The following is a 43993-nucleotide window of genomic DNA, read 5'->3' as shown; positions in this document are numbered from 1 at the left end:
AAGATTTTCAAATCTAAAGGAACCTGTTTCAGAATCTCACGAGATGCGAACCTGAAATAAATTCTACTTGACATTTTGTAATTAAATGATTTTACTAAATAAAGCTGATAAATTAAAATATTGTAATTTTAGAAAAAATAAATATGGACAATAGGTCTATTATAAGTAAATATAAAGATTTACATAATGAAGTTTTAAGTGATTTTTCAATTAAATGGAATCCTGAAAAATCTAAAAATTTTAAATCAGATGTTATTAAATTCTTTTACTTTGAAAAAGAATTTGATTGGAATATATTATTAAATGCTCTATACGTAATTGATGACACAGAATACGCCAAGAAAAATTACTTAAAATTTAAATTATCTGGACCTACTAAAATACTAGATATAGGAGAACAATACCTGAGGCTTTACGGAATTTTAAATGCTGTTTATCAACAACAATTAGCAATAATTAACTTAATTGAGATTCATAAAATTCCACACAAATCCAAAATAGTTAATGATTTAAAAAAGTATAAAATAATTGAATTAAGAAATAAAATTGGTGCTCACTCTACGAATTACATAAGCAATGACTCTAAAGATTTTGATGTTTACGAAATTTCACGGGTTGATTTAGAAAATGATAAAATTCTATTAATAAAAAATCAAGATATTGATGAATCTTATGATCTTGAATCTCTATTATGTGAGTTTGATTATGAGATTCAAAGAATATATTCAATAATATTAAACAAATTTCTCAAGAAAAAGAATATAACTAAATATCTAACTATTTTGGATAATATAGATTTTGAAAAAGATGGAGGATTGTTGATAGGAGACATAAAAATATTCAAGCATAAATAAAAACCTCCGCTCAAATTATTGAGTGGAGGTTTCTTTTTACGCATATTTAGTAAAGTCTATATATCGTCAAAATCGATATTGGTAAAAGATTCAACTTGCGTTTCGTCTTTACCCACAACTTTAATTTTTGGATCAAAATCTTTCTGATGTCTTTCCGAAATTACCTCTTGTCCTTTTTGAGCAAAAACAAAATCGGTCGTTTCGTCTAACATATCTTTGAAACTTTCAAAATCTTCTTTGTACAAGTAGATTTTATGTTTTTTGTAATACACATTTCCATCTTCCTGCGTATTTTTTTTACTTTCAGTAATCGTCAAGTAATAATCCCCTGCTCTTGTTTCGCGGACATCGAAAAAATAAGTTCTTCTTCCAGCCCTTAATACCTTTGAAAAGACTCCTTCTGCATCCACCTTTTCTTGGTTTTCAAAATCATTCATAAGTCTAAATAGAGTTTAATTGTTAAATGTTTCCTAACAAATCTAAAAAAAATTAAGAAAATAACAACGTTTTAAACAATTATTTTCTATTATTTTATTAAATCTATATAAATAAACTTAATCTAGCAGTTGTTTATTGTACAATTCATAATAATAACCATGCTTATTTAATAATTCGCTGTTCGAACCATTTTCTAAAACATGACCATCTTCTAAAACCAAAATCTGATCAGCGCGCTTTGCAGAAGACACACGATGCGTAATAATGATGGTTGTTTTACCATTAATCTCAGAAGATAAATTATTCAAGATTTGTTCTTCGGTTTCGGTATCTACAGCAGACAAACTATCATCAAAGATTAATATTTTCGGATCATTTACCAATGCACGAGCTATAGAAACACGTTGTTTTTGACCTCCAGAAAGCGTAACGCCGCGTTCACCAACAACTGTTTCGTAACGTTCTTTAAATCGATCAATATTATCATGAACAACAGCTTTCTTCGCAAAAATTTCAGCCGTTTGCTCATCTGTATCGTCAGAACCAAACAAAATATTATTGGTTAGCGAATCCGAGAAAAGGAAAGCTTCTTGCGGAACATAACCAATTTCTTCTCGAATAGATTCTACATTAATATCATGAATATTTTTACCATCAATCAAAATTTCACCAGAAGTCGGTTCCAGCGAACGCGCAACTAACAAAGCAATTGTCGATTTTCCTGAACCTGTTTTTCCAAGAATCGCTAAAGTTTCACCTTTATTAATTTTGAACGAAACATTATCCAACGCCTTAATTCCTGTGTTTTCGTAGATATACGTCACATTTTTAAATTCGATTGTTCCTTCTACTTCATGATTGACTAATTGTTTTTCTTTCACATCAGTTTCAGCATTCAAAAATTCGTTGATACGAAACATTGATGCTTCCGCACGCTGCACAACCATTGTAATCCAACCCAACGAAGTAAATGGCCAAATTAACATATTTAGGTAAAGGAAAAATTGTGCAATAGAACCAATATCCATTGTTCCTTCTATATATTTTACTCCTCCCAAATACAAAATCACCAAATTACTCACACCAACTACAACAACCATCAATGGTCCAAAAGCTGCCTGAATTTGAGCTAAATTAAGCGCACGTTTCTGATATTCGTCTGCTTCTACTTCGTATTTAGATTTAATAAATTCTTCCGAATTGAATGATTTTATCACACGAATTCCAGCAAAAGTATCTTGTACAGATGACGAAATCGTAGATTGTTGTTCTTGTACGCGCTTACTTTTCTTGTTAATATTTCGTGCAACATTATAAATTAACAATGATAAAATCGGTAATGGAGCTAATGTATAAAGCGTTAATTGTTGATCAATTTGCAACATAAAATACGCAATGATCACAACTCGCGATACCAAATCAATTGGATACATAATTCCAGGTCCAAGATACATACGCACCAATCCGACATCTTCGGTAATACGATTCATCAAATCGCCCGTTTTGTGTTTTTTGTAAAAGGACAACGATAATTTTTGATACTTATCGTAAATCACATTTTTCAAATCGAACTCAATATAACGCGACGCCACAATAATCATTTGTCGTGTACCAACCGTCAAAACTCCTCCCAAAACTTTAAAAAAGAAAAAAGCCAAACTGGCATACATCAAACCATCTTTCAAAAGATCGAGGTTATCTGTTCCTTCTTTCTTAAAATTTCGTAGCAATTCTTCAACTGTATTAATCGCTTCTCTAATATATGTAACGGAATAAACCTGCACCCAATTGGCACAAATCGTAAAAATGAAGCCCAAAAATATTCTCCATTTATACTTCCATAAAAATTTATTTAACTTTTGTAATGATTTCACAAAACAAAATTACATTCTTTTTTTTACCTTTGCATCAATTTATTAGACGTTATATCATTGAAATTATGTTGGGAAGAAGACAACTACGCGAAAAAGTAATGCAGAATATCTATGCTTACAATAGTTTAGGAACTGAAGGCGAAGAAAGAGCGGTCGAGAAAAATATGATGAAAAGTATCGATCAAATCTATGATTTGTACATTTATCTCCTAAATTTGATTAAAGTTCAAAAGGACATTGCAGAGCATAAAATTGAACTTGCAAAATCAAAAAACTTTCCAACCCAAGAAGATTTAAATCCAAATTTAAAATTTGTTCAGAATAAAATATTCAAAATTATTGAACAAAATCTTGAATTATCTCGTTATTCAAATGACAACAAATTTTTACTTTGGGATATTTATGATTCTTATCCAAACAATATCTTTAAAAATTTGACAGAAAGCGAATTGTACAAAACGTACATGAGCAGCGACAAACATTCTTTTGAAGAAGACAAAGAATTTATCTTGAACTTTTTCGTAGAATTTATTGCTGAATATGAAGATTTGCACGATTACTTAGAAGGAATTCAAATCACGTGGGCAGACGATGTACATATTGCAAATGCGATGGTACACACAACGATAAAATCGTTCCGTCAAAACAGTTCTCCGTTGATTTCTTTGTTCAAAGTTTACAAAGATTTAGATGACAAAAAATTTACTGAAGAATTATTCCGTAAAACTATTCGTCACCAAGTAGAAACAAGAAAAATCATTGACGAAAAAGCTCAAAACTGGGAATTAGATCGTATTGCGACAATCGATTTGATTATTTTAGAAATGGCTTTGACAGAATTTTTATATTTCTCAAATATTCCTGCAAAAGTTACAATCAACGAATATGTGGAATTAGCGAAGAGTTATTCGACAGAAAAATCGCGTGTTTTTGTTAACGGAATCTTAGATAAAACATTAAAAGAGTTAAAAGACAATAATAATTTACCAAAATACGGTAGAGGTTTATTATAATCACTATTTTTTCTTAATTTTGACTAAGACAAATAATTATAAAAATGAAAAGTAAATTATTTATTTTAGGTGCATTTGCATTATCATTCGCAATCAGCTCTTGTGGAGAGAAAAAAGCTAGCGACAATTTTACAGCAGAAGAAACAGCTCAACAAGCTGAAAATGTTGTAGATCCAGCTACAGCTCCAGTTTTAACATTAGCAGAAGCAAATCACGATTTTGGAGATGTAAAAGCTAACAATAAAGTAGAAACATATATCAAGTTCAAAAACGATGGTAAATCTCCATTAGTTATTCGCGATGCGTCTGCAACTTGTGGTTGTACCGTTCCTGAATTCCCTTCTACTCCAATTGCGGTAGGAGCTACAGATTCTATCAAAGTTGTTTACACAGCTGGAAACATGAACGGAAAACAACAAAAAACAGTAACTTTAGTAACAAACACAGTAAACGGTCACGAGAAATTTGATATTTCTGCAAACGTTGTTGGAGCTACTGCAAATGATCAAAATGCGCAACAAGCATTTGGACAATAAGTATTAAATCGATAAAATATAAAAATGATTCAAACAATCTTTTTACAAGCTGGTGCACAAGGCGGAGGAATGTCTATGCTTTTGATGTTCGGAGGAATGTTCGTAATTATGTACTTTTTCATGATTCGTCCTCAACAAAAGAAAGCGAAACAAGAAAAACAATTTCAAACGGATATCAAACGTGGTGATCAAGTTGTAACAACTTCTGGAATTCACGGGAAAATCAACGAAATTTATGACGACGCTGTTATCATCGAAACTGGAGCTGGAAAAATTAAATTTGAAAAGGCTGCAATTTCTCGTGAATTAACTGCTGCACGTTATTCAAAAACGACTGACAAAGCTGAAAAATCAGACAAAGTAGTAGAAGAAAAAAACTAAGTTTAAGGTTAACATATATTTAACTGATTGCCGAAGGAATTATTCTTCGGCATTTTTTTAACTTCAAACCATGAAAAACAACCAACCTTTTGTAGCAGGTATTACTGGCGGAATAGGATCTGGCAAAAGTACAGCAGCAAAATTCTTCGAAGAATTAGGTATTCCGGTATATAATTCTGACACAAGAGCGAAAACGATTCAGAATGAAAACTCTGAAGTAAAAGTTAAAATTATTGCAGCTTTTGGTGAAGAAGCGTACAATGAAAATGGTTTGAATAAACCATTTATATCAAAACAAGTTTTTCAGAATAATGAAAAATTGAAGCTATTAAATTCAATTGTTCATCCAGCAGTTTTCCAAGATTTTGAAGATTGGAAAAAAGCTCAAAAATCGGACATTGTAATGAAAGAAGCTGCCATTTTAATAGAAAGTGGTAGTTACAAAGATTGCGATGTTGTGATAAGTGTAGTGGTCGATATAGAAACGCGAATTGCACGAACTATAGAAAGAGATGGTTTATCACGAGAAGAAATTCTTGCGAGAATAAACAATCAGATTTCGGACGAAGAACGAATCGCTAAATCAGATTTTATTATTGATAATAATGGCGATTTAGCTCACTTGAAAAATGAAGTGGAACAAACGTTTATCAAAATCAAAAAAATGATTTAATCGTCCAAATTTTAACAAAAAGATAGAAATTAGAAAAGATTAAACTATTTTTAATCATTCAATAAAAAATAAATGAAAAAAGGATTTTATAAAATCTTAATCGTTATCATGAGTGTTGCGCTTATAGGATTGATAATTATTCAATTCTATTGGCTAAACTTAACAATTCAGAATGGTACAGACAGTTTTAACAACAATGTGTACCAAGCGATGAATTATACAACAGAGAAAATAAACAAAAACGAATTAGAGCGTTATTATAAGAAATTCAATAATATACAATCTGATTTAAAATCAAATAAAGATAAACCGCAAGTTGTAACCAATCAAGTCATAAAAGATTCGCTTGGTGTAACGTACGCTTATGTAACGCGCTATGTAGTCGAAAAATCGATGTTGCCATCATCTGGAAAATACAATGACAGCTTAACGAAAGCGAATATTTATTCGCAAGAACGCGTTTTCAAAATAGACAAAGATTCTTCTGCAAGAGGAATTCCGAATCTTAATCTGAATTTTGAACACGCTTTACAAGACGGAACATTTACATTGGAAAGTGCTGCACGTTGGGACGCTGGTTCTACGCCAATCGACAAACGTGTGAATTATGCGATGCTAGATTCTATTTTGAAAAACGAATTACGCAACAGAGGAATTCACCAAGCAATGCCAATTTTGGCAGTTTTGAAAAAAGATTCGACAGAAACAAATGTCAAATCAAAAGATTTCGATCGCAATAAAATTGAGTTTATGGTTCCGCTATTTTTGGATAGAAAGGATCATATCGAATATTATTTGGCAGCAAATTTTGTTAACCGAAATTTAGCCATTATTGCACCAACCGTTCCAGTTATTTCGTTGACATTTATCTTAACCATGATTATTATTACGGTTTTCTCCTTGTCAATTTATTATATGCAATTGCAACGCAAGAGTTCGGAAATCAAAACAGATTTCATCAATAATATGACGCACGAATTCAAAACGCCTATTGCAACCATTAATATTGCGTCTGATGCATTGCGTAATGAAAAGATATTTACTGATCCTGAAAAGGTGAAATATTATGCAGATTTGATCAAACAAGAAAACAAACGTATGAATGCTCACGTTGAGATGGTCTTACGAATGTCGAAGCTTGATCGCAATCAAATGGACATGAATTTTCAGGAAGTAAATTTGAATGGTATTGTACAAAAAAGTGTTGAGCCGATAAGATTTATTGTAGAAGAAAGAAATGGTACAATATTTGAGGAATACAACGCAGAACAATCATTTGTAAAAGGAGATCCCTTCCATTTAGAGAATATCGTTATTAATGTATTGGATAATGCTCGAAAATACTCTCCAAACACACCAGAGATTAGAGTAAAAACATACAACAAAGACAACAATTTTTTAATTGAAATTTCTGATAAAGGAATGGGAATGTCGCAAAACGTTCTGAAAAAAATATTTGAACAATTTTATAGAGAAGAAACGGGAAATATACACAATGTAAAAGGTCATGGACTTGGGTTGGCTTATGTCAAAAAAATCGTTCAGCTTCACGGCGGACAGGTTTGGGCAGAAAGTTCAGCAGGAAAAGGAAGTACTTTTTTCATTAAAATCCCTCTAAAATCATAGATCAATGAGTGATAAACAACGATTACTTTTAGTAGAAGATGATCCAAGCTTCGGAAGTGTATTAAAGGATTATTTGGTTATAAACGATTTTGACGTAACGCACGCAATCGATGGTGAGGACGGTCTTACCAAATTTAAAGAAAGTGATTATGATCTATGCATCCTTGATGTAATGATGCCTAAAAAAGATGGTTTTACATTAGGAAAAGAGATCAAAGAACTAAAAAGTGAACAACCAATTATATTTTTAACAGCGAAAAACATGCGCGAGGATGTTTTGAATGGTTACAAAATTGGAGCAGACGATTATGTCTTAAAACCATTTGATTCAGAAGTTTTATTGTACAAAATAAAAGCTGTTTTACAACGTAATTCTGGCGAAGAAGAAAAATTTGAACAAGAAGATTTCAAAATTGGTAAGTTTACGTTCAATGCAAAATTGAGACAATTAATTTACGATGGTAAATCACAGAAACTTTCGCCAAAAGAAAACGAATTATTACGTTTATTGGCAGTTTACAAAAATGATTTAATGCCTCGTGAGATTGCCTTAACACGTATTTGGCACGATGATAATTACTTTACATCACGTTCTATGGACGTATATATTGCGAAATTACGTAAGTATTTGAAGAAAGATCCAGCAGTAGAAATCGTGAATATTCACGGTGAAGGATTCCGACTTTTAATTCAGGAATAAGATTAATCTTTATAGAAAAAAACCTCAACATAGTTGAGGTTTTTTTGTGGTATTGTACCGTCATTTACAATAATACATTTCCAATTTTGATAGGTTTGATCTAAGACTGATTGTAGACATTCGTCCATATAAATAGACTGATTGTAGCAAGGAACAATAACCGAAATAAGAGGTTGTTGCATGATGTGTATATTAAGTGTTTCTAATTTAGCTGTTTACAATGTTACTTCATTTGTAAGAATATACAAGTTATTATTTGATGGCATTGCTCTTCTATTTTTTAAGCGTATTTATTTATCATTATTTATTTTATACGATAATTAAGATATTCTTAATGAAAAGTAGATTTACTAATTATAGCTTATGCTTTCTTATTTATAGGAATGTGGTGAGTGTATAGTGAAAAGGATGAAAGAGTTTAGCTTGTTCGTTGTCTTGTGTCACAATGGATATGCCGACAAAAGGAAAAATTGTTGATGAGTTTTGTTGTTCTTGTATTTGTGGTGATAATTTAATTTCTGCAAGTGGTGTAGCAAGGTTATCTATTGGAACATAGAAATTTTGAAAATTGATAAGATTTAACTCTAATTCTTCGGTGCAAACCAACCATCCTATACTGATTTCTAAAAAAGCGTTTGGGAATTTGGATTTGTGTTGAAATACTAGGCCTGCTTGTATTTTTAATTCATTTGTTTGGGCATTATATTCCACATAAAACGGGGATAGTTTGCACTTTTTGTTGAGTGAACGATGTTGTAATTTACCATTTTTGTAGGCTTCTACTAGTGCTGTGTACATGGTAGATTGATTGGTTTCTTTTTTTATAGTAGAAAAAAATGAAACCAATTGGTTGTGAAAAGTTCCGTCTTTTTGTTTCCAGTTGAATGGTAGTATGTGTTTCTTGAATGATGCGGAAAACATCGATAATTCTTTGAAACGTCTCTTAACTTCTATTGTATTTGGATGTTGTTGTGCTGAACTATTAACAAATCCGCCTGCATATTTTTTGACAAAAGATTTACCATTACGTTGAAAAAAAATTAAATTTCCTAATTTACCATTTATATTAAATTCATTATCTGTTTTAGCCATAAATTTACTATATTTAACTATTGAAAATCAATTAATTAAATTTAGCGAATTTATTTCTATTTTTCTCCTTTTTAATTATTTTTTACTTCTTCAACTGTATTCCTAAGTTATTTTTATAGTAGTTCTATGCTACCTCTGTGCTACCTTTATGTCGCCTCTAAGCCGACTTAAAGAGGAGGTTTGTTATAGGAATTTGTGATGATACTTCATGTATATTAGCTATAATGATGCTGAATAAATTTGTGGATTGCTTAATTTTGATTTTGATTTGTTTTATACAAACAGATTGTTTAGTGTTTCTTGCTAAATGTAGATTAGTAGAGGTTAGCTATTAGGTTTTGTTGTAAAGTAAAGTTGTTACCGATTAATATGAGCTTTTTCTAATTATAGGTATTTATATCCTTTAAATAGTCCTAATTTATATAGTAATTTTAGTAATCTTGATTTTTTTAGTAACTCTAATTTAGTAGAAATGTTGTCATTTCCATTTTATTAGTTTTAAAGATGTTCTAAAGCCAATATCTTTAATATAATTTATATACGAAATATCAAACGTTGAGTATTTCAAAATAAAAAAAATATGATTTTTAATTCTTTTATGAATTAGTTTCTTTTGTGAATTATTTAGCTTTTTTTTTAAAGTTTCTTTAATTTGCTAACCTCCTTATTATTAATATTTATAAGATTTGAATGATTTTTTGCTAACTGTGAATATATTCGGAAAAAGTATAAACGGCAGTAATCTGATTGATATAATAAACTGGGATATTGTTGATAGCAAAGCTAAAAATTAAAAGTACCACCAATAGAAATGGAAAGTAGAGAAAATTAATATCTAAATTAACACCGAAATAAATTAAAAAGACGACTAACAAAATAAGTTTCAATCCTAGATTGAAACTTATTTTATACATACCAGCCATTAGAAGCGCTTCTTTAGGGAAATTAATTTTAGAAATAATTCCCTTTCCTGCGTTTACAGAAACCATAGAGCTTTGAACTGTATCAGCAAATACACTCCATAAAATTGTACCAATCACAACAAACAAAGGATAAGGAATACCAACTCCTTGTACTGAAACAACACCTGATCCATTTAAAAACAGCCACACTAATTAGTTAATAATAACTGGAGCAAATGCCAAAAAATACCCAAATAAGACTGTCTATACTGTGCTTGTATGTCCCTTTTAGCCATCTGAAAAGCTAAAAAGTGAGAATTTGATATATCTTTAAATATATTTTTTAATTCCTTGAGGAAATGTGTTTTTTTTGTCAGAAGAGTAAACTACTGTTTTTAAACTCATAAAAACTTTTTAGGTTAAGGTTTTAAGTTTATAGATTAATTTCTTCATTAACCTATAAAACCCTTTTTTAATTATATTGTTTTTCGTAATAATTTTGATAATCGCCAGATGTTACATTGTCCAGCCATTCTTTGTTTGATAAAAACCAATCAATTGTTAGGCTCAAACCTTGCTCAAACGTCACACTTGGTTTCCAGCCTAATTCTTCGTTGATTTTAGTCGCATCAATTGCATAACGTAAATCATGTCCTGGACGATCTTTCACAAAAGTGATTAATTGTTCTGAAGTTCCCGCTTCTTTACCTAATTTTTCGTCCATTTGTTTACACAATTCTTTTACCAAATCGATATTTTTCCATTCGTTGAAACCTCCTACATTGTAAGAATCTCCATTTTTTCCCTCGTGGAAAACCAAGTCAATCGCTTTTGCATGATCGATTACAAATAACCAATCGCGTGTATATTTTCCATCTCCATAAATAGGTAGCGGATTTCCGTTCAAAATATTATGAATACACAACGGAATTAATTTTTCTGGAAAATGATTTGGCCCATAATTATTCGAACAATTTGTCATCACAATTGGTAAACCATAGGTATCATGATAAGCTCTTACAAAATGATCCGAAGATGCTTTTGATGCCGAATATGGTGAATGCGGATCATACGATGTTTCTTCCGTAAAGAATCCTTCATCACCCAAAGCGCCAAAAACCTCATCTGTAGAAACATGATGAAAACGTTTTCCTTCGAAATTATTGTTCCAAATTGTTTTTGCAGCATTCAATAAGTTTACTGTTCCAATCACATTTGTCATCACAAAGTCTAATGGATTTGTGATCGAACGATCCACGTGAGATTCGGCAGCTAAATGAATAACACCATCTGGCTGATGTCTTTCAAAAACTTCTAATATATGTTTTGCGTCAGTAATATCAGCTTTTACGAATTCATAATTTGATTTACTTTCGATATCTTTCAAATTCTCTAAATTTCCTGCATATGTCAATGCATCAAGGTTGATAATCTTCGTTTCAGGATATTTTAAGACAAATTCTCTTACAACGTGAGAACCGATAAATCCAGCTCCACCTGTAATTAAAATAGTTTTCATAGTATTTTATAGTTGTTATTTTTAATCGTTTCCAAACAAATCGCGCGTATAAACTTTCTCTTTCACGTCAGCTAATTCAGGTGCATTTCGATTCGAGATAATCACATCACATTCTTGTTTAAAAGCTTCAAAATCATTCATCACTTTCGATCCAAAGAAAGAATCTTCTTTCAGAACTGGTTCATAAACCACCACTTCAATTCCTTTTGCTTTGATACGTTTCATTACTCCTTGAATTGCTGATGCTCTAAAATTATCTGAACCTGATTTCATAATTAAGCGGTAAACACCAACTTTTTTAGGATTTTTTGCAATGATAGAATCTGCAATAAAATCTTTTCGCGTTCTGTTTGCATCAACAATTGCTTGAATAATATTATTCGGAACTGCATCATAATTAGCCAATAATTGCTTCGTATCTTTTGGCAAACAATATCCTCCATAACCAAACGATGGATTGTTATAATGCGAACCGATACGAGGATCCAAACCAACTCCTTCGATAATTTGTTTACTATCCAAGTTGAATGTTTGTGCATAACTATCTAACTCATTAAAATAAGCGACACGCAACGCTAAATAGGTATTCGAAAATAATTTGATTGCTTCTGCTTCTGTTGAATGTGTAAACAATGTCGGAATATCTTTCTTAATTGCTCCTTCTTTTAACAAATTAGCAAAAACTTCTGCTCTTTCACTTTGTTCACCGATAATAATTCTTGATGGATACAAATTGTCGTATAAAGCTTTTCCTTCTCGCAAAAATTCGGGAGAAAAAATAATATTTTGATAGTCTAATCGTGATTTTAAATCTTCAACAAAACCAACCGGAACAGTTGATTTTATAATAACTACAGCATTCGGATTATATTGCTTGACATCCTTTATAACCGATTCTACGCTTGATGTATTAAAATAATTTGTTTTTGGATCATAGTCCGTAGGCGTTGCAACAACCACATATTCTGCATTTGCATACGCAGTTTCTTTGTCTAAAGTCGCAAGAAAATTAAGCTCCTTATTCTGCAAAAAATCTATAATTTCTTTATCTTCAATTGGAGATTTTTTTGCATTGAGCATTGCAATCTTTTCTGGAACAACATCTAACGCCACTACCTCATTACGCTGAGCTAATAAAATTGCGTTAGACAGACCAACGTAGCCTGTCCCCACTATTGCTATTTTCATTTATGGTTATTTAAAATTAGTTTAAGAGAACAAATTTAGTGAAATTCTCTCAATTCGAACACCAATTTACTAAAAATGAGCAAATAGACAAGTATATTTACTTTTACAAAATTGTGAAAATTGTTATTTCATTTTTAACTAACCGTTTATCTTATTCCTCATCTGTCAAACTGGAAAAAATATCAGTCAAAATTAGTTCTGTCTTAATATTCAAATTAACTTTACAAAAGTTAAAAATATAAACGTAATGTCTGTAAATAAAGAAATCAAACGTATCACTACCGAAACTGTGCGTAACATGAAATTTACCGGAGAAAAAATTTCGATGTTAACGGCTTACGATTTTACAATCGCTTCGCTTGTAGATGCGGCTGGAACTGAAGTTATTTTAGTTGGTGATTCTGCAGCGAATGTAATGGCTGGTCACGAAACTACTTTACCAATTACTTTGGATCAAATGATTTACCATGCTCAATGTGTCGTTCGAGGAGCTAAACGTGCTTTGGTTGTGGTTGATTTACCTTTCGGAACTTATCAATCTGATCCACAAAAAGCCTTAGAGTCTTCTGTTCGAATCATGAAAGAATCTGGTGCACATGCGATCAAATTAGAAGGTGGAAAAGAAATTGAAGAATCTATTCGTCGTATCGTAAATGCTGGTATTCCTGTTATGGGACACTTAGGTCTTACACCACAATCTATTTACCAATTTGGTTCATATAAAGTACGTGCAAAAGAAGATGCGGAAGCAGAAAAATTAATTAGCGATGCTAAATTATTAGAGGAATTAGGATGTTTTTCATTAGTAATGGAAAAAATTCCAGCTGATTTAGCTGCTAAAGTAACAGCCTCTGTTAATATCCCTACAATTGGAATTGGTGCAGGTGCAGGTTGCGACGGTCAAGTTTTAGTTGTACATGATATGTTGGGATTAAACAACGAATTCAAACCAAAATTTGTTCGTAAATATTTAAACTTAGAAGATCAAATTCACCAAGCAATTGGACAATATGTTCTGGATGTAAAATCGGGCGACTTTCCAAATGTGAATGAACAATATTAAATAAGTCATGAGTAATAAGTTTTGAGTAGTGAGTTTTTCAATAACAACTTGAGGAAATTCTAACTCAAAACTTTTATCTCACCACTCAAAACTCACTCATGAATCCAAAAATTTTATTCGAAGATAATCATTTGTTAATCATCAACAAAAAAGCAGGTGAATTAGCACAAGGAGACGAAACAGGCGATATTCCGCTTATCGATAGTCTGAAGAACTATATAAAAGAACGCGATAACAAACCTGGAAATGTTTTCTTAGGGTTGGTGCACCGTTTGGATCGTCCAACTTCTGGTGTGTTGATTTTTGCTAAAACTTCGAAAGCGTTAACACGAATGAACGAAATGTTTCAGAAACGAAATATTGACAAAGTTTACCGTGCAATTGTTCAAAGTAAACCGTCAAAAGACTTCGAAAGATTAGAACATTATCTAAAGAAAAATCCAAAAAATAATAAAACAACTGTTTATTCTAAACCAACGCCTGATGCTAAAAAAGCAATTTTAGAATACACCTATTTAGGTGCTTTGGATACTTTTCATTGTGTCGAAGTGAAGTTATTTACAGGTCGTTCACATCAAATTCGCGCGCAACTTTCTTCAGTTGGTTGTCCTATCAAAGGCGATTTGAAATACGGCGCTAAACGTTCTAATCCTGATGGAAGCATTTGTTTACATGCGCATCGCATCACGTTTGAGCATCCTGTCAAAAAAGAAGAATTGACAATTGTAGCTCCTGTTCCGAAAGATGCAATTTGGCAAGCAACGAACAAATTTAATTCGTAAATTTGTCGCTTATTTGTTTGTTAAATGAACAGCATTTTTTATTTCATAATTTTTCAAATTTCACGTTTACCACTTTCGGTTTTATACAGATTTTCGGACTTTCTGTTCTTTCTGTTGTACACGGTTATTGGTTATAGAAGACGTGTCATTAGAACAAATTTAGAAAACTCTTTTCCTGAAAAATCTCACGAAGAAATCAAAGCAATTCATAAAAAATTCTATGCAAATTTTTGTGATTATTTGGTCGAAACTTTAAAAAGTTTTTCTATTTCTCAAGAAGAATTGGACAAACGATTTACATATTCTAATCTCGACGTTTTTAATGAAATAAAAACTGAAAAACGAGATGTCATGTTGATGTGTGGGCATATTTTTAACTGGGAATGGTTTATTGGAACGGTGAAACATTTACCAACAAAAGAAAGTGCAGCTGTTTATCATAAAATTCGAAATCCATTTTGGAACGATAAAATCAACGCTATGCGTGGGCGTTTCGGAACAAAAGCATTGGACATGAAAGATGTGTTGCGTTTTATGATGAAAGCTCCAAATGATGGAGAATTAGCCTATTTATTTGTCGCAGATCAAAGTCCAAAACAATCGGCTGTTCATTATTTTATTGATTTTCTCAATCAGAGAACTCCCGTATTTAATGGTTTTGATAAAATTGCACGCCGCAAAGATATGGCTGTTGTCTTTTGTCAAACCGAAAAAATAAAACGCGGTCATTATCACACAACTTTTATTCGACTACAACCTCAACGAGATAAATTTGAAGAAAATGAAATTGTTCATCAATTTTTTCATCATTTAGAACAAACTATTCAACAACATCCAGATAATTGGCTTTGGAGCCACAAACGTTGGAAATATGCCGATTTGTAATTTTTAAATATTCATGAAAACAGCAATTGCAATCCTAAATTGGAATGGCGAAAAATTATTGCCTCAATTTTTACCTTCGGTTATTAACAATTCTAAAAACGCAACAATTTATGTAATTGATAATGCGTCGACTGACAACTCTATCGAATTGTTGACAACTCAATTTCCTTCTGTCAAAATCATTCAGAACAAAGGAAATTATGGTTTTGCACAAGGCTATAACGAAGGTTTAAAAGAAATTGATGCAGAATATTTCTGTTTATTAAATTCGGATGTCGAAGTAACTGAAAATTGGATAGAACCAATTGAAAAATTGTTTGACAACAATCCTGATATCGCCGCAATTCAACCCAAAATATTAGACTACAAAAACAAAGAATATTTTGAATATGCGGGTGCTGGAGGAGGTTTCATTGATAAATTTGGTTATCCATTTTGTCGCGGACGTGTTTTTTCAACTTTAGAAAAAGACAATGGGCAATACAACGATACCGCACAAATTTTTTGGGCAACCGGTGCAAGTTTATTCATCCGAAAAAAAGATTTCTTTGATCAAAATGGTTTTGATGAAGAATTCTTTGCACATATGGAAGAAATCGATTTGTGTTGGCGGTTAAACAATGCTGGGCGAAAAATTTATTATTGTGGAGAATCAACTGTTTATCATTTGGGCGGTGCAACTTTGGATAAATCCAATCCAAAAAAATGGTATTTAAATTACCGAAATAGTTTGTGGATGATGCTTAAAAATCTACCTGCAAACAAACTTTTTCCGATGCTTTTCACACGTCTTTCAATGGATGGAATTGCTGCTGTTGCCTTTTTACCCAAACAAGGACTTCCACATGTTTGGGCTGTTTTCTTATCACATATGCATTTTTATTTTGGTTTTATAAAAATGTATAAAAAGCGTCAACAAAATCAAATAAAAAATTATTCAGATAAAGAGTTATTGCCATTTCAATATTTCGTGCAAAAACGTCAGTACTTTAAGGATTTAAAATAATCTATCTTCAAATATTAAATCATTTCTTAAAATTTCTATAATTTTTTAAGTCTATTATTGTAGAAATAAAATCTTTTACTATCATTGTAGAACAAATCAAACTACAATGAAAAAAATATTGACAATCTTTACATTATGTTCTTTTCTAACAACTTCTTTTGCACAAAAACTTGAAGTGAATTATCAAGAAACTACTGATATTAATGTAGATGAGTTAAAGAAAAACATGAAAGTTGAAACTTCTGGTTCAGTTAATTTACCAAAAGATTTTTACGATAATATGTTTAAAAGTATGTCTGAACCAAAAGATTATACGTTGACTATTTATGACAATACATCAACTTATAAAAAGGTCGAAAAATTAAGTAATGGACAAGGAGGTGGAGGTTTTTCTATATCTGTTAGTTTTTCTGGTGGAGGAAACGGAATTTTGAAAGACTTGTCAACAAAAGAATATTCAAAAAGTGTCAACTTAATGGATAAGTCATATTTAATAAAAGATAAACTAACCGAATACAAATGGCAATTGACACGTGAAACAAAAAAAATAATTGGTTTTGATGTCAAAAAAGCAACAGCTGTAATTGATAGTACAAAATCTGTTGTTGCTTGGTATACTCCGAGTATCGCTGTCAAAGACGGACCTTCTATGTACAATGGTTTACCTGGATTGATTTTAGAAATGGAAATTATCAACACTTCAAAATCTGATAAAAAATCTTTTGGAAATGTAACTATAAAAGCTACAGAAGTTAAAGAAGTTCCAGATATGAAACCGATAGAAAAGCCAAAAGAAAAAAATGTAATTACAGAGAAAGAATTCAAAGAATTATCTGATAAGCAAATGGAACGATTCAAATCGATGCGCTCAGAAACTATTGATAAAAAAGATTAATTTTTTTAATTACTCATTAAACATTTTATACTATTTCTTGTCTAAGAGCTATAATCACATTTAAAATGAAAAAAATAATTTCAGTTTTTATTTTTCTATTTAGTTTTTCTGCCTTTGCGCAACAAGAAAAAGTAGAAATTTCGTACACAACGCGTATTATTTTGCCAGACGATTTTACGTTTCAACCTCCGGGAGGTGGCAATGGACGTACGATGCCAAAAGAAATGCAAGAGCAATTCAAGAAAAATATTCAGGAGCCGCAAGAAGCTAAGTTGACTATTTTGGGAGATGAATCTTTGTATAAAATGGTTGAAAAAATATCAAACGATCAAAGTCAAGGAATAAGGGGTCCACGTGGAGGCGGAATGCGAATGATGTCGATGAATGGAGATAATATTTATAAAAATAGTACAAATCATTTGCTTTTAAAAGAGCAAAACATGATGGGGAAAAGTTATGTTGTGAAAGATTCTTTGCAAAATTTTGATTGGAAATTAACGCGTGAAACGAAAACAATTTTAGGAAACGAAGCCAAAAAAGCAACTGCTATTATTGATAGCGTTCAGACAACAGTTTGGTACATTCCAACTTTGAAATATAAAACTGGTCCAGAAAATTATTGGGGATTACCAGGTTTAATCGCAGAAGTACAAACAGAGATTAACAGAGGAATGTTTAAAGGTTCTAAAATTATTTCTTTGACAGATATCAAAACATCAACAAATACAAAACCAATCGAAAAACCAAAAGATAAAGGTGCTATTTCTCAAACAGAATTTGATAAATTGATGCAAGAACAACGCTCACGTTTCGAAGAAATGAGAAATTCTGGCGTAAATAAACGAGATTAAGGTTTCTTAAAATTCGATTAATTTTCATAAAAATTGGTTCAATTTCATATTATAAAACTTATATTTAATTCTAAATTAATCTTAAGAAATAAAATACTATGAAAGCTTTAATCATCGTAGATATGCAATACGATTTTTTACCAGGAGGTTCGTTAGCTGTGAATGATGGAGATAAAATTATCGAACGCATAAATAAATTGCAAGAAAAGTATGATGTTGTTGTGGCAACGCAAGATTGGCATCCAGCAAATCACAAAAGTTTTGCTTCGCAACACACAGATAAACAACCTTTTGATGTAATCGAATTAGGTGGAAATCGTCAAGTTTTGTGGCCAGATCATTGTGTACAAGGCACTAAAGGAGCAGAAATACACAAAGATATCAAGCAAAATAAAATAAGTGCAATCATCCGAAAAGGTATGAATCCAGAAGTTGATTCGTATAGTGCTTTTTTTGATGTGAATAAAAAGAATCCAACAGGGCTAAATGGATTTTTGAAAGATCATAATGTAACGAGTGTATACATTTGCGGTTTAGCAGCTGATTATTGTGTGTATTATACAGCAAAAGATGCTTTAGAATTGGGATATACAACATATATTTTAGAAGGAACAACAAAGGCTATTAACCAAGAACTTTTTGATGAATTGAAAGAAGATTTTATCAAAAAAGGAGGAAATGTCTCGACGTATTTATTATAAAAAAATAATAAATTGCTAGATAAAAATGTCATTTGAAAATCCTTAACTTTTTGAATGACATTTTATTTTTAGAATAATTTAAGCAAATATCTGTAACATTAGTCAACAAAAGCAGACTAATTAGACAAATACAACAATTATGAGAAAAGCAATCTTAACATTTGCCTTAGGAATTATCACAACAACAATTTCTATCGCGCAAGACAATAAAACACAAAATATAGACGCAACTTATGTTTGCGAAATAAAAGTTGATTACGAACAAACTATGAAGGAGATTCCTTCTCAATATAAATCTCAGTTTGGACCAATGTTAAAAGCTGAAATTGATGCAGGAATTTTCATGACATATTTTTATAAATATAATGGTAAACAATCAACCTTTACTTTAGAACAAAAAGTAAATAATGGACAAGGTGGTTTAGGATTTATTGCGCAACAAATAACAGCAATGGATAACAAACCAACTTACAAGGATTTTACTGCAACACCAAATATGTACTATAAAGAAGTTGATTTTGGTGTAAAACAGATATTAATCAAAGATCAAATTCCAGATTTTAAATGGAAAATTTCTCGTGAAAAAATAGATATCGCAGGTTATCAAGTTACAAAAGCAGAAGGTGTAATGTTAGACTCTATTCCTGTTACAGCATGGTTTGCCCCTTCTATCCCTGTAAAAGATGGTCCTTATTCATTTGCTGGATTACCAGGATTTATCATCAAAGCGAATTTTAAAGTAAAAGGAACTGAAATGATTTATACCTTAAAAGATTTAAAAATTTCGGATAAAGAATTAAAAGTAACATTACCAACAAAAGGTGAAGTAATGAACGAAAAACAATATATACAATTTATTCAAGATTTTCAGAAAAAAATGCAAGAACAAATGAATAGCGGTGTAGACACCCAATAATTCATCAAACAAAATATAAAACGCATCTGTTTTTAACACATAAACAGATGTGTTTTACAAAAAACTCTATTTTGAGTCATCAACTAAAAAATACATATGAAGAAATTACTCTATCTAATTTTATTTACTTCTGCTGCTCAAATCTCATTTGGACAAGAATGTAAATTAAAAGGATCTGTTGCAAATGATGCTGGAATTCCTGTTACAGATGCTTCTGTCTCTATTTTTGATAGTAAAAACGAAGGAAAAGGTTTTGTTTTTACAAGTAATATGGGTGAATTTGAATTCAAATTACCTTGTGGACAAAAATATGATATCGAAATTGAGCAATCTGGTTACGAAACATATGTTGAAAATGTTGATTTGACTGAAAATGTCAACAAAAAAATAAAGCTTAAACAAGGAAAAGAAATTTCTTTAAAAGAAACAATTGTAAAAGCTCAACAAGCGATCAAAGTAAAAGGTGATACAATTGAGTTTGATGCAGATTCTTTCAAAGTTGGAAATGAGGAAACATTAGAAGATATCCTTAAAAAATTACCTGGAATTGAAGTTCAAAATGGAAAGGTAATGTACAAAGGTAAACCTATGTCGCAAGTAACAGTTGGTGGACGTGAAGTTTTGGGTGGTAACGAAAAATTATTGAACAAAAATTTACCTTCGGATGCAGTTTCTAAAATTCAATTAAATACTAAGTTCAAATCAAATCCGTTTGCTTCTTCCTTACAAGAAGATGACGAACAATTCTCGTTAAACATCGAACTAAAAGATGATATGAAACGTCTTGCATTTGGTAATGTGACGTTAGGTGGAGATGCGGATAAACATACAGATGCACAAGCAAAGATTTTCTATTTCTCAGAAAAAACGGACGGTACTTTAATCAATGATTTTAATACATTCGGGAAACAAGTTTTTGATCAAGATGATTATATGAGCTTCTTTGGTGGATATTCTGAATTTAATTCTGAAGGAAGTATTTATTCATTAAGAGGAAATTCGAACAATCTAAACTTAATGACAAAAAATGATGCGCCGAGTATGAATACCTATAATGGTGCTGTGCATTTTGGTGTTGAACCAAATAAGAAATTAAAAATCTCTGGTTTTGGTTTACTTAATACCAATAATATTCGTTACAATTCTAAATCTGAGCGTTATTACAACAACATCGAAACGCCTTATACAACTGTCGATCAAGAACAAAATAAGAGCAATATTTTGATGGGAATGTCGCGTTTGCGTTTAGATTATAATCCGAATGATAAAGGACAAATTAAATATCGCTTAAACTTTAATTATTTAGATAGCGAAAACGAGCAATTGGTTGATAGCTATTATAATGATCAAAAAAATAGCTTTAGAAATGTAAATTCTGAACAGAAGAATTATTCTTTATCACAAACTTTATCTTACATCCGTAAAGTTGGGCGCGATGATAATGTTGGTTTATATTTCCGTCATCAATATCAAAAAGATACGCCAGATTACAATGTTTTATCAACAGCAAATCCGTTCTCATCTTTTAATTTGTTCAAGAATTTATCTCAAGTAAATAATCAATATAATATCAATCAAGATCAAAACTTTGTTTTGAATACTGTTCAATTATATGGAATCTATAATCATTTGTTGACAAATACATCTAACCTTAAAGTAAAAGTTGGAACAAATTTTAGTACACAAGATTTTGAGAATAAAATCTATGATTTTCAGAAATTAATGAATAATAATTTATTAATCAGTAATACAGATCTAGATTACAACGAGTCTTTTGCTGATGTAACGTTGACAAAAAAATTAGGAAACTTTCAAGTAGATGCAGGAGCAGGAATTTCATTTTTTAATGAAAAATCTAAATACCAAGATGGTGAAAAATTAAATCGTTCGGAAACAAAATTTTTACCTCATTTGAATTTGCAATACAAGTTTAACAATGCAACAAGTGTTCGCGCTAGTTATACACAAAACTATAGCTATCCGTACACAAAAGATTTTAATGATTCTTACACAATTCAAAGTTATCAATCGATTTTCTATGGAAATAGAAACTTAAGACAAGCTTTGACACATACAGCAAGTCTTAATTTTAGTCATTTTAACTCATTCACATTTTTTAATATTTTTGCGAATTTGAGTTATACATTACAAGAAAAAAGTATACAAACACAATCTGTTTTAAACCGTGATTTTATCATCTCAGGAAACGATACAATTGTAAATAACTATCAATTCAATACCTTAATTAATTCTGGTAATAATCAAGAAACTTATTCAGGATATTTCATGATTGGGAAACGTTTTGCTAAATGGTACAATGCACGATTAACAGGTAATATTTCTACTTCTAATTATTATACCATTACACGAAATATTGAATACAAAAATGGTGTTGTAACAAATGATAAATTAAACAATGTTAACAACAAGAGTTTTAATCAAACTTATAATTTAGAGAACTCATTTACATTCAAAAAGAAATTTGAATTGAAGGCTGGGGTTAATTTAAACCTAAGTAAATATCAATCATTATCTGAACAGAAATTTACGAACTGGCGTCCATATGGAGAAGCTGCTTGGTCCGCTACAAGTAAATTATTAGTTCAGACCGATTTCTCTTATCGTTTACAATACCGCGATGGAGTAGAAATAAACACAGCAAAAGAATGGAATGCTTCTGCACGATATAATATTGCGAAGAAAACTTATTTAACTCTTACAGGTGGAAACTTATTAGGAAATAACGTAATTGTTTCGAATGGATTTAATGATAACTACATATCGACTACAACTAAAAATGTTTTGGGAAGGTATTTTATCGTGAGTTTACGATATAAGTTCTAAAATAAATGAATTAAATAGTAAAAGCCCTTCAATTGAAGGGCTTTTACTATTTAATCACTTGTGGATAATCAAACAAATTATTCGGATCATATTTCTTTTTCAACTTTTGCAAACGAAGTAAATTATTTCCGAAATAAGCATTATTTGCATCAGGAAAATTGATATCTGGATAATTTCGGTATTGTTTTACATTTCCAAGATTTCTTAACAATTGTTGCACTTCTTCAAATGATTTTGTCAACTTTTTTTCTTGCGAAGGTAAATCCCAATATGCTTGTAATTCGCTTAAATAATTAATATCACGATGCGGATAAGCAGAATCTGAAACTTTGACTTCATTTATTTTTCCTCCCAAAGTATTGATCTGATAAATCATTCCTTTAGAAGCAACAACTTTTGCAAAAATATCTTCCAAACCTTTTTCTATATCTTCAATTCCTGTGTACAAACCAGCTGAAGAATTTTTGAAATAAATTGGTTCTGTTACACCATAATAATTTTTGAGCGCAGTGGCCAGATTTCTATTTTTCATCGGTTTGTAATCATTCGCTAGTGGAATTAAACTCGAAAATGTTTTCTCAAAATCAGTTTGATTTGTTGCAAAATTGGTAAATAAAATCGTTAAAAATTTTCCATTCAACACAAAAGCAGAAAAAGCTTCGTTCGGTAACTTTTCCGTTGTTTGAAACCAAAGCCGAATTAATTTGACAAATTTATCAGAAGTTAAATTATTAAACTTCATGCGATATCCACTGAAAGATTGTGGTGCTGGATAAGTTTTGAAATGTAATTCCGTCACAACTCCAAAATTTCCATTTCCGCCTCCTTTACACGCCCAAAGTAAATCTGGATCTTTATCAGAGTCTATTGTATTTCCTTTGTAATCGATCATTTTTACACGAAGCAGATTATCACAGGTCAAACCATATTTTCGACTAAAAAAACCATAACCACCGCCCAAAGTCAAACCTCCAATAGCGACAGTTCCACACGAACCAGCTGGAATAATTCTTTTCTTAGGTAAAAAATTCGCATAAATTTCCTGCAACAAACAAGCTGGTTGTAATTTCACTTTATTTTCTTGCAACCACGTAATTTTGTTCATCAATCCAAGATGAATCAACAATCCGTTATCAACATTCGAAAAACCTTCAAAACTATGTCCTCCACTTCGAATGGCAATTTTTAGTTTCTTTTCGTTTGCTAATGCAATTGCTTTTTTTATTCCAGTTTCAGATTTACAAACTGCTATAATTTTCGGAAACTTCTCAATTCTTTTGTTGAATGATTTTCGGTATTGATCATATTTTGCATCATCTTTTGTCAAGATTATTAAATCATCATCCAAAAAATCATCAAACGAATAAAAAGACATAAAAAAAATTCCTAAACTACCTGTACCAAGCAGTTTTAGGAATTCTCTTTTTGTATAATTTGGTTGTAACATAGCTAAAATTGGTTTAGCTAAAGATACAACTATTTGATATTATTCTCTTTTAACCAATTTCTATAATTCTCAGCATTTTTCAAATGTTCCTGATAATCATTGGTATAAATGTGGTAACCTGGTTTTTTAGGATCTGCAACAAAGAAAATAAAATCGTGATTTGCTGGTGATAAAACCGCATCAATTGCTCCTAAATTTGGTAAACAAATTGGTGCTGGTGGCAAACCTTTGTTACGATATGTGTTGTACGCATTCGAAGACCACGTCCATTTTTTGTACACACGTTGTACTTTTTGATCCCAACCATTTTCCATTTTGTACGCATAAATAGATGTTGGATCGGCTTCTAAACGCATATCTTTCGCCAAACGATTCATATATGCACGTGCAACTTTTTGTTGTTCATCCATATTATCAGATGATTCCAACTGTACAATAGACGCCAAAGTTGTCACTTGCAAAGGTGTCATGTTGAGCGCTTTTGCTTTTGCCAAACGATCTGCATTCCACACTTTGTCGTGCTGCGCCACCATTTTGTCCACAAACTTTTCTGGTGTTAATCCCCAATACACGAAATACGTTTCTGGAATAAAATATTGTTTAACTGTTTCGTCGTTTAACGTTGTATCGTTTTTTTCTTTCACAAAATCGCGAATAGCTGTCAAAACTTCGATAGAGTCCATATCAATTTGTTTGGAAACTGAACCCGCCAAATGATAAATTGTTGGCTCATTTTTGATACGAAGCTTCACTTCTTCTTGCTCTCCCCCTTGCAAACGATCAATAATATCGCGGTTAGAATCTGAGCTTGATATTTTATATTTTCCAGATTTTATCGTTGCTGGATAATCTGCATCTTCTGCATATTGTTTGAACAATTTTACATCCTTCAAAAATGGTTTTAAAGAATCTAAAACTTGTTCAAATTTAGCTCCACGAGAAATATAGATATAACCATCTTTGGTTGCATTCCCTTTGAAACCGTCTATAAATGTACATCCTACAAATGCGAATGAACAGATTAATATTAATACTAAATTTAATTTTTTCATTGGATTGAATTAAATTTCAATTTCACCTTCAAAAACTTTTACTGCTGGTCCATTTAACCAAACATTGACAAAGTTATGATTATTTTCTTCAAAATTTACAGATAAATCTCCACCCATTGCTTTTACTTTGATATCTTTTTTGTCTACCAAATTTTTGACATAAGCAGAAATCGCAGCTGCCGTAATTCCTGTTCCACAAGCCAAGGTTTCGTCCTCTACTCCACGCTCATACGTACGAATTGCAAGACTATTATCTGGCATAACTTCAACAAAATTTACGTTAGAACCTTTCTCAAAATAAGGCGCACCATTACGAATTGCTTTTCCTTTTTTGTAGACATTAATATCTTTCAAATTCTCCACAAATTCTACGTGATGCGGGGAACCTGTGTTCATAAATAAATATTTGTCGTGATCTTCTACTTCATTTACATCAATCATCTGTAAACGAATAACTTCTTGATCTACGATACCATGATGCAAACCATCAATCGCATTAAATGTCATTTTGTCATTGGCAACATCCAAATCATTTGCAAATCGAATAATACAACGTCCTCCGTTTCCGCACATTGTACTTTCGTTTCCATCCGAATTGAAATACACCATTCTGAAGTCTGAATTTTCATCATTTTGTAACAAAATCAAACCATCAGCTCCTATACCAAAATTACGATCACATAGCCTATTAATCAATTCTGTAGAGATTGGAAACGTTTTTTCTCGATCATCAATCATGACAAAGTCATTCCCAGCTCCTTGATATTTATAAAATTTTAATTTCAACTTCTTTAATTTTAAACAAAGTAAAGACATTTTTGTCACTCTTAACTAATGTTATAAAAGATTTATAATATAGTGTTAACATGCGTTAAACGGTTTGAAATGTTAAAATTTTGGTCTTAAATTTGATTTAATCTAAAAACATTAAAAACTTATATAATTAAAGATGAAAAAATATACAGGATACTTATTAGTTGGATTAGTGAGCTCTATGACAACTATGGGAGGTTTTTATTTGATGAACGAAAATGGAAGTAATCCATTTATTACAAATGCAAGTAATCAGAAAAATGGAGACTTTGAATTTGTAGATTATAAAGGAAATTACAATTACGATGCGCCAAACTTTGTGCAAGCATCTAATAAAGCTGTACATACAGTTGTGAGTATCAAAAATTATTCGAATCAAAGACAGCAACAACAACAGCAATTCTTTGATCCTTTTGATTTCTTTTTCGGGCAACCAGAACAACAACAAAGAGGAAGACAACAGCAACCAGATCAAGATCAACCATCTGGAATGGGTTCTGGTGTAATTATTTCACAAGATGGTTACATTGTTACAAATAATCACGTGATACAAGGTGCTTCTAAAATTGAAGTGACTTTGAATAATCAAAAAAGTTATATTGCTGAATTAGTTGGAACTGATCCAAGTACAGATATTGCCTTATTGAAAATTAGTGAAAAAGGTTTACCATTCACAAAATTTGTCGATTCTGATGCGATTAATGTTGGAGATTGGGTGTTAGCAGTTGGGAATCCATTTGGTTTGACTTCTACTGTTACAGCAGGTATTGTTTCGGCAAAAGGTCGTAGCATTAATATTTTAGGTAAAAATTCTGAATCACCAATCGAATCGTTTATTCAAACCGATGCAGCGATTAATCCAGGAAACTCTGGTGGTGCTTTGGTAAATGCAAACGGAGATTTAATTGGTATTAATACAGCTATTTCTTCACCAACAGGAGCTTATTCTGGTTACGGATTTGCTGTCCCTGCAAACTTGGTGAAAAAAGTTGTGGAGGATATCAAATCGTACGGAATTGTACAACGTGGATATTTAGGTATCAAAGGTTTTGATTTATCGAATGAAGATGCTGTAAAACAATACAACAAGCAATTCAAGAAAAATATTAAAACCGATAATGGAGTAATGGTAACTGAATTGGTAGCGAAAGGGTCTGCAATTGATTCTGGAATCGAAGAAGGCGATATTATTACAGCTGTAGATGGAAAACCAATTACATCTTTCTCTTCGTTATCGTTCATCGTAGGAAGCAAACGTCCTGGTGACAATGTTGCGCTTACTGTAAGACGTGGAAACTCTGAGAAAACATACAACATTACATTGAAAGATGCTAAAGGAAGCACTAAAGTGAGAAGCAAATCTGACTTAACGCCAACTGAAGTTCTTGGAGCAGAATTTGAGCCATTAACAGAACGTCAAAAAGATAGTTTCGGAATTAATTATGGTGTGATGGTAAAACATCTAGATAATGCAGGAAAATTAGCGGCAGCAGGTGTTCAAGAAGAATTTATCATCTTATCAATCAATGATAAAAATGTAAGTTCACAAGACGATATCGAAAAAATCTTAAAAAATTATAAAGGTCGCGTGTCAATTAAATTTGCAGATTATTACGGACGAATCTATACAAAAGGATTCACGATGGATTAAAATTTTGAGTCGATTTTAAATTTTAATAAATCATTATAAATAGCTACAACAAGATAAGTTGTAGCTATTTATCTTTACATTAAAATTGTTTAACGAAAAACTATCCCATGTTTATTAAAAATAATTATTCTTTCACTCTTTCTTTTGTTTAGTTCTTTTTCTTATCCAAAAGAAGTTCTATGGGGACCAACCTTAAGCAACTCTAATCAATCTGGAAACTTTGGTAAAGCAGGTTTATTTTTTCTTTTCGGCTTAGGTGATAATATGGTTGATTTTAAATTATACGCAAATGCTAATATGGGATATATGCGAGATAATTTTCACGTAATTCCTGAAGTTGGCATTACAGGATATGTTGCCGCGAGCCAGTTGATGTATATTTTTCCATTTGTAGAAAGTGAATTTACACCTTATACAATTACTCCAAAAGCTGGTATTTCATTAGCTTCTTTTGTAGATTTTGGTTTTGGATATGGTTTTAAGATTAATGAAAAAGATAGTTTTAAACCTATCAAAGGTTTTCAATTTTCAATTGGAGTAAATATACCTTTCAATTTGAAATAAAAAATCATTAATGATGATGAAAATTTATTTTTTGGGAGAAAGCTAAATAATTCATTAATTTTATCACATGAAAAAGTTCATCGCAATCTTTGTTTTTATCATTAGTTTTCAAGCGAAAGCACAACAAAATTTATCCGATTATTTTACAATTAATCTTGGTTATGAATATTGGAACGGAAATTACGGAAAAGTTGGAACAGATTTGTTCTTAGTACAAGATAATAACAATATTTTGACGTTTAGCGCCAATGCTAATTTGGGTTATATGAAAGACAAATTTCGTGTAATTCCAGAAGTTGGAGCTGGATATATGTTCAATTTTCGCAACAATACTGGTGATCCATATAGCTCTAACTTTAACTCTGCTTTTTATGTTATCCGTACTGAAGTTTCTCCGTGGACAATTACTCCAAAAGCTGGTATCGCAGTTTTGAGCATTGTAGAGTTAAATGCTGGCTATTCTTTCGAGTTTAGAGAAAATAAGGATTTTAAAGATATGAGCGGTTTCCGAGCTGGATTAACTATTCACTTGCCGACTCAGCTTTTTTAGCATTTCTAATACTTTTACGCAATTCTTTCAAACGAATATATAAATCTGAAGTCGACGCATTTTCTTCAATTGCATTAAAAATAAAGACACCTTTATCAATATAAAAGAAGATGATAGCTTCGTGATCTGCTACTTTAAAAGCATTTGTAATCCCATTTATTTTGTTCTCAACCCAAGATAATTTGCATGTTTTCAAATCAAAAATATGATCTTCATTACCCAAAATATCTTTGAAGATTAATTGTTCTCCTTGCGCATACAACACACCACTTCCTTGAAAAGATTTCATTTTAAGAAATCTACCTTGCGGACGCCCAATATTATAACGTACAACAGCCTTTAGATCTACCTGATCTGGTAAACTTTTCAGCGTATGTTGTTCATTTTTCTCTCTGACTTTCGCATCAGATACGGCAATAACAAAGAATATCGAAACAAAAATTCCGAAAATCAAAAATATTATTAGGATTGATATGATTGGTGCCATAATATATTAAATGTTAAGTAAAGTTATAAAAAAGCTTGAATTAATATCTAAATAAACCTTTTTTTTTACCTTAGCTTCGCAAACTGATAAAAATTACGAATGAATAAATTAATTTGGTTGTTATTTCCCGCCACAATCTTTGCTCAAAAAGGAGAAACACAAATAAAAGTTAATGCGTTAACAATGCCACTTGCAATGGTAAATCTTGGTGTTGAACATGCAATCACAGATAGAATAACTTTACAAGCTGACGGTTTTATCTCTCCTTGGAAATCATTTGCAGGTAATCATTTACAAATGTATATGGCTTTTGGTGAAGGTAGATATTACTTTGATAAATCTTTTAGTAAATTTTATATAGGTCCAAACATTGGAGTTGGTTTCTTTGATATTCAAAAATGGAATTATTGGAACACTGATAAATATCAACGTGGAGTAGCAATCTTAACAGGAGCTACAATAGGTTATCAAGTAAAAATTAACGAACATTGGGGATTAGATGTTTTTGTTGGTGGAGGACACTCTCAAGGAAATTACAAAGGATATTATAAAGAAGATTCTCCTAATTTGGGACGATATGATTCTGCGCAATCATTTAATAAAAGTGGGGAGTGGCTGCTTTACAAAGGCGGTGTAATGCTTACTTATAAATTTAAACGAAAAAAATCCAACTAAAATTAGTTGGATTTTTTATATCTAGTATTATTTTACTCTTACACAGGCGTATTCATATCGAAAGCCTCTAGATATTCGGCAACACGTTTTACAAACATACCTCCTAAAGCTCCATCCACAACACGGTGATCGTAAGCATGAGATAAGTACATTTTATGACGAATTGCAATCATATCTCCTTGCGGAGTTTCGATAACAGCAGGTTTTTTCACAATTGCACCAACAGCCAAAATAGCTACTTGAGGTTGAGGAATAATTGGCGTTCCTAATGTATTTCCGAAAGAACCAATATTTGTAATTGTATACGTTCCTCCCTGTATTTCTGCTGGTTTCAATTTATTATTACGCGCACGATTTGCTAAATCATTAACCTGAGAAGCTAACCCCGCTAAATTAAATTGATCTGCATTTTTGATAACAGGAACAATTAAATTTCCACTTGGTAAAGCAGCCGCCATTCCAATATTGATATTTTTCTTCTTAATAATTTTATCTCCATCAACCGAAGCATTAATCATTGGGAAATCTTGAATTGCTTTTGCTACAGCTTCGATAAAAATTGGCATGAAGGTAATTTTCTCACCATGTTTTTTCTGAAATTCATTTTTATTTTTATCTCTCCACAACACAATATTCGTCATATCAACTTCTACGAAAGACGTTACGTGAGGAGCAATTTGTTTTGCTTGTAGCATATTTTGCGCAATAATTTTACGCATTCTATCCATTTCGATAATTTCGTCTCCTTCACCAACAGAAATTGGCGCAGATTGCACTTGCGGTGCTTGAGGTTGAGCAACTGGTGCAGCAACAGAAGTCGTAACAACTGTTTTCGCTGGTTGATTTCCTCTATTTTTAACGAAATCCAAAATATCATCTTTCGTTACACGTCCGTCTTTTCCTGAACCTAAAATTTGATCTAACTCAGCCTGAGAAACACCTTCTTCTTTCGCAATAGATTTTACTAAAGGAGAATAAAATTTATCATCTGACGAAGTAATAAGCGTTTCAGTTTTGATTGTTGCAACTTCAGCTTCGATAGATTTTGCTGCATCAGCAATTTCCTGATCGCTATTTGTATCTACTTCTTCTACCGAATCAGCTTGTTCTACAACTCTATCAACAGACAAAATTGCGATAGGCTCACCTACTTTTGCAATTTTGTCTACTGGAACTAAGATTTCTTTTAAAACTCCTGCAACTGGCGAAGGAACATCAGAATCTACTTTATCTGTTGCGATTTCTACAACCGATTCATCTTCACTAATCGAATCGCCAATATTTTTGATCCAATTTGTTACAGTAGCTTCCATTACACCTTCTCCCATAGAAGGTAGAATTAATTTATAGTCAGACATTCTTGTGTTATTTGCTAAATACAAATCTAAACATTTTTTCGATTCAAAAAAATACTGTTAAAAAGATTAATGCTTTTTATTTTTAAATTATTCGCATTAATATCATAAATAATTATCAATTTAATAATTGATCTAACTTTTATAAGATTATTTTTAATGATTTGATAGTTTTGATTACATAAAAAAATCCCCCAATCTAAGATTGAGGGACTTTTTGAAATATTAAGAATGATTCTTAAGCTTCGTAAGTTGCAGTACCGTTGTTTACTTGAGGTTCTTTGATTTCACCAAAGCTTTTCTCAAAGTTAGTTACGTTTTCTGCTAACGATTGAGATAATTGTTTTGCTTGTAATGGAGACAAAATAATTCTTGATTTTACTGATGGTCTAGCACCTGGTAAAAATTGAACGAAATCTACAACGAACTCAGATGGTGAGTGGTTGATGATTGCTCCTGTAGCATAAACACCTTGAGCTACTAATTCGTTTAACTCAATGTTTAATCCTTCGTTTTGTTGATTTTCTGACATTATAATTCTTGTTTTGCGTTTATTAATTCCTCGTATTCACGGTTAGATCCTACGATGATGTTTTGATACTCTTTTAATCCAGTTCCGGCAGGAATTAAGTGTCCAACAATAACGTTTTCTTTTAATCCTACTAAACCGTCTACTTTACCAGCTACAGCTGCTTCGTTAAGAACTTTTGTAGTTTCCTGGAACGATGCCGCAGACATGAAAGATTTAGTTTGTAAAGATGCTCTTGTAATACCTTGTAAAACGGCTTCTGCTGTTGCAGGTAAAGCCTCACGAGCTGTCACTAAGTTTTTGTCTTCACGTTTTAATTTAGAGTTTTCGTCACGTAATTCGCGAACTGTGATGATTTGTCCTGGACTTAATGTGTCAGAATCACCAGCATCTTCTACGACTTTCATTCCAAATAAACGATCGTTTTCTTGCATGAAATCGTCTTTGTGCTCTAAACTATCTTCTAAGAATCTTGAATCTCCTGAGTCTACAATACGAACTTTACGTAACATTTGACGTACGATAATTTCGAAGTGTTTGTCATCAATTTTTACCCCTTGTAAACGGTATACATCTTGAATCTCGTTTACTAAGTATTCTTGAACCGCTGTTGGCCCTAAGATTCTTAAAATATCTTCTGGTGTAATTGCTCCATCTGATAAAGGCTCACCTGCACGTACGAAGTCATTTTCTTGAACTAAGATCTGTGCTGATAATTTAACTAAGTAACGACGGATTTCACCATTTTTAGATTCAACGATGATTTCACGGTTACCACGTTTTATTTTACCAAAAGAAACAACTCCATCCATTTCACAAACAACTGCTGGATTAGATGGATTACGAGCCTCTAACAACTCTGTAATACGAGGTAAACCTCCTGTAATATCGCCAGATTTAGCTGACTTACGAGGAATCTTAACTAAGATTTTACCTGCATTAATTTTTTCACCATCATTTACCATTAAGTGTGCACCTACTGGTAAGTTGTATGTTTTTTCTTCACCATCAATTGTGATAACTCTTAACGCTGGAACTAATTTTTTATTACGTGATTCAGAAATAACTTTTTCTTGGAATCCTGTTTGCTCATCGATTTCAATTTGGAAAGTTACTCCTTGCTCTAATTGTTCGTACTCGATTTTACCAGTAGATTCCGCAATGATAACCCCGTTATAAGGGTCCCAACTTGCAATCTCTTGACCTTTTTGAACTTTAGCTCCGTTTTTAACAGATAAGATAGTACCATAAGCGATGTTAGTTTGTTGACGAACGTTTCCTAAATCGTCAATCACTTTCATCTCTGTAGAACGAGAAACAACTGTATCTACTTTGTTACCTGCATCATCTGTCGATTCAACAGTACGTAAGTCATCAAACTCAACTGTACCGTCAACTTTAGCATTAACTGTATTTTGCTCAGAAACGTTACCTGCAGTACCCCCAACGTGGAAAGTACGTAATGTTAACTGTGTACCAGGCTCACCAATAGATTGTGCAGCAACTACACCAACTGATTCACCTTTCTGAACACCTTTACCTGTAGCTAAGTTACGTCCGTAACATTTAGCACAAATTCCAGTTTTCGCTTCACAAGTTAATGGAGAACGAACTTCTACATTTTCGATACCTGCAGCTTCTAAAGCTTCACCAATATCTTCTGTGATAATGTTACCAGCAGCAATGATTAACTCACCATTATCTGGATTGTAAATATCATTTAATGAAGTACGACCTAATACACGAGAAGATAAACTTTCGATAATTTCTTCTTTTTTCTTAAGAGCAGATACTTCTAAACCTCTTAATGTACCACAATCTTCGTGCATTACGATAACGTCTTGTGCAACGTCAACTAAACGACGAGTCAAGTATCCAGCATCGGCAGTTTTTAAGGCAGTATCGGCAAGACCTTTACGCGCACCGTGCGAAGAAATAAAGTACTCTAAGATAGACAGACCTTCACGGAAGTTAGAGATAATTGGGTTTTCGATGATATCCCCACCAGTAGAACCAGCTTTTTGAGGTTTAGCCATCAATCCACGCATACCTGATAACTGACGAATTTGCTCTTTAGATCCACGCGCTCCAGAATCAAGCATCATGAATACAGAGTTAAATCCTTGTTGATCTTCTGTCATACGTTTCATTACAATTTCTGTTAATGTTGCGTTTGTTGTTGTCCAAACATCAATAACTTGGTTGTAACGTTCGTTATTTGTAATAAGACCCATGTTATAGTTCATCTTAATGTTCTCAACTTGGTTGATCGCACCTGAGATAAGGTCTTTCTTTTGTTCTGGGATTAAGATATCTCCTAATGAGAATGATAAACCACCCTCGAAGGCATTACGGTATCCTAATTGTTTCATATCATCTAAGAAAGCAGCCGTTGTAGGGAAATCTGTAATCTTGATGATTTTATTAATAATTGTACGTAACGATTTTTTCGTTAATACTTCATTAATATAACCTACTTGTTTCGGAACGATTTGGTTGAATAACACACGTCCTACTGAAGTTTCAATTAATTGATTTTCTACTAACTCTTCCCCTACACGAATTGTTCCTTTTACACGAATTGGCGCGTTTAAGTCAACAGCTCCTTCGTTGTATGCAATTTGCACTTCTTCATCTGAATAGAAAGTTAATCCTTCACCTTTTACTGTAAATTGGTGGTCTGTACGACGAATTTTCGTCATGTAATAAAGACCTAAAACCATATCCTGAGAAGGTACAGTAATTGGAGAACCATTAGCAGGATTCAAAATATTTTGAGAAGCCAACATTAATAATTGTGCTTCTAAAACAGCTTCTGGTCCTAATGGTAAGTGAACAGCCATCTGGTCACCATCGAAATCGGCATTGAAGGCAGTACACACTAATGGGTGTAAACGAATTGCTTTACCTTCGATTAATTTCGGTTGGAATGCTTGGATACCTAAACGGTGTAACGTAGGGGCACGGTTTAATAAAACTGGATGACCTTTGATTACATTTTCTAAAATATCCCAAACAACTGGCTCTTTTCTATCGATAATTTTCTTAGCCGATTTAACTGTTTTTACAATTCCACGCTCGATTAATTTACGAACTACGAATGGTTTGTATAATTCAGCTGCCATATCTTTTGGTAAACCACATTCGTGTAATTTAAGTGTTGGTCCAACAACAATTACAGAACGAGCAGAATAATCTACACGTTTACCTAATAAGTTTTGACGGAAACGACCTTGTTTACCTTTTAATGAATCAGATAATGATTTTAACGGACGGTTACCATCAGCTTTTACAGCAGATGCTTTACGCGTGTTATCAAATAATGAATCAACCGCTTCTTGTAACATACGTTTTTCATTACGTAAGATTACTTCTGGCGCTTTGATTTCCATTAATCGTTTCAAACGATTGTTACGGATAATTACACGACGATATAAATCATTTAAATCTGATGTTGCAAAACGACCACCATCTAATGGAACTAACGGACGTAATTCTGGTGGAATAACCGGAATAACGCGCATTACCATCCATTCTGGACGGTTTACGTGGTGCATATTTGACTCACGTAACGACTCAACAACTTGTAAACGTTTTAACGCTTCTGTACGACGTTGTTTAGAAGTTTCGTTGTGTGCTTTGTGTCTTAATTCGTAAGATAACTCATCTAAATTGATACGAGATAATAGGTCTTCTAATGCTTCAGCACCCATTTTCGCAACGAATTTATTAGGATCTGTATCTTCTAGATATTGATTCTCGATTGGAAGAGTTTCTAAGATATCTAAATACTCTTCTTCTGATAAGAAATCTAATCTATTTAATTCTTCACCTTCTGGTCCTTTTGCGATACCTGGTTGAATCACTACATATCTTTCATAGTAAATTACCATGTCTAATTTCTTAGATGGTAATCCTAAGATGTAACCAATTTTGTTTGGTAATGAACGGAAATACCAAATATGTGCAATTGGCACAACAAGATTGATGTGTCCAATACGCTCACGACGAACTTTCTTTTCAGTAACTTCAACCCCACAGCGGTCACAAACGATACCTTTATAACGGATTCTTTTATATTTTCCGCAGGCACATTCGTAATCTTTTACAGGTCCAAAGATACGCTCACAGAATAACCCGTCACGCTCTGGTTTGTGCGTTCTATAGTTAATCGTTTCAGGTTTTAAAACTTCACCTTTAGATTCTTGAAGAATCGATTCTGGAGAAGCTAACCCGATACGGATTTTTGAGAATTGACTTGTTTTATTTTTTGTTGACATATAGAAATGTATCTAACAATTATATTATTATAACGAAAAAGGTAGAATAATAGGTTGCCCTATTATTCTTCCAAGTTTATGTCTAATCCAAGACCTTGTAATTCATGTAACAATACGTTAAATGATTCTGGAATACCAGGTTCTGGCATTGGCTCTCCTTTTACGATTGCTTCGTAAGTTTTCGCACGTCCAATTACGTCATCCGACTTAACTGTTAAGATTTCGCGTAAGATATTAGATGCACCGAATGCTTCTAATGCCCAAACCTCCATCTCTCCGAAACGTTGTCCACCGAATTGTGCTTTACCTCCTAATGGTTGTTGAGTAATTAATGAGTATGGTCCGATAGAACGCGCGTGCATTTTGTCGTCAACCATGTGTCCTAATTTCAACATGTAAATCACCCCTACAGTAGCTTTTTGATCAAAACGTTCTCCAGTATTACCGTCATATAAATATGTTGTACCGTGTTTTGGAATACCTGCTTCTTCTGTGATGCGATCGATATCAGCGATTTCAGCACCATCGAAGATAGGTGTAGCAAATTTTTGACCCATTTTAAGTCCAGCCCATCCTAATACCGTTTCATAAATCTGACCGATATTCATACGAGATGGTACCCCAAGTGGATTAAGTACGATATTTACTGGCGTTCCGTCTTCTAAGAAAGGCATATCTTCGTCGCGAACGATACGTGCAACAATACCTTTGTTACCGTGACGTCCTGCCATTTTATCCCCTACTCTTAGTTTACGTTTTTTCGCAATGTAGATTTTTGCTAATTTAACGATACCTGCAGGTAACTCGTCTCCAACAGAGATTGTAAATCTTTCGCGGTTAAGTGCTCCTTGTAAATCATTGTACTTAATTTTGTAATTATGTAACAATTCTTTTACTAATTCGTTCTTATCCTCGTCTGTTGTCCAAAGAGACTCTGCTCCAGTTAAATTTAAGAAATCTTCAACATTAGATAAGATTTTTTGTGTGTATTTTACACCTTTCTTGATTACTTCTTCGTTCAAGTCGTTGTAAATACCTTGAGAAGTTTTTCCGTTTAATAAAACGTATAATTTCTCTAATAAAATCTCTCTTAATTCGTTGAATTTAACGTCGTACTCAGCTTCTACACTATCAATAATAGCTTTGTCTTGAGAACGTTTACGTTTATCCTTAATACTACGTGAGAATAATTTTTTGTCGATAACAACACCACGTAATGATGGAGAGGCTTTAAGAGAAGCATCTTTTACATCACCTGCTTTGTCACCAAAGATCGCACGTAATAATTTTTCTTCTGGAGTTGGATCAGATTCTCCTTTTGGAGTAATCTTACCAATCAAGATATCACCAGGTTTTACTTCTGCTCCAATACGGATCATACCGTTTTCGTCTAAGTCTTTTGTAGCCTCTTCCGAAACGTTAGGAATGTCTGAAGTTAATTCTTCCATACCTAATTTTGTATCACGTACATCTAATGAATACTCATCGATGTGGATAGATGTAAACCAGTCTTCGCGAACAGCTTTCTCAGAGATTACAATGGCATCCTCGAAGTTGTATCCTTGCCAAGGCATAAAGGCAACAACCATGTTACGACCAATTGCTAATTCTCCTCCTTCTGTTGCATAACCTTCAGATAAAACTTGTCCTTTCTCTACACGATCACCAACTTTTACAATTGGTTTCAACGTAATTGTAGTTCCTTGATTCGTTTTTCTGAATTTTGTTAAATTATATGTTTTCTCAGCAGTATCGAAGCTTACTAATTCTTCGTCTTCTGAGCGATCATATTTAATTGTTATAATGTCAGCATCAACATAAGTTACTGTACCTTCACGTTCTGCATTTACTAAGATTCTTGAATCTTTTGCAACTTGTTTTTCTAATCCAGTACCTACAATTGGTGCTTGAGGTTTTAATAATGGAACTGCCTGACGCATCATGTTCGATCCCATTAACGCACGGTTGGCGTCATCATGCTCCAAGAAAGGAATTAATGATGCTGAGATAGATGCAATCTGGTTAGGTGCAACGTCAATTAAATCAACTTCTGCTGGCGTTACAACAGGGAAATCCCCATCTTCACGAGCAGTTACACGTTCAGTAGCAATAGTACCATCGTCTGTCATGTCGATATTGGCTTGAGCAATTACTTTTGATTCCTCCTCTTCCGCAGTTAAATAGATTGGTGCTGATTCGACGTCCACTTTTCCATCTTCTACTTTTCTGTACGGTGTTTCGATGAACCCTAAGTTATTAACTTTAGCGAATACACATAATGACGAAATCAAACCAATGTTTGGTCCCTCAGGAGTTTCAATTGGACATAAACGTCCGTAATGAGTGTGGTGTACGTCACGTACCTCGAATCCCGCTCTTTCTCTTGATAAACCTCCAGGTCCTAATGCTGATAAACGACGTTTGTGTGTAATCTCTGATAATGGATTTGTTTGGTCCATGAACTGAGATAACTGGTTCGTTCCGAAGAATGAGTTGATAACAGATGATAATGTTTTAGCATTAATCAAATCGATTGGTGTAAACACCTCGTTGTCACGAACATTCATTCTTTCACGGATAGTTCTAGCCATACGAGCTAAACCTACTCCGAATTGGCTAGCCATTTGCTCACCTACCGTTCTTACACGACGGTTAGATAAGTGGTCGATATCATCCACCTCTGCTTTAGAGTTGATTAATTCGATTAAGTATTTAATAATCGAAATGATATCTTCACGAGTCAATACTTGTACGTCCTCGCTAATGCTTAAGCCTAATTTTTTATTTAATCTGTAACGACCTACTTCACCTAATGAATAACGTTGATCAGAGAAGAATAATTTGTCAATAATTCCTCTTGCTGTTTCCTCATCTGGTGGCTCAGCGTTACGTAATTGTCTATAGATATACTCTACTGCCTCTTTTTCAGTATTAGTAGGGTCTTTTTGTAAAGTATTATGGATAATTCCATAATCAGCAGAATTGATGTCTTCTTTGTGTAATAAAATCGTCTTAACACCAGAATCTACGATTTGATCGATGTGATCTTTCTCTAAGATTGTTTCACGGTCTAAGATAATTTCATTACGCTCGATAGATACAACTTCTCCTGTATCTTCATCTACGAAATCCTCGTGCCATGTATTTAATACACGTGCAGCAAGTTTACGACCTACAACTTTCTTTAAATTAGCTTTATTAACTTTTACTTCTTCTGCTAAGTCGAAAATTTCTAAGATATCTTTATCTCTTTCGTATCCGATAGCACGTAATAAGGTAGTTAATGGTAACTTTTTCTTACGATCGATGTAAGCGTACATTACGCTGTTGATGTCTGTTGCGAACTCAATCCAAGATCCTTTGAAAGGAATGATACGAGATGAGTACAATTTTGTACCATTCGCGTGGAAAGATTGTCCGAAGAATACCCCAGGAGAACGGTGTAATTGAGATACAATAACACGCTCTGCACCATTAATAATGAATGATCCTGAAGGAGACATATAAGGAATTGTTCCTAAGTATACGTCTTGCACTACAGTTTCGAAATCTTCGTGTTCTTCGTCCGTACAGTACAATTTAAGACGAGCTTTCAATGGTACGCTGTACGTTAATCCTCTTTCGATACACTCATCAATTGTGTAACGTGGTGGATCTACGAAATAATCTAAGAATTCTAAAACAAACTGATTGCGAGTATCCGTAATTGGAAAATTCTCAGCAAATGTTCGGTAAAGACCTTCATTTTTTCGTTGGTCAGGTCTTGTTTCCAACTGGAAAAAATCTTCAAACGATTTGATCTGAATGTCAAGGAAATCTGGGAACTGAGCGACTGCTTTTGCAGAAGAGAAGTTCAATCTTTCTTTTTTCTCAGTCGAGTTGCTTAATGTTGCTTTAGTGGCCAATTTCGAATGAATTTTGGTTTATATAATGACTTTATGCGTAAAAAGGTTTAGACCTAACACGTCCTGTGTTAGGTCCAAACCTATATTTTTGAGTAATAAAAATTACTTCAATTCTACTACTGCACCAGCTTCTTCTAGCTGTTTCTTTAAAGCTTCAGCTTCGTCTTTAGAAACTGCTTCTTTAACTGTTGCTGGAGTTGAATCTACTAAATCTTTAGCTTCTTTTAATCCTTTTCCAGTTAATTCTTTAACTAATTTAACAACTGCTAATTTAGATGCACCTGCTTCTTTTAAGATTACGTCGAATTCTGATTGCTCTTCAGCAGCTTCACCTGCTCCACCTGCAGCAACAACTACAGCAGCAGCAGCTGGTTCGATTCCGTATTCATCTTTTAAGATTGTAGATAATTCATTAACTTCTAAAACTGTTAAGTTTACTAACTCTTCAGCTAATTTTTTTAAATCTGCCATTTTAATGCTTTTTGTTTTTTAAACTTTTATTTGATATGAGTGTGTCTTATTCTTCTGAAGCTCCTTCTTCTGCTTTTGCAGCCTCTTTGTTCTCTAATTGAGAAACAACAGTTTTGATTGGAGATTGAAGTAACATGATGATGTCTGCGATTAATTCTTCGCGAGATTTCAATGCTACTAATTGTGGTAATTTGTCATCACCTACGAATGTATTATCTTCAATCCAAGCTCCTTTTAAAATAGGTTTTTCAGATTTTTTTCTGAAAGTATCGATTACTTTAGCTGGTGCATTACCAACTTCAGCAGTCATTAATGCTGTATTTCCTTTTAAAGATCCGTAAAGCTCTTCGAAGTTTTTGTCTTCGATTTGCTCCATAGCTTTCTTTAATAAAGTGTTTTTTACTACGCGTAAAGATACATTGCTTTTGAAGCAAGCTCTTCTTAATTCAGTAGTATTAACAGCGTTTAATCCGTCGATATCTGCTAAGTAGATGATTTTTGCTTCTGCTAATACAGCTTGCAATTCATCTATCATATTTGCTTTATCTTGTTTTGTCATTGCCATAATCTACTAATTTTAAGCGTTTACACTTTTTGGATCTACTGATACACCTACAGATTGAGTTGTAGAAAGCGTGATGCTTTTTACATATGTTCCTTTAGCAGCTGTTGGTTTTAATTTAATTAAAGTTTGAATTAACTCATTCGCATTTTCTTTAATTTTATCAGCATCGAAAGATACTTTACCAACTGCAGCGTGGATGATTCCGTAACGATCTACTTTGAAGTCGATTTTACCTGCTTTTACTTCAGAAACGGCTTTACCTACTTCTAAAGTTACAGTACCTGATTTTGGGTTAGGCATTAATCCACGAGGTCCTAAAACACGTCCTAATGGTCCTAATTTACCCATAACAGCTGGCATAGTAACGATAACGTCAACATCTGTCCAACCTTCTTTAATTTTTTGTAAGTATTCGTCTAATCCTACATAGTCTGCACCTGCTGCTTTAGCTTCTGCTTCTTTGTCTGGAGTAACTAATGCTAATACTTTTACATCTTTACCTGTTCCGTGTGGTAATGAAACTACACCACGAACCATTTGGTTAGCTTTCTTAGGATCTACACCTAAACGAACTGCTATATCTACAGAAGCATCAAACTTAGCGTAGTTAACTTCCTTTACTAATGATGATGCTTCATCAATAGAGTAAAGTTTGTTTTTTTCTACTTTAGCTAATACTTCTTTTTGTCTTTTTGTTAACTTTGCCATTTCCTAAAATGTTTTAATTATTCTGGAGCTTGCCCACCTTTTACAGTTATACCCATAGAACGTGCAGTTCCAGCAACCATTTTCATAGCAGATTCAACAGTAAAACAGTTCATGTCCGCTAATTTGTCTTCAGCAATAGCTCTAACTTGATCCCAAGTAACAGTACCAACTTTTTGACGGTTTGGTACACCTGATGCTTTTTTCAATTTCGCAGCTTCCATTAACTGAATAGCAGCTGGTGGAGTTTTAATTACGAAATCGAATGATTTGTCTTGATACACAGTAATAACAACTGGTAACACTGCACCTTGTTTTTCTTGTGTACGTCCATTAAATTGTTTACAAAACTCCATGATGTTAACACCTGCAGCACCTAAAGCTGGCCCTACTGGTGGCGAAGGATTTGCTTGTCCTCCTTTAACTTGAAGTTTTACAACTTTTTCAATTTTTTTTGCCATTTTTTTAATTCTTAAAATTAAGCGTTATGTGGAAGCAGCCTAAATTTCTACTTTTAATTTGTTGATAGATTGATTATGCAATCTTTTCAACTTGGTTAAAACTTAACTCTAGTGGTGTTTTACGTCCGAAGATTAAAACCATCACTTCAAGTTTACGTTTATCTTCAATGATTTTTTCAACTGTTCCGTTGAAGCCATTGAATGGTCCGTCGATTACTTTTACAGTTTCTCCTACGATGTAAGATATTCCTAAGTTTGTATCAACGTTTTCTGCTAATTCGTCAACTTTACCTAACATTCGGTTAACTTCCGATTGTCTCATTGGTACAGGATCACCTCCTTTCGTTGCACTCAAAAAGCTAATTACACCTGATGTATTCTTTACCATGTGAGGAATTTCCCCTACAAGTTCGGCTTCTATCATGATGTAACCAGGAAAGTGTACTTTTTCCTTTTGATATTTTTTACCGTTACGGATTTGAATCACTTTTTCCATAGGAACAACAATTTGTCCTACATAATCATTCAAATTTTGGTACTGAATTTCTCTTTCAATATAATCCTTAACTTTCAGCTCTTGTCCAGCTACAGTCTTGATTACATACCATTTCTTTTCACTCATGATTCTAATTACTAAACGGGATATTTTACAAACTAAAAAGCGCCGTAGATAAAGTTAAGCACTTGTGTGAATAATGTATCTACCGCATATAAAAATATAGCTAACAAAACTGTAGCTATTGCAACAATAATTGTGTCTCTTTGTAGATCTGAGAATGATGGCCATGTAACATGATCTTTAAATTCTACAAAGGAATCTTTAAAATATTGTACGACTTTCATATCGTTTTCATTTAGCACGGGCACAAGGATTCGAACCCTGATCAACGGTTTTGGAGACCGCTATTCTACCATTGAACTATGCCCGTAGATAAAAAGAGTGGTAATCATTGAAGATTACCACATCTTCTATATTATATTTTGACTAATTAGTCTAAAATTTCAGTTACCTGACCAGCACCAACTGTACGTCCACCTTCACGGATTGCGAAACGTAAACCTTCGTTTAATGCGATTGGTTGTAATAATTCAACTGTAATAGTTAAGTTATCTCCTGGTAAAACCATCTCAACTCCTTCTGGTAAGTTGATTTCCCCTGTTACGTCAGTTGTACGTACGTAGAACTGTGGACGGTAACGGTTATGGAATGGAGTGTGACGACCACCTTCTTCTTTAGTTAAGATATAAACCTCAGCTTTGAATTTTTTGTGTGGTTTAACAGATCCTTGTTTTGCGATAACCATACCACGACGGATGTCAGTTTTATCAACACCACGTAATAATAAACCTACGTTATCACCAGCTTCACCTCTATCTAAGATTTTACGGAACATTTCAACACCTGTTACAGTAGAAGTTAATTTTTCTTCTCCCATACCAACGATGTCAACTGGATCCCCAGAGTTAATTACACCAGCCTCGATACGTCCTGTAGCAACAGTACCACGACCTGTAATAGAGAATACATCCTCTACTGGCATTAAGAATGGTTTATCTTGATCACGAACTGGTTGCTCAATCCACTCATCAACATTGTTCATTAAGTTTAATACAGTTTCAACCCATTGAGGCTCACCGTTTAATGCACCTAAAGCAGATCCTTGGATAACTGGAGTGTTATCTCCGTCATATTCGTAAGAAGATAATAAATCTCTTACTTCCATTTCTACTAACTCTAATAACT

At 32.8% G+C, this 43993-nt stretch carries 42 protein-coding genes and 1 tRNA gene (1 of these 43 running past the window's edge); 20 read left to right on the top strand and 23 right to left on the bottom strand.

All coding sequences use genetic code 11. From position 1 onward, the window contains the following. Window positions 1–143 precede the first annotated feature (143 nt). Window positions 144–854, top strand: a complete 711-nt coding sequence (locus B3M86_RS12515; protein ID WP_286495049.1) for a hypothetical protein — start codon at window positions 144–146, stop codon at window positions 852–854. A gap of 56 nt (window positions 855–910) precedes the next feature. On the opposite strand, the gene B3M86_RS12510 is transcribed toward B3M86_RS12515, so the two are convergent. Together B3M86_RS12510 and B3M86_RS12505 are read right to left on the bottom strand one after the other, a co-directional pair. Then, window positions 911–1291 (bottom strand): PUR family DNA/RNA-binding protein, encoded by a 381-nt coding sequence (locus tag B3M86_RS12510; protein WP_280052022.1) that lies wholly within the window; start codon window positions 1289–1291, stop codon window positions 911–913. A 117-nt stretch (window positions 1292–1408) separates the two neighbouring features. Next, window positions 1409–3166, bottom strand: coding sequence for an ABC transporter ATP-binding protein (locus B3M86_RS12505; protein ID WP_286495050.1), 1758 nt, complete (start codon window positions 3164–3166; stop codon window positions 1409–1411). Here B3M86_RS12505 and nusB point away from each other — a divergent pair. From nusB to B3M86_RS12475, 6 genes are all read left to right on the top strand, one after another. Beyond that, complete coding sequence (gene nusB / locus B3M86_RS12500) at window positions 3157–4179, top strand: transcription antitermination factor NusB (RefSeq protein WP_260509518.1); 1023 nt, start codon at window positions 3157–3159, stop codon at window positions 4177–4179. The two genes, B3M86_RS12505 and nusB, sit on opposite strands and share 10 nt — an antisense overlap. A gap of 44 nt (window positions 4180–4223) precedes the next feature. Continuing rightward, window positions 4224–4715 (top strand): DUF1573 domain-containing protein, encoded by a 492-nt coding sequence (locus tag B3M86_RS12495; RefSeq protein WP_221853954.1) that lies wholly within the window; start codon window positions 4224–4226, stop codon window positions 4713–4715. A 24-nt stretch (window positions 4716–4739) separates the two neighbouring features. Continuing rightward, window positions 4740–5096, top strand: coding sequence for a preprotein translocase subunit YajC (gene yajC, locus B3M86_RS12490; protein ID WP_221853955.1), 357 nt, complete (start codon window positions 4740–4742; stop codon window positions 5094–5096). Window positions 5097–5166: 70 nt separating this feature from the next. Further along, window positions 5167–5769, top strand: a complete 603-nt coding sequence (coaE, locus tag B3M86_RS12485) for a dephospho-CoA kinase (protein WP_221853956.1) — start codon at window positions 5167–5169, stop codon at window positions 5767–5769. A gap of 72 nt (window positions 5770–5841) precedes the next feature. Then, on the top strand, window positions 5842–7395 hold the full coding sequence (locus B3M86_RS12480; RefSeq protein ID WP_221853957.1) for a sensor histidine kinase: 1554 nt from the start codon (window positions 5842–5844) through the stop codon (window positions 7393–7395). A gap of 4 nt (window positions 7396–7399) precedes the next feature. Beyond that, window positions 7400–8095 carry a response regulator transcription factor gene (locus B3M86_RS12475; RefSeq protein ID WP_221853958.1) on the top strand — a complete coding sequence of 232 codons (696 nt, stop codon included), beginning with the start codon at window positions 7400–7402 and terminating at the stop codon, window positions 8093–8095. A 2-nt stretch (window positions 8096–8097) separates the two neighbouring features. On the opposite strand, the gene B3M86_RS12470 is transcribed toward B3M86_RS12475, so the two are convergent. The 5 genes from B3M86_RS12470 to B3M86_RS12450 form a co-directional block, all read right to left on the bottom strand. After that, window positions 8098–8277 (bottom strand): glycosyltransferase family 2 protein, encoded by a 180-nt coding sequence (locus tag B3M86_RS12470; RefSeq protein ID WP_221853959.1) that lies wholly within the window; start codon window positions 8275–8277, stop codon window positions 8098–8100. A 193-nt stretch (window positions 8278–8470) separates the two neighbouring features. Next, complete coding sequence (locus tag B3M86_RS12465; protein ID WP_221853960.1) at window positions 8471–9187, bottom strand: hypothetical protein; 717 nt, start codon at window positions 9185–9187, stop codon at window positions 8471–8473. A 701-nt stretch (window positions 9188–9888) separates the two neighbouring features. Further along, window positions 9889–10299 (bottom strand): ABC transporter permease, encoded by a 411-nt coding sequence (locus B3M86_RS12460; protein WP_221853961.1) that lies wholly within the window; start codon window positions 10297–10299, stop codon window positions 9889–9891. 262 nt (window positions 10300–10561) lie between these two features. Continuing rightward, complete coding sequence (rfbB, locus tag B3M86_RS12455; protein WP_221853962.1) at window positions 10562–11608, bottom strand: dTDP-glucose 4,6-dehydratase; 1047 nt, start codon at window positions 11606–11608, stop codon at window positions 10562–10564. Window positions 11609–11629: 21 nt separating this feature from the next. After that, the gene (locus tag B3M86_RS12450) at window positions 11630–12796 is read right to left on the bottom strand and encodes a nucleotide sugar dehydrogenase (protein WP_221853963.1); all 1167 of its coding nucleotides are present in this window, start codon (window positions 12794–12796) and stop codon (window positions 11630–11632) included. A gap of 247 nt (window positions 12797–13043) precedes the next feature. Here B3M86_RS12450 and panB point away from each other — a divergent pair, with 247 nt between their 5' ends. The 9 genes from panB to B3M86_RS12405 all read left to right on the top strand — a co-directional run bounded on the left by panB (window position 13044) and on the right by B3M86_RS12405 (window position 22739). Continuing rightward, window positions 13044–13859 (top strand): 3-methyl-2-oxobutanoate hydroxymethyltransferase, encoded by an 816-nt coding sequence (gene panB, locus B3M86_RS12445; RefSeq protein ID WP_221853964.1) that lies wholly within the window; start codon window positions 13044–13046, stop codon window positions 13857–13859. 98 nt (window positions 13860–13957) lie between these two features. Next, window positions 13958–14641 (top strand): RluA family pseudouridine synthase, encoded by a 684-nt coding sequence (locus B3M86_RS12440; RefSeq protein ID WP_221853965.1) that lies wholly within the window; start codon window positions 13958–13960, stop codon window positions 14639–14641. 24 nt (window positions 14642–14665) lie between these two features. Continuing rightward, window positions 14666–15526 (top strand): lysophospholipid acyltransferase family protein, encoded by an 861-nt coding sequence (locus B3M86_RS12435; RefSeq protein ID WP_221853966.1) that lies wholly within the window; start codon window positions 14666–14668, stop codon window positions 15524–15526. A 13-nt stretch (window positions 15527–15539) separates the two neighbouring features. Continuing rightward, window positions 15540–16532 carry a glycosyltransferase family 2 protein gene (locus B3M86_RS12430; RefSeq protein WP_221853967.1) on the top strand — a complete coding sequence of 331 codons (993 nt, stop codon included), beginning with the start codon at window positions 15540–15542 and terminating at the stop codon, window positions 16530–16532. 106 nt (window positions 16533–16638) lie between these two features. Then, a complete protein-coding gene (locus tag B3M86_RS12425) occupies window positions 16639–17427 on the top strand; it encodes a GLPGLI family protein (RefSeq protein WP_221853968.1) in 789 nt (262 codons plus the stop codon). A gap of 65 nt (window positions 17428–17492) precedes the next feature. Continuing rightward, complete coding sequence (locus B3M86_RS12420) at window positions 17493–18278, top strand: GLPGLI family protein (protein ID WP_221853969.1); 786 nt, start codon at window positions 17493–17495, stop codon at window positions 18276–18278. Window positions 18279–18376: 98 nt separating this feature from the next. Further along, entirely contained in the window at window positions 18377–18979 is a 603-nt protein-coding gene (gene pncA / locus B3M86_RS12415; RefSeq protein ID WP_221853970.1) for a bifunctional nicotinamidase/pyrazinamidase, read from the top strand. Window positions 18980–19118: 139 nt separating this feature from the next. Further along, entirely contained in the window at window positions 19119–19895 is a 777-nt protein-coding gene (locus B3M86_RS12410; protein ID WP_291075995.1) for a GLPGLI family protein, read from the top strand. Window positions 19896–19991: 96 nt separating this feature from the next. Further along, the gene (locus tag B3M86_RS12405) at window positions 19992–22739 is read left to right on the top strand and encodes a TonB-dependent receptor (RefSeq protein ID WP_291053235.1); all 2748 of its coding nucleotides are present in this window, start codon (window positions 19992–19994) and stop codon (window positions 22737–22739) included. 46 nt (window positions 22740–22785) lie between these two features. Here the strand turns inward: B3M86_RS12405 and B3M86_RS12400 are convergent, their stop codons facing one another. From B3M86_RS12400 to dapF, 3 genes are read right to left on the bottom strand one after another with little or no spacing between them, the layout of a single operon-like run. Beyond that, complete coding sequence (locus B3M86_RS12400) at window positions 22786–24186, bottom strand: FAD-dependent oxidoreductase (RefSeq protein ID WP_038331084.1); 1401 nt, start codon at window positions 24184–24186, stop codon at window positions 22786–22788. Window positions 24187–24215: 29 nt separating this feature from the next. Then, the gene (mltG, locus tag B3M86_RS12395) at window positions 24216–25238 is read right to left on the bottom strand and encodes an endolytic transglycosylase MltG (protein WP_038331083.1); all 1023 of its coding nucleotides are present in this window, start codon (window positions 25236–25238) and stop codon (window positions 24216–24218) included. Between the two features lie 9 nt (window positions 25239–25247). Beyond that, a complete protein-coding gene (gene dapF / locus B3M86_RS12390) occupies window positions 25248–26024 on the bottom strand; it encodes a diaminopimelate epimerase (RefSeq protein WP_038331176.1) in 777 nt (258 codons plus the stop codon). A gap of 163 nt (window positions 26025–26187) precedes the next feature. Here dapF and B3M86_RS12385 point away from each other — a divergent pair, with 163 nt between their 5' ends. The 3 genes from B3M86_RS12385 to B3M86_RS12375 all read left to right on the top strand — a co-directional run bounded on the left by B3M86_RS12385 (window position 26188) and on the right by B3M86_RS12375 (window position 28816). Then, a complete protein-coding gene (locus B3M86_RS12385) occupies window positions 26188–27702 on the top strand; it encodes a Do family serine endopeptidase (protein WP_125349428.1) in 1515 nt (504 codons plus the stop codon). Window positions 27703–27846: 144 nt separating this feature from the next. Further along, window positions 27847–28266, top strand: a complete 420-nt coding sequence (locus B3M86_RS12380; protein ID WP_219033756.1) for a hypothetical protein — start codon at window positions 27847–27849, stop codon at window positions 28264–28266. A 67-nt stretch (window positions 28267–28333) separates the two neighbouring features. Beyond that, the gene (locus B3M86_RS12375) at window positions 28334–28816 is read left to right on the top strand and encodes a hypothetical protein (protein ID WP_286495068.1); all 483 of its coding nucleotides are present in this window, start codon (window positions 28334–28336) and stop codon (window positions 28814–28816) included. On the opposite strand, the gene B3M86_RS12370 is transcribed toward B3M86_RS12375, so the two are convergent. Continuing rightward, the gene (locus B3M86_RS12370) at window positions 28788–29303 is read right to left on the bottom strand and encodes a hypothetical protein (protein ID WP_291047749.1); all 516 of its coding nucleotides are present in this window, start codon (window positions 29301–29303) and stop codon (window positions 28788–28790) included. The genes B3M86_RS12375 and B3M86_RS12370 overlap by 29 nt on opposite strands. Before the next feature lie 99 nt (window positions 29304–29402). Here B3M86_RS12370 and B3M86_RS12365 point away from each other — a divergent pair, with 99 nt between their 5' ends. Continuing rightward, window positions 29403–29978, top strand: a complete 576-nt coding sequence (locus B3M86_RS12365) for a DUF3575 domain-containing protein (RefSeq protein ID WP_291047747.1) — start codon at window positions 29403–29405, stop codon at window positions 29976–29978. Between the two features lie 38 nt (window positions 29979–30016). Here B3M86_RS12365 and B3M86_RS12360 read toward each other — a convergent pair whose 3' ends face one another. The 12 genes from B3M86_RS12360 to tuf form a co-directional block, all read right to left on the bottom strand. Further along, the gene (locus B3M86_RS12360; RefSeq protein ID WP_291059149.1) at window positions 30017–31336 is read right to left on the bottom strand and encodes a dihydrolipoamide acetyltransferase family protein; all 1320 of its coding nucleotides are present in this window, start codon (window positions 31334–31336) and stop codon (window positions 30017–30019) included. Window positions 31337–31571: 235 nt separating this feature from the next. After that, window positions 31572–31865: a DUF3467 domain-containing protein gene (locus tag B3M86_RS12355; RefSeq protein WP_038331074.1), complete on the bottom strand. Its 294-nt coding sequence runs from the start codon at window positions 31863–31865 to the stop codon at window positions 31572–31574. Continuing rightward, window positions 31865–36142: a DNA-directed RNA polymerase subunit beta' gene (rpoC, locus tag B3M86_RS12350; RefSeq protein ID WP_291075993.1), complete on the bottom strand. Its 4278-nt coding sequence runs from the start codon at window positions 36140–36142 to the stop codon at window positions 31865–31867. The genes B3M86_RS12355 and rpoC overlap by 1 nt, the downstream gene beginning before the upstream one ends. Window positions 36143–36204: 62 nt before the next feature. Beyond that, window positions 36205–40047, bottom strand: coding sequence for a DNA-directed RNA polymerase subunit beta (gene rpoB, locus B3M86_RS12345; protein ID WP_125349434.1), 3843 nt, complete (start codon window positions 40045–40047; stop codon window positions 36205–36207). 102 nt (window positions 40048–40149) lie between these two features. After that, window positions 40150–40518: a 50S ribosomal protein L7/L12 gene (gene rplL, locus B3M86_RS12340; protein ID WP_019974307.1), complete on the bottom strand. Its 369-nt coding sequence runs from the start codon at window positions 40516–40518 to the stop codon at window positions 40150–40152. 46 nt (window positions 40519–40564) lie between these two features. Beyond that, on the bottom strand, window positions 40565–41077 hold the full coding sequence (gene rplJ, locus B3M86_RS12335; protein ID WP_125349460.1) for a 50S ribosomal protein L10: 513 nt from the start codon (window positions 41075–41077) through the stop codon (window positions 40565–40567). An 18-nt stretch (window positions 41078–41095) separates the two neighbouring features. Further along, the gene (rplA, locus tag B3M86_RS12330; RefSeq protein WP_038331070.1) at window positions 41096–41791 is read right to left on the bottom strand and encodes a 50S ribosomal protein L1; all 696 of its coding nucleotides are present in this window, start codon (window positions 41789–41791) and stop codon (window positions 41096–41098) included. Window positions 41792–41808: 17 nt separating this feature from the next. Then, the gene (rplK, locus tag B3M86_RS12325) at window positions 41809–42249 is read right to left on the bottom strand and encodes a 50S ribosomal protein L11 (RefSeq protein ID WP_038331069.1); all 441 of its coding nucleotides are present in this window, start codon (window positions 42247–42249) and stop codon (window positions 41809–41811) included. Between the two features lie 73 nt (window positions 42250–42322). After that, window positions 42323–42871, bottom strand: a complete 549-nt coding sequence (gene nusG, locus B3M86_RS12320) for a transcription termination/antitermination protein NusG (RefSeq protein WP_219033762.1) — start codon at window positions 42869–42871, stop codon at window positions 42323–42325. 32 nt (window positions 42872–42903) lie between these two features. Then, entirely contained in the window at window positions 42904–43092 is a 189-nt protein-coding gene (gene secE, locus B3M86_RS12315; RefSeq protein WP_038331172.1) for a preprotein translocase subunit SecE, read from the bottom strand. A 15-nt stretch (window positions 43093–43107) separates the two neighbouring features. Then, window positions 43108–43178, bottom strand: a tRNA-Trp gene (locus B3M86_RS12310). A gap of 60 nt (window positions 43179–43238) precedes the next feature. Continuing rightward, a protein-coding gene (tuf, locus tag B3M86_RS12305) for an elongation factor Tu (RefSeq protein ID WP_038331067.1) crosses the window boundary here: on the bottom strand, window positions 43239–43993 show its 3' portion. The gene runs 433 nt beyond the window's last position; 755 of the gene's 1188 nt are visible here — the last part of the coding sequence; its start codon lies beyond the right edge, outside the window; the stop codon is at window positions 43239–43241.

It is taken from the genome of Empedobacter sp. UBA6305 (assembly GCF_002440405.1).
In the GTDB taxonomy this organism is placed as follows: domain Bacteria; phylum Bacteroidota; class Bacteroidia; order Flavobacteriales; family Weeksellaceae; genus Empedobacter; species Empedobacter falsenii_B.
The sequence above is the reverse complement of the archived record's forward strand: the minus strand, read 5'-3'. Positions and strand labels throughout refer to the sequence as shown.

Coding starts and splice junctions, on each gene's coding strand:
- B3M86_RS12515 (WP_286495049.1), top strand. CDS start 144: ATGGACAATAGGTCTATTATAAGTAAATATAAAGATTTACATAATGAA.
- B3M86_RS12510 (WP_280052022.1), bottom strand. CDS start 1,291: ATGAATGATTTTGAAAACCAAGAAAAGGTGGATGCAGAAGGAGTCTTT.
- nusB (WP_260509518.1), top strand. CDS start 3,157: ATGATTTCACAAAACAAAATTACATTCTTTTTTTTACCTTTGCATCAA.
- B3M86_RS12495 (WP_221853954.1), top strand. CDS start 4,224: ATGAAAAGTAAATTATTTATTTTAGGTGCATTTGCATTATCATTCGCA.
- yajC (WP_221853955.1), top strand. CDS start 4,740: ATGATTCAAACAATCTTTTTACAAGCTGGTGCACAAGGCGGAGGAATG.
- coaE (WP_221853956.1), top strand. CDS start 5,167: ATGAAAAACAACCAACCTTTTGTAGCAGGTATTACTGGCGGAATAGGA.
- B3M86_RS12480 (WP_221853957.1), top strand. CDS start 5,842: ATGAAAAAAGGATTTTATAAAATCTTAATCGTTATCATGAGTGTTGCG.
- B3M86_RS12475 (WP_221853958.1), top strand. CDS start 7,400: ATGAGTGATAAACAACGATTACTTTTAGTAGAAGATGATCCAAGCTTC.
- B3M86_RS12470 (WP_221853959.1), bottom strand. CDS start 8,277: ATGCAACAACCTCTTATTTCGGTTATTGTTCCTTGCTACAATCAGTCT.
- B3M86_RS12465 (WP_221853960.1), bottom strand. CDS start 9,187: ATGGCTAAAACAGATAATGAATTTAATATAAATGGTAAATTAGGAAAT.
- rfbB (WP_221853962.1), bottom strand. CDS start 11,608: ATGAAAACTATTTTAATTACAGGTGGAGCTGGATTTATCGGTTCTCAC.
- B3M86_RS12450 (WP_221853963.1), bottom strand. CDS start 12,796: ATGAAAATAGCAATAGTGGGGACAGGCTACGTTGGTCTGTCTAACGCA.
- panB (WP_221853964.1), top strand. CDS start 13,044: ATGTCTGTAAATAAAGAAATCAAACGTATCACTACCGAAACTGTGCGT.
- B3M86_RS12440 (WP_221853965.1), top strand. CDS start 13,958: ATGAATCCAAAAATTTTATTCGAAGATAATCATTTGTTAATCATCAAC.
- B3M86_RS12435 (WP_221853966.1), top strand. CDS start 14,666: ATGAACAGCATTTTTTATTTCATAATTTTTCAAATTTCACGTTTACCA.
- B3M86_RS12430 (WP_221853967.1), top strand. CDS start 15,540: ATGAAAACAGCAATTGCAATCCTAAATTGGAATGGCGAAAAATTATTG.
- B3M86_RS12425 (WP_221853968.1), top strand. CDS start 16,639: ATGAAAAAAATATTGACAATCTTTACATTATGTTCTTTTCTAACAACT.
- B3M86_RS12420 (WP_221853969.1), top strand. CDS start 17,493: ATGAAAAAAATAATTTCAGTTTTTATTTTTCTATTTAGTTTTTCTGCC.
- pncA (WP_221853970.1), top strand. CDS start 18,377: ATGAAAGCTTTAATCATCGTAGATATGCAATACGATTTTTTACCAGGA.
- B3M86_RS12410 (WP_291075995.1), top strand. CDS start 19,119: ATGAGAAAAGCAATCTTAACATTTGCCTTAGGAATTATCACAACAACA.
- B3M86_RS12405 (WP_291053235.1), top strand. CDS start 19,992: ATGAAGAAATTACTCTATCTAATTTTATTTACTTCTGCTGCTCAAATC.
- B3M86_RS12400 (WP_038331084.1), bottom strand. CDS start 24,186: ATGTTACAACCAAATTATACAAAAAGAGAATTCCTAAAACTGCTTGGT.
- mltG (WP_038331083.1), bottom strand. CDS start 25,238: ATGAAAAAATTAAATTTAGTATTAATATTAATCTGTTCATTCGCATTT.
- B3M86_RS12385 (WP_125349428.1), top strand. CDS start 26,188: ATGAAAAAATATACAGGATACTTATTAGTTGGATTAGTGAGCTCTATG.
- B3M86_RS12375 (WP_286495068.1), top strand. CDS start 28,334: ATGAAAAAGTTCATCGCAATCTTTGTTTTTATCATTAGTTTTCAAGCG.
- B3M86_RS12370 (WP_291047749.1), bottom strand. CDS start 29,303: ATGGCACCAATCATATCAATCCTAATAATATTTTTGATTTTCGGAATT.
- B3M86_RS12365 (WP_291047747.1), top strand. CDS start 29,403: ATGAATAAATTAATTTGGTTGTTATTTCCCGCCACAATCTTTGCTCAA.
- B3M86_RS12360 (WP_291059149.1), bottom strand. CDS start 31,336: ATGTCTGACTATAAATTAATTCTACCTTCTATGGGAGAAGGTGTAATG.
- B3M86_RS12355 (WP_038331074.1), bottom strand. CDS start 31,865: ATGTCAGAAAATCAACAAAACGAAGGATTAAACATTGAGTTAAACGAA.
- rpoC (WP_291075993.1), bottom strand. CDS start 36,142: ATGTCAACAAAAAATAAAACAAGTCAATTCTCAAAAATCCGTATCGGG.
- rplL (WP_019974307.1), bottom strand. CDS start 40,518: ATGGCAGATTTAAAAAAATTAGCTGAAGAGTTAGTAAACTTAACAGTT.
- rplJ (WP_125349460.1), bottom strand. CDS start 41,077: ATGACAAAACAAGATAAAGCAAATATGATAGATGAATTGCAAGCTGTA.
- rplA (WP_038331070.1), bottom strand. CDS start 41,791: ATGGCAAAGTTAACAAAAAGACAAAAAGAAGTATTAGCTAAAGTAGAA.
- rplK (WP_038331069.1), bottom strand. CDS start 42,249: ATGGCAAAAAAAATTGAAAAAGTTGTAAAACTTCAAGTTAAAGGAGGA.
- nusG (WP_219033762.1), bottom strand. CDS start 42,871: ATGAGTGAAAAGAAATGGTATGTAATCAAGACTGTAGCTGGACAAGAG.
- secE (WP_038331172.1), bottom strand. CDS start 43,092: ATGAAAGTCGTACAATATTTTAAAGATTCCTTTGTAGAATTTAAAGAT.